Genomic DNA, 57,671 nt, shown 5'->3' on the forward strand with positions numbered 1-57,671 from the left:
AAATCTTGTAAGTGCTGATTTGGCATTGAAATATTTAAAATCAGAAGAATTTGATGTGGTTATTACCGATGTTGAAATGCCTGAAATTAGCGGATTTGATTTTATTAAAAACATAAAACTAATTGAAAAAGAATTACATAAAACACCAAAATATGTAATCTTAACTAGTTTTTCAAAAATTAAAGTCTTTAAGCAATTTTATAATCTAGGAATAGATGCTTATTTAAGTAAAAATGTGTCTCAATTAGAATTGATTAATGTTTTAAACAAGGTTTTAAACGGGGAAAAATATTTTGAGAAATCTATTTATGATGCCTATATAAATTCTGATTTTATTACAACTAAAGTAGAATTTACAGCAAGAGAGTTAGATGTATTACAACTTATACTTGAAGAGAAAACTACTGCTGAAATTGCTGATGAGTTGAATATTTCTCCTTTTACCGTTGAAGGACATCGAAAAAATTTAATGCAAAAAACGAATTCAAAAAACGTGGTCGGGTTAATAAAATATACTTTAATGAATAACTTGTTTTGAGTAACCCCCTGAAAACCATTGGTTGATTGTAGTATTAGATTCGGAAATTTGAATTATAAATACTATTAACCATGAGAAAAATTAAACTATTATTACTGTTCTTTACAGTTTCTTTTCAAGCCCAAGTAGGAATTGGAACTACTAACCCAGAAGGAGCACTAGATATTACTTCTTCTACCCAAGGAATTCTTATTCCACGAGTTTCATTATTGTCAACAAATGTTGCAGCACCTGTTGTTAACCCAAGCACATTAGGAGCTCCATTGACAAGTACATTAGTATATAACAATGCTACAGCAGGAACATCAACAACAGCTGTTACACCTGGATATTATTATTGGGACGGGAGTAAATGGATTCGTTTAAATACCGAATCAAGTTGGTCATTATATGGAAATTCAAACACAAATCCGAGCATTAATTTTTTAGGGACACTAGATGACAACGATTTGGTTTTTAGAAGAAATAATATTGTTTCGGGAAAACTAACATCAACAAATACTTCTTTTGGAGTAAACACCTTTTCAAATTCATCAACCACAGCAACCCGATCGGTAGCTATTGGAGTAAATGCACTTAAATTAAATGCTAGCGGAAACGACAACACAGCTATTGGTTATAGTGCATTAGAAAATAACACTACAGGAAGTCAGAATACAGCAATAGGAGTATCTAGTTTAATGACAAATAGTTCGGGAGGTTATAATGTGGCTATTGGCTATAGTTGCCTAGAAAGAAATACCACTGGAATATTGAACACAGCGATTGGACATTCTAGTTTATATAACAATCTAAACGGAAGAAGTAATACAGCAATTGGTAAAAGTGCTTTAGAACGAAATATTTCTGGGAATAATAATGTAGCTGGAGGTTCATATAGTTTATTCAACAATCAAACAGGACAAGATAATATAGCTTTAGGAAAATCGGCATTAGAAAGAAATATTAATGGGAGCAATAATATTGCAATAGGGACATCTAGTCTTTATAATAATCAAGCTACTTCTAATAATATAAGTATAGGACATGAATCACAATTAAATAATTTGTCGGGAGAACGAAACACTACACTAGGAGTAAGGGCACTCTATATAAACTCCTATGGAAGTGATAATATAGCGATTGGGCACAATGCTTTTTATAATGGTAATTATAGTAATTCGATAGCAATTGGGAATAATGCAAATGTGTCAGCAGATAATCAAGTGAGGATTGGGAATAATGCTACAACTAGTATTGGTGGTTTTGCTAGTTGGACAAATGTATCAGATAAAAGATTTAAAAAAAATATAGATTATAAAAAAGTGCCTGGTTTAGATTTTATTTTAAAGTTGAAACCAGTAGTTTATAATTTGGATTTAGAAAATATAAACACATTTTTAAAATTGCCAAAGAACAATTTAAATACGGATACTAAAAATGAAATAGTGCAAACTGGATTTATTGCTCAAGAAGTTGCAATTGTAGCTACGGAAATTGGTTATGATTTTTCAGGGGTAGATAAACCAAAGAATAACGACGATTTTTATGGATTAAGATATGCAGAATTTGTAGTTCCATTAACAAAAGCCATCCAAGAACAACAAGAACAAATTGAGCAACAACAGGAAGAATTGAACAATCAGAAAAAAGAAATAGCTGAACTAAAATTGTTAATCAGTAAAATTATTAAATAAAAATGTTTTACCCCCTGAAAACCATTGTACTATAAGTAAAGCAAAAAAATATCTTTGAGTATATAAAATGTCTAACGGAATAAAAACATGAACTATTATAAAAAAACCTTTTTGCCCAAAATCAGAATTAGTTAGTATGTTTCTGGTAAATGTATGATAGTAACCAGAAATGAAAATCAGATTTCATATATTATGTTCCATTTTAGATTAGAGCGCATCTTGGCATAGCAGAAAGATTCTTTGGGGGCTTTGTAATTATTTGTTTGTTAAGATGGAAAAAGGGCGAATCTGCAGAGATTCGTCCTTTTCATTTTAATAATTTTTGAAGTTTAAATTTGGTTATACATTATGACTTTGTAGCGAGATAAATCTAGACAAAATTGATGCCTAAGATAAAAATAGCATAGTCATTTTTCCTATTAGTATTCTAATGCATAATTTGAGTTTAATATTTTTTTATACTTTTAACTTTTTATTTTAAAATGCACAAATCTTATAAATGAAAGTTATTCATATACTATATTTTAACCTATTTTCCGTATTCATACTTTTCTCTCAAGGACTTTCTCCATTTCAGGAAGTAAAAGAAAGCGTAGATAAGGTGCTTTATAGTGCTCCAAAAGAAGCAAAAAAACAAGTCTATTTGCTTAAAAAAACAGCAAAGACAAGAGAGGATATTATTACAGCATATCAATATTTGGGGAATATGCATAATTTAACAGGAAATGCAGATTCAGCTAGATATTATTTCCAGAAAGAGTTAATTATTTCTAAAAAATATTTTTTAAATACAAAACGCTATTATCAAGCTGTAATAGACTATGTAAATTGGGGGAAAAACTATGTAGATGGTAATGTTTTAATGACGGAGTTGACTCAAGCATTACTAACCATAAACGAAAGTGCTAACCCTCAAGAAAAAGGAGTAATGTATATGTTAATGGGAGATTTGCAATTGAGAGAAAATCATCTTGATAAAGCAAATGATTATTTTGATAAATCTTTTAATTTAATAACAGGAAATAATGTAGTTCCAGATTATTTTTTGAGAAAAAGTGAAGTAGCACTAAAAAGGCGAGATTATTCATCTGCAAAAGAGAACCTGCTAAAAGGTTTGGATTCTTTTGAGGAAAAAGAAATTTATGAATATTCATTATACCTAAATAAATTAGGCTATGTTTTTCTTTTACTTGAAGATGTTGAAAATTCTAGTCAACATTTATATGAGTCATTGCATTATCAAAAAAAACATGGTTTTCACAATTTATCTTCAAGTACATATTTAAATCTGTATTATTTGTCAAAGATTCAAAAAAATGAACGTTTAGAAAAGTTTAATCTAGATAAAGCATTAGAATTAAATCAAGGAGATATTTATATTTTAAAAGATATTTATTTAGCTTATAAAGATTATTACTCAAAGCAAGGCGATTTCTTTAACGAAAATGAAAGTTTAGCAAAATTTAATCAAATTAACGATAGTATTTTTAATATCGAAAAGGCAAAATTAGGAACAGATTTAGAATCTCGATTTCGATTAAGAGAGAATAAAAAAGAACTCGCTTTAAAAGAGAAAATTATACAGAAAGAAACACGGATTAAAACACTTTATCTCGTTAGTTTTATTATTTTGTTTTTTTTGTTAATTGTATTAATGATTGTATATTATCACAAGACAAAAACACAAAAAAAGCTACGCGATAATCAAAATTTGCTCCATGAAGAGCAACTAAAAGCAACATTGGAACGTCAGAAATCCGAAATAATAAAAGAGAAGATAAAGGCTAAATTTGAAGAAAGAGAAAAAATATCGTTAGAACTGCATGATGGAATAGCAAACGAAATTGGAGCTTTAAAAGTAGCAATAACATCGGAAGAGCTATTTGATAAAAAGAATATTAATTCGATTGTTGATAAAATCGATAATTTGTATAATGAAGTGAGAGACTTATCTCATGAATTAAATCCAGAAAGAATTTTAGATATTGAGTTTGCACAACTAGTAAATAGTCTATGTTTAATGGTTGAAAAAAAAGGAATATCAGTTATAAAAAATGTGCTAATTAGTAAAAAAGTAAATACATTGGAAGATAGCGTTCTTTTAAGTATTTATAGGATATTACAAGAAACAATAAATAATATTGTGAAACATGCTTCTGCAACCCAAGTTCAATTAGATATTATAGAATTAGAGAGTGAATTGTTATTGCAAATAAAAGACAATGGAGTAGGTTTTTCTAAGAACAACTCTACAGGTATAGGTTTAAAAAATATTGAAAAAAGAGTTGAATTATTAAAAGGAGAATTTGAAATAAATTCATCTAGAGAAGGAGTATTGTTGGAAATAAAATTACCATTATAAAAAATGTCACTAAAAATATTAATTGTAGATGATCATAAGGTGTTTGCAGAAAGTATTGCATCAATCCTTAGAAGCAAGTATGAAGTAAGAGAAGTTGTTACTGTTGACAAGGCATTGCAAATTAAAGATACATACAAGCCAAATTTGATAGTAACAGATTTGCAATTGCCAGATAAAGACGGATTATATTTGATTAAAAAAATACGAGAAAATGATGATGCATTGAAAATTTTAGTGTTGAGTAGTATGACCAATCATGCTACAATTCATAAACTGATACAATTTGAAGTAAATGGTTTTTTAAATAAGAACATATCGAGCCTAGATTTGTTAAACGCTATTCAAAAAATTATGGAAGGAGAAAATTACTTTCAACCCGATATCTATAATGATTATTTAGAGAATTACAAATCAAAATCTGAAGAGACACAAACCATAACACCAAGAGAATTAGAGGTTTTGCAATTAATAATTGAAGAAAAGACAACAAGCGAAATTGCAGCCATCTTGAAACTATCAACTTACACTGTAGAAGGTTATCGCAAAAACCTATTATTAAAAACTGGAGCATCTAATGTAGTAGGTCTAATTAAATATGCAATCAAGATAAATTTGATATAAAATAATAGACCCCTTTTTTCGGGGGGTGTAATAAAAAAAATATGTGCTTAATTTGCATGAATAAATAAACAAGCATGAGAAAAATATCTATTATTATCATTTTATTTTTATGTAAATAGTATTTTTCACAAGCAAATCAATTTGATAGCCCGATTGTCTTAGCATGTTATTCTTCTTACTCAGAGAATTGGGCTTCAATTAGAAAGAAATAAAATTAAGAGAAATTCTAGTCTACATTAATTATGTTTTTCTAGGTTTTGGGAAGCTAGATTTAACAAAACACAAGAGAGGTGTTTATATTTTCGAAAAAAAAATATAAGTTCTTTATAAAAGGGCTCTATATAATAAGACTGGAAATCAATGGCATTTTGCTAAATAAGAAGTTACTGTTGCATTAAAACATTGCATCAATAATTGCTGCTTTCCACATTTAACTATCAAAACGCAATACCCTTATTTAAATTTAAATAAGGGTATTGTCATTTTTTTAAACGTTCTATTTTTTGAAGATTGCATAAATAACAATCCCAAAACCAGTTAAAACCGTTGTTGGAGCTAAACGAATTCTTCTAAAATTAAAAATGGCATCACTATAAACATTTGGGTCATCACTACCACCACCACTCATAAGTATAAAGCCAAGAGCAATAACTCCAAGACCAATTAGAAGAAAAGTATAATTCGATTTGTTGAATAAAAATTCTGGTTCGTTATTTTCTTTGAAGTTTTTCATGTAGTTTAAAATTTTATTATCAATGCCTTTAAATATTAAAGTTTATACTGGTAAACTTGTTCCTTAAACAACAATTGTATAATTATTATTATGTTTTTTTTAATATCCCTATGTTAATATAAATCATCTGTTCTTAAATTCAAGAAACGTTGAGTAGCAAAAAAGGTACTAATCCAAGTAATAATTATCCCTATAAGCAATACACTACCAAAAACAATCCCTAAAGACATATAATCTTTCGACAAATGCAATGAAGGTAAAAGACCATCAATATAATAAACAGCTCCCATTAGCGCAAAAATAGCTAATAAAGAACCAATTAGTCCAAGTTTAATGCTTCTCCAAATGAAAGGTCTTCTAATGAACGATTTTGTTGCACCAACCATTTGCATTGTTTTAATAGTAAAACGATGAGAATAAATAGAAAGACGCAAGGAGCTATTAATTAATAACATAGCTACAATGGCCAAGAAGGCACTAATAATAAGCATCCAGAAACTAATTTTCTTCACATTATCATTGACCAAATCAACCAATTGTTTATCATAGATGATTTCCGAAACCATCTCATTTTTTTTAATATCATGTTCAATTTTCTTAATGCTGTCCGCAACAACATAATCTCCTTTTAAATTAATATCAAAAGAATTTTGTAACGGATTAAACCCTAAAAACTCCATAAAATCTTTACCAACAATATCGACATTGTTTTTAGCAGCACTATCTTTATGCACAAAAGCAAATTCTTTAATATAACGCGCATTTTTCATTTCGGCATCAAAATGATTCAATACACTATCTTTAGCTTCATTCTTGAAAAAGACAGTCATTGGAATGTTCTCCTTAAAGTCATTCGTAATTTTTTTAGAATTAATTACAAACAAACCTAAAGCTCCTAATAAAAAGAGTACTAGAAAAATACTTACAATTACCGAAAAATAAGAAGAAATTAAACGTCGTTTTTGATAGGTCTCAAATGAAGATGCCATATTAAATTTATAAATTATGCTGTAAAAATAAAAAAGAATTTTGTTAAATATAGAATATAACGTTCAAAGTTTTGACTTTCGTACAATAAACGTATTTTTGCACTTGATTTTTTCAAGTTTATAATCTCATTTTTGCTTTTATTTTTAAAGCAAAAACAGAAAACGCTAAACTATAAGAGACGACTTGAGCTTATGAGAGCATGAGTCCTTAGGTAAAATAATAAAGACGAATGACTTGAGCTTGCGACAGCATGAGTCCTTAGGCAAAATAATAAAGACGAATGACTTGAGCTTGCGACAGCATGAGTCCTTAGGCAAAATAATAAAGACGAATGACTTGAGCTTGCGACAGCATGAGTCCTTAGGCAAAATAATAAAGACGAATGAAATACAATCCAAACGAAATCGAAGCCAATTGGCAAAACTATTGGGCAGAAAATCAAACTTTTGCAGCCTCAAATAATTCTGAAAAACCGAAATACTATGTTCTAGATATGTTTCCTTATCCTTCTGGAGCAGGATTACACGTGGGACATCCTCTAGGATATATTGCTTCCGATATTGTAGCTCGATACAAACGTCATAAAGGATTTAACGTATTACATCCGCAAGGCTATGATTCTTTTGGTTTGCCAGCAGAACAATACGCTATACAAACAGGACAACATCCAGATAAAACTACTAAAGAGAATATTACTCGTTACCGCGAACAACTAGATAAAATCGGATTTTCATTCGATTGGAGTAGAGAAGTACGCACATCTAATGCCGATTATTATAAACATACACAATGGATTTTCATTCAATTGTTCAATTCATGGTATAATAATGATTCGAATAAGGCAGAAGACATTGCGACTTTAGTTTCCATTTTTGAAAAAGAAGGAAACACTACTGTAAATGCGGTTTGTGATGATACTATTGTTTCTTTTACAGCAGAAGAATGGAATGCCTTTTCATCAGAAGAACAACAAAAAATATTATTGCAATATCGTTTAACCTATTTAGCAGAAACAGAAGTAAATTGGTGTCCAGCTTTGGGAACGGTTTTGGCTAATGACGAAATTGTAAATGGTGTTTCAGAACGAGGTGGTCATCCTGTGATTCGTAAAAAAATGACACAATGGTCCATGCGAATTTCTGCTTATGCTGAGCGATTGTTGGAAGGTTTGAACGATATTGATTGGTCAGAATCATTGAAAGAAAGTCAAAGAAACTGGATTGGAAAATCTGTTGGAGCAATGGTTTCTTTCAACGTGAAAAATCATGACGAAGTAATTGATGTGTTTACAACGCGTCCAGATACTATTTTTGGTGTTACTTTTATGACTTTAGCACCAGAACACGATTTGGTAGCTAAAATTACAACTCCAGAACAAAAAGAAGTTGTTGAAGCTTATATTGAAGCCACTGCAAAACGTTCTGAAAGAGAAAGAATGGCAGACGTGAAAACCATTTCTGGAGTTTTCACAGGAGCTTATGCTGAACATCCTTTCACCAAAGAACCCGTTCCAGTTTGGATTGGAGATTATGTTCTAGCTGGTTACGGAACTGGTGCAGTTATGGCAGTTCCTTGTGGTGATGAACGTGATTATGCTTTCGCGAATTTCTTTAAAGGAACAAACGGAATGCCTGAAATTAAAAATATTTTTGATCAAGATATTTCGGAAGCAGCTTTTGGAGCTAAAGAAGGATTTAAATTAGTGAATTCTGATTTTTTAAATGGTCTAGGGTATAAAGAAGGGACTAAAAAAGCGATTGAAGCTTTAGAAAATATAAAACAAGGTTATGGAAAAATAAATTATCGTTTGCGCGATGCTGTTTTTTCGAGACAAAGATATTGGGGAGAACCTTTTCCTGTGTATTATGTGAATGGTTTGCCACAAATGATTGACAAAAAACATTTGCCAATTGCTTTGCCAGAAGTAGAAAAGTATTTGCCAACAGAAGACGGGCAACCACCTTTGGGCAATGCAGCAGTTTGGGCTTGGGATACAGAAAAGTTGTCAGTTGTCAGCTGTGAGTTAATAGATAACGTTAAAGTTTTTCCATTAGAATTAAATACAATGCCAGGTTGGGCTGGTTCTTCTTGGTATTGGATGCGTTATATGGATGCACACAATGAAGACGATTTTGCAAGTAAGGAAGCTTTAGACTATTGGCAAAATGTAGATTTATATATTGGTGGTAGCGAACATGCAACCGGACATTTGTTGTATTCTCGTTTTTGGAACAAATTCTTAAAAGATAGAGGTTTCGCACCCACAGAAGAACCTTTTAAGAAATTGATCAATCAAGGGATGATTTTGGGTAATTCTGCATATTTTGATATTGAAAGTTATAATTTTAGTTTTCCTATTATTGATCCATATAATAATATAATAATAGACTCAATAAAAATTGAATTTCCAATATCTATAGGAGCTGATGATTTTTCTGAGACAATATTTCAGGATATAAAAGACAATATAATTAAGCAGAAAGATAATTATGAAGATAGTGAAGCTTTTCTTAGAGATATTTTTCAAAATATAAATAATATTAATGATAAATATTTCATTTGGGAGATTGAATTTGAATACAATGAGGAGGAGTTTTCTTCAATTAAAAAAGTTATTGTTATTGGTTCAGGTAAATTATTTTATGATATTAATCAATTGAATTTAGAGATAAATTATTCAGATGAAATTTTAAATAAAATACTAGACAGATTATATAAGTTTAATTTTATTAAAGAAAAAATCTCGATAGAGACATTAAGAGTCAATCATAAGAAATTTAATCTAAATTTAGATTTTGTTGTTTCAAAAAGGCCTTATCCAGTTCCTGTTAATTTAATTAATGACGTAACTGGTGAATTAAATATAGAAGAATTTATTTCTAATGTAAATGGTTTTAATGAAATAAAGTTTATAAAAAAATCAGATAATAAATTTTATTGTTATCGTGAAGTAGAAAAAATGTCTAAATCTAAATACAACGTAGTCAATCCAGATGAAATTTGTGTTGAATATGGAGCTGACACTTTACGTTTGTATGAAATGTTTTTGGGTCCATTAGAACAAGCAAAACCTTGGAACACCGCTGGAATTACAGGTGTTTTTGGTTTCCTAAAAAAACTATGGCGTTTGTATTTTGATGATAATGGTTTAATTGTAACCAATGAAGAACCTACAAAAGAAATGTATAAATCGCTACACAAAACCATCAAAAAAGTTACAGAAGATATAGAGAATTTCTCTTTCAACACTTCGGTTTCTCAATTCATGATTTGTGTGAATGAATTGGCAACTTTAAAATGTCACCATAGAGCCATTTTAGAACCATTGGCAATTGTAATGTCTCCTTATGCTCCTCATATTGCTGAAGAATTATGGAAACAATTAGGACATGAAGGTTCTATTGCAACGGTTGCTTTTCCAATTTTTGAAGCATTATATCTTGTAGAATCAGAAAAAGAATATCCAGTTTCATTTAATGGGAAAATGCGTTTCAAAATCAATTTACCTTTAGATTTAACAGAAGCGCAAATTGAGGAAATTGTAATGAAAGACGAAAGAACCATTGCTCAATTGGCAGGAAATACGCCTAAAAAAGTAATTATTGTTCCTGGTAGAGTAATTAATTTGGTAGGGTAATATTTTTAATATAAAATACAAAGTCCAAATAGTACTTCATGGTATTGTTTGGGCTTTTTTTTATTCAAAACAGTTAGCTTTTGCATGAAAAAGTCTTATAAAAAAGTTAAAAAAGCTATTTAACACAATAAAAACGTGTTTTTTTCATTTTCCTTCTTATACAAATAAAACAAAACAAGTAAATCTATTTACAAATTATTAAACCAGTTTGTAATTTTTATTAATTTCCCTAAACAAAAATTAAAAATGAAAATAACGAAAATTTCATTTGTAGCAGTGTGCATTTTTTGCACTAGCTTCATATCGTTACTTGCACAAGAAAAGAGTAAGAAAGTATTAAATGATTTAACAACATTAATTGAAGCATCAAACAGCTATGAAAACTATAAAGTAGTAGAAAAAAAAGGTATTAATGCTTTTGAAGCTACCCTAAAAGATTATATTCAAAACGAACAGAACGTTCAAGCTTTGCTTAGGGAAGAAGTAAAGAAAAATGAAAACACAATTTTAGGTTTACAAAATCAAATAGACGAATATAAAAACTCTAATGATGCGCTTTTGAATGAAAAAGCAAGTATTGGTTTCTTAGGTTTTTCTATAGATAAGAAAAAATTTACGGTTATAATGTGGACGTTGTTTCTAGGAGCGTTGATGGCGGCTTTAATTTTGTTTTTTAAATTTAAATCAGCAAATAAAATAACGACCCATTCTAAATCAGTATTAAAAGATTTAGAAGAAGAATATGAATCATACAGAAGAGTTTGTATTGAAAGAGAACAAGGTTTAAGAAGGCAATTATTTGAAGAAGCTAAAAAGTTTAAAGAATTAAAAAACGTTTCTTAACGCGTGATTTTAAATCAGGCTGTTTTGATTTGTTGTTTTAACAACAATAAAGAGCAAAAGTTTTATAATAGAATCTTTAAAAAAATAAGAGATTGTCGAAGAAGTCAAATTGCCTTTCCAAGAATCATTTATACAAAAATAATTTTGATAAGTGTTTAGCCATTTTAGCATAAAAAAAGCTGTCTACAATTAACAGCTTTTTACATTTATCTAGTTCTTACAATTTTGTTATTTTGAATAAGCTTTTTGTAATTCCTCTTTATAGGATTGATTTGCTTCCTCATTTAAAGATTTTGCAAGAGTGCCTACATATTCTAAAATTTTATTGATATCATCTTCAGGTTCTACTATGAAAATTTCTATTAGGAAAGAAAGTGAGTTTCCTAATTGGTCGGTATCTTCAATAGGAGGGAAAGCTAAAGGTCTTAGTTGAATTTCATGTCCCGACCTATTTAAATCTCTTATCCACCATGCTAAAAATTCTAAGGAAATCCATGATTTTTTTTCTTTTTTTAATTCAAATTCGAAAGTTGCCAATGCTTCGTTTGGCTTTCCTCCTCCTGTTCTTCGAATTGCTAAATGAGGAAGTAGTGCATAAGAGGAAGGAAGTTTTAAATCCTCAACGGTGATTTTGCTTATGTTTTGTAGTGAGGTATTTACTTTTTTAACACCTTTCAAGCTAGAAAGAGCGTTTATAAAGTCATTGACTTCCATTGGTAAGTTTTCGTTCATTTTTTCTTGTGCAAAAGAGATGTTTGTTAATAATACAAAAAGAAGTATAATCTTCTTCATTTTTTTAAATTTCAAATTGAAGTTCTATTTTTTACTTAAAAACGATTAATTAAAAAGGTTTGGCTCCACTATGGAAAGTGAACCAAACCTTTTCTTTTTTATTTCTCTTTACATGGAGGCCATCCTCGTGTACCACAATAACCTTCTTGAATACCACCTGCACCGTTTACTTTCGCTTTTTCCTTCGTTGTTAGTGTTTTTACACCTTCTAAATTTAAAATTGATTTTGTCATAATTTAAAAATATTTAATTGTTTGTTGTTTTACCCAAGCATTTAACGTCAATTGGGATTTTGACTTTTTATTGATTATTCAATTATTTGATAAGACCAAGAAAATATGTTTGAAACACAGGTTTCGTCTAAAAAAATGGTTAATAGCAGAAAATACACTACAAATTTTAGCTTATAATTTATAGTATGATGCTATAAATTATGCCTTAAATTTAGTCCTATTGATTACTGTTTTTTAGAAAGTTATATTTAGCAACCAGGGTTTTCTATGGAACAACAACCTTTACTAGCGTTGTAATTAATCATTAAAGGATAAGCATAGCATTGCGCTTGTGTTAGCCCACAAATTACGCTGTAACATGCTGCTCCTCCATTAATTCTTTTCAATTCTTCACGAGAAATAGAAAAAGAGTGTTTTAGTTTTGAAATTGAATGTTTCATAATTATTTCTTGTTTGTAAATACCATTTTATCCCAAATTGTAAATCTATAGGTCGAAATCTGGACCACAAATAACCCATGATTCACATCCTAATGGAGGTAGTGGTGGAGAATCTGATTTTAGGCAACATTTGTCCCAGTCTTTTGCAACACCACCTTTAATTTCTTTTTGTTGATTTGAAGTTAGCACTTTTGTGCCACTCAATTTTAAAATTGATTTTTTCATAATTAATTAGATTTGTTCATGTCTCAAACATTTTTTGCAATCAATTGAGACTTTTGATTGTTTTTTGTTATAAAGAATTTAAATTAAAAGAGTTATAGTTTATATGTAATTCCTGCTTTTCCACCACTAGTAGCATTTCCTCCACCCAGTTCAACATTTATCCCAAATTTTGGTGTAAAGAAGTATCGACCACCAACTTGAATCCCAATCCCAAAGTTTGAGCTGTCAAAATAACGATCTGCATAATCATTATCATAGTGCCACGAATAATAATTTGCACTTGCTCCAGCATAAACGTCCCATTGGTTAGGGATTTTGAGCAATTCATTAAAGTGATAATTGGCATTTGCCTGTAGTCCTACGATTGAACTTTTATAACCATAACTAGAATAGGAACGATAGGAGCCTTCTGCACCAATAGTAATTTGATTACCAATTCCATAATCTGCACCAAAATATATAGGAATGCCCCATCCTGAGTTTCCTAAGCCAGCATTAAGTTGAAATTTACCTTTTTCTAAAGGTGCTTGTGCCATTATTAAGAATGGTGTTGTTAGGAATAATAGAAATAATTTTTTCATGAGTATTTGTTTTTTTTTCATTTTCAAAATTAGCTTATTGGGTAAAGGATATCAATACCTGAAAAGGAGTGTTTTCTTTTACCTGAAATCAGGTACATTTTGTAGATTTAATATTTTTTTTAGAAAATATATATATACATTTGAGTGTTGTTTTTTAATGAATACTGGGGTAGTTGGTTCTTTTAAAGAGTACAATAAAAACAAATTAGGAAATGAAATTTACCCTACAAATTTTGAAATATATTGGAATAATTATTGATGAGCTATATCGAATTAACTAAAAAAACAAATGAATGAGAATTAGAATTTTATTATTGATTTTTACTCTATTAACTTATCTTCCTGTCTATAGCCAAAAACTTTATTCTGTAGATGATAACAACGATTACATAAATAAAGTTTTAACAAGAATAGATTCGACAAAGTCCGATAGTGTTAGAGCTATTTTGAATTATCGTGTTTCTTTATTGTATCTTAAAAAATCGGATATTGAAAAATATAATTATCATTTAGCAAAAGGAGATGTATATAAAAAGACAATCCCTTTCATAAATGATGTATCAATTTACTATCATTCATATGAACATATTAATACAGACATTGATAAATTTGAAAGTGAGTTAGACAAAGCGAATAAAGCTTTGAAAAAATACAAAAACAAAGAAGCTTATCGTTTAAGAGCTATTATTCTTCAAAATTATGGGTTAATCCAGCAATGGAAAGGTAAGGAAAATGATTTTATGGATATACTTATTAATCAAGCCATTCCTTTAGCAAAGAAAACTAACGATTATGAGATAATTGGAGGTTTGTATAGAGGTGTGGCAACTGCATTAGGGAATAATCATGAATTAGAGAAAGCAAATGAATATTATAAACAAGCAGAATATTATGTAGATAAGATTGATCGTGAGCAAACTCCTACTGCTATAGAATCTCAAATAGAGACATATCTTTTTTATGCAGATAATTTGTTAGAAGCAGGTAGAATAGAAGAGGGTAAAAGCAAATTAAAAAAAGCAGAAGAAATTAAAAAAAACTTTCCTGTCTCAAATTATGAGATGTTGTTTTTTCATATTAATGGTTTAGTTAAATATAAAGAAAAGAGATATAATGAGGCATTAGATTTTTTTAATAAAGCACTATTGTCGTCAAAAAAAAATAACAATGCTTTTTGGACTTCAAGAGTTGAATTTTATTTAAGTGATGTTTATTTAAAAAAAGGAAACTTCAAAAAAGCAAAAGTAATGATGGAAAAAATTCTTCCATTAACGCCCTATCCTGTTGAAAAAAAACAATTATTAACAAATTTAGCTGAGATTTATAAAAAAGAAGGAGAGTTTAAGAAAGCATATGAATATATGAATAGTTATGCAATTCTTAATGATAGCTTGAATAAATCAATGTACCAAGAAGAAATCATTCAATTGGAAGCAAAATTTAACAAAGTAGAAAACGAAGGTAAAATAAAACTCTTAGAGGCTCAAAAAGAAAGAAGTAATGCGGAATTAAAAAATAGTAGGGTGAGAATGATATTTTTTGGAGTAATTTCCTTTTTACTTTTAATAGTATTATTGTTGGTTTTAATATTTTATAGGTATCAAAAAAAATTGAGCTTACAGAAAGAAATTAATTATAAACAGGAATTAGAACATTTAGAAAACAAGCAACAGTTAGTGGTTTCTAATGCGCTTTTAGAGGGCCAAGAGTTGGAGAGAGAGCGAGTTGCAAGAGAGTTACATGATGGGCTGGGGAGTTTGTTGTCTGCATTGAAAATGAATTTACAACGAGAAGTTCAAAATCATGAATTCCAAAACAATCAGATATTTTCTGTCCTAGACGAATCTATCGCAGAGTTGAAAAGTATTTCTCATGATTTAATGCCTAGCGCATTGTTAAATTTAGGATTAGAATCTGCTTTAAGAGATTTATGTGGTTCTTTTAATAATTCTGATTTGATCATTGATTTTGAATTTCTTGCTAATGAATTTAGCTTAACAAAAAATAAGAAAATTGTGGTTTATAGAATCATTCAAGAGCTGTTGAATAATGCATTGAAATATTCGAAAGCAACAAAAATTTTAGTTTCTTGCACTTCTAATGATTCGTTCTTTTATATAACAGTAGAAGATAATGGTATAGGTTTTAATATGGATAATGTTAAAAAAGGGATGGGATTGACCAATGTGAAGAATAGAGTTAAGTTTTTAGGAGGGAAATATGAAATTGATTCAAAAGAAGAAATAGGGACATCTGTCTATATTGAATTTGATAATAAATTAAAATAAAATATGCCATATAGAGTAGTGGTTTTGGACGATCATCCTATGGTAATTTCAGGGATTAGTAATTTGATTTTGAGTTTTTCAGATTTTAAAATGGAAGCAAGTTTCACAAAAAGTGATGATTTGTTGGTCTGGTTAGAAAAAAACAAAACAGATTTGATAATTACAGATATTTTTTTGCAAGAAAATAATGGGATAGATCTATGTAAACATTTAAAAGTTAATTTTCCTGATATTGTAGTTTTGGGAATGAGTAGTCAATCGGAAAGAAGCATAATAATGCAATTTATTCAAAATGGAGGTAATGGATTTTTTCTAAAAAGTATATCAATGGAAGAATTAGGGAAATGTTTGTATAGAGCAATGGATGGGGAAATTGTTTTTAGTGAGGAAGTAAAGAAAAGTATTCATTCGCCTAAAGAAAGTGATTTTAAGAATATTCCTTTACTAAGTAGGAGAGAAAAAGACATAGTGAGATTGTTAACTGAAGGGAAATCTACAAAAGAGATTGCAGATGAATTATATATTAGTTTTTTAACAGTTCAAACACATAGAAGAAATATCTTGAATAAATATGAAGTAAAAAATGTTGCTGAACTAATTAATTATGTGATTAAGAATAAATTAATCTGAATATATTCAAAAGAATTTTGATAGTGATTTAGTTGGTGAAATATTATAAAGATAGTTTTATCTCCTAATAAAAAAGAAGATTTATGTAACATTTTAAAAATTTTGCGTATAATAATAAATCAAAATTTTTTAAAAATGGAAAGAAATAATTTAGGAAAAGTAATTTTATTAGTGGGGTTTTTAATTGTTGTAGCGATAACTGCTCTAATGTTTGGTTTACCTCGTTATAATGTTTGGCAACAAGAAATGGCTGGAAAAGCAGAAATGGCTAAGGCAGAACAAAACAGAAGAATTTTAGTAGAAGAAGCAAAAGCAAAACTAGAAGCGGAAAAGTTAAATGCTCAGGCAGAAATTGAACGCGCAAAGGGAATGGCTGAAGCAATGAAGGTAGAAAACGGAACTTTAAGCGAAACCTATAATCAGTATTTATTTATTCGTACACTAGAGAAATTAGCAGACAAAGGAGATTTGCCTCAAATCATTTATGTTCCATCAAACGGATTATTGCCTGTAATGGATGTTAATAAAACTTCAAACGCAATTTCAAATAAGTAATATTGCAGTTAAAATAAATTCCTAAAGAACATGAATTGTATTTTTTGAATAATGTTATTGATTGCTTTATGAAAATAAAAAATGACAAATTGACATTTTAGTGAAATGGAATATTTTTTGCTATTTATTTTGTAACTTTAGTAATTAAAATAAAAATTATGGATTTCACATATTTAATATTAATAGGAGGAATAGCTCTATTTAGTTGGTTGGTTAGTGCTAGATTAAAAAGTAAGTTTGCACATTATTCGAAAGTGCATTTAAGAAATAGAATGAGTGGTGCAGAAATTGCTGAAAAAATGTTAGCGGATAATGGAATTCGAGATGTTAGGGTTATTTCCACACCAGGAAGATTAACCGATCATTACAACCCAATGGATAAAACAGTAAATCTGTCAGAAGCAGTTTATAATCAAAGAAACGCTGCAGCTGCAGCAGTTGCTGCTCATGAAGTTGGACATGCTGTGCAACATGCGCAGGCATATAGTTGGTTGACTATGCGTTCTAAAATGGTGCCAATGGTCAATGTTTCATCAAGTATGTCTCAATGGCTAATTATGGGTGGTTTAATCTTAGGATTCGCTTCAAAATCAAGTATAGGATTCTATATTGCAGTCGCAGGATTGATTTTAATGGCAATTGCTACTGCTTTTAGTTTTATTACATTACCTGTAGAATATGATGCAAGTAATAGAGCTTTAGCATGGTTAAAAAATAAAAACATGTTAAGTCAAGAAGAATTTGCAGGTGCAGAAGATTCCTTGAAATGGGCGGCAAGAACCTATGTTGTAGCGGCTCTAGGAGCATTGGCTTCTTTGTTGTATTGGGCATTTAGGATTTTAGGCTCTAGAGATTAATTGGCTTTAAAGTACAGATAATAAAGAGGCTGTCCAAAAAGTAAGGACAGCCTTTTTTATTTGTATTTTTTCTCTAAAATTAGTATCTTAGAGTTGAGACAAAAATACACAATGGCTAAGATAGTTTTTAAAAATCAAACAGGCAATTCTCCAGAGTTATTTCCTATCAATATTTTCGATAGAATACCGCAAAACCATCCAGTTCACTTAGTGGAACAAGTTGTTAATCAGTTAGATATAAGTGAAATATTGAAAAAATATAAAGGAGGTGGTACTTCAGCTTACCATCCAAGAATGATGATTAAGGTTTTGTTTTACAGTTATTTATCTAATGTATATTCTTGCAGAAAAATTGCAAAAGCACTTCAGGAGAACATTCATTTTATGTATATTTCGGGCAACTCGACTCCTGATTTTAGAACGATAAACGATTTTAGGGGTAAAGTTTTAAAAAATCATATCCAAACTCTTTTTGCAGAAGTAGTAAAAATGCTTGTAAAAATGGGATATGTTAGCTTAGACATTCAGTATATTGATGGTACAAAAATAGAATCCAAAGCTAATAAATATACTTTTGTATGGAGAGGTTCCGTTGAGAAATATAAAGAAAAACTAGAAATTAAAATTAATCATATTCTATCAACTATTGAAAACAGTATTCAATCTGATAATCAAGAACTAAATATAGAAGAATTACCAAAATCGATTGATTCAGAAAGTTTAAAAGAAAAGCTTTCGATTCTTAATAAAAAACTCAAAGAACCTACCAAAAAACAGGCAAGAGAATTGCAAAAACTTCAAGAGGAACATCTTCCAAAGCTTGAAAAATATGAAAAAGACTTGGTTACAATGGGAAACAGGAACTCCTATAGTAAAACAGATCCCGAAGCTACCTTTATGAGAATGAAAGAAGATCATATGAAAAACGGTCAATTAAAACCTGCTTACAATCCACAAATATCTACTGAAAACCAATTTATTACACATGTTTCTATTCATCAAACAACAAATGACACTACAACCTTAAGTTCTCATCTTGAAGGTTTTGAAAAAGCCTATCAAAAACAGAGCAAGGAAATCGTTGCAGATGCAGGTTATGGCAGTGAAGAAAATTATCAAATGCTTGAAGAAAAAAAGGCTGATGCTTATGTTAAATACAACTATTTTCATCAAGAACAAAAAAGAAAGATAAAAAACAATCCTTTTCTTGTTCAAAACTTATTCTACAACGAAGAACACGATTTTTATGTTTGTCCAATGGGGCAAATTATGCAAAAAACAGGAGTAGGAAAACGTGAAACCAGTACTGGATATGAATCACAAATTACATATTATCAAGCCAAAAGATGCCAAGGATGTCCTTTACGAAGTCAATGTCATCAAGCAAAAGGTAATAGAATTTTATCAGTCAATCATCGATTAAATGAATTAAAAGAAAAAGCAAGAAAGCTACTAATGAGTGAAAAAGGACTAAAACATCGAAGTAAACGTCCAATAGAGGTAGAAGCAGTTTTTGGTCAACTTAAAAGCAATAATAAATTCAATCGATTCACAATGAAGGGTTTAAAAAAAGTAACATTAGAGTTTTTACTAATGGCCCTTGGACACAACTTTAGAAAAATGAATGCATTCAAGACAGACTTGCCAAAATTTGTTTTCAAAACCAAAATTCACACTTATCTAGCCTATTTTAAAACTAAAATTTGCCTTGTTAAAGTAACTCAAAGTTATTTTGCTATTATTTTTTCTTCAAAACAAAATAGCTTAAAAATAGCTACATAAAAAAAGCTGTCCTTTTCGGACAGCCCCTTTTATTTGAATGGTACAATTTTCTAACGTCTAATTTATATTTGGATTTGTCTGTCAATTTGTTGGTCTAGAGAAATAAAAGTTTCAGTTCTGGAAACACCTTTAATAGCTTGGATTTTTTTATTTAATAATTGCATTAGGTTTTCATTGTCCTTGCAAATTATCTTAATAAGGACACTCCAGTTTCCAGTGGTATAATGACATTCTAGTACTTCGGGTATTTTTTTTAATTCTCTAACTGCTTCAGCATTGCTAGATGCTTTGTCAAGATATACTCCAACGAAAGCCATGGTAGAATAGCCAAGGACTTTAACATCTACAGTGAATTTAGAACCAGAAATAACACCAGCTTGTTCTAGCTTTCTTAATCTTTGGTGAACAGCGGCTCCAGAAATTCCAATCTTATTTGCGATTTGTAGAATAGGCATTCTAGCGTCATTCATTAAATCTCTCAAAATTTCTTTGTCAATTCCGTCAATTTCAATTTGTAATTGATTTATTTTCATTTTGTTTTAAATATAAAGTAAAACTAATAAAAATATGCTTTTTGTAAAACAAAAGTCCGAGATTAATTGTTTATCGGACTTTTGTTTTTTATAGAACTATTTTTTCTAGCTACTCACATTCAAAGGATTGTAGCCAAGGTATTCAACATGGTCTTCTTTAAATATCACACCATATTCTTCTAACTCTTTTAAGATAGGAGTATAGACTTCTTTTGCAATAGGGAGTTGAACACCAGGGGTCTTAATTTCTCCATTTAAAATCTTAATAGCTGCAATAGCAACAGGAAGTCCTACTGTTTTTGCCATTGCAGTATATGTTTGATCGTCACCAATGCAAACCATTGTTGCATCAATTTGTTTTTTTTCTCCTTTTAATTCATAACCAAATTTATGATACATTACAATCATATCTTTGTCTTCAGGCTCAAGAGTCCATTTTTCAGATAATATTTTTTCTAAAATTTGTGCTGGAGTTGCATTTTTTAATGCTACTTTTTTCTCACCATTAAAAATATCTAATTCTAACAACTTGTCCCAAATAACATCATCTTGGTCAATTTTTTGAGCATGTCTCAGTTTGATTTCTACAGTATCGGTTGGGTGATAAGGAAGGAAAGAATTGGTAAATTCACGGTAGGTCATGTCTTCAGAGTTTTCGATAGTATATGAATCGTCTGTCATCCCTAATTGTACTAAAATATCCCACGCTCTTGAATAACCTACTCTTCTAATTGTTCCTCTGTAGCAAGTTAAGGCATCGTCCAAGCCATAAACGCTTCTGTATTTTAAGGAATCTCTATTTGCGTAACCTTCAAAACGGCCATAACCTTCAACTTCTAGAAATTCAGTTCTTCTAAATAATTTATTATAGGGAATATATTTGTAAGTACCTTCTTGAATGAATTTTGCAGCTCCACCTTGCCCAGCAAGTACTACATTCCTTGGGTTCCAAGTGAATTTGTAGTTCCAAAGATTTGTGTCGCTTTCTGGTGCTACAAGGCCACCACAGAAAGATTCAAAAAGGATTGTTTTTCCGCCTTGTTCTCTAATTTCATCTAGAACTTTCATAGCACTCATATGATCTATTCCAGGGTCAAGACCAATTTCGTTCATGAAAATTAAACCATTTTCTTTGGCAGCTTTATCAAGTTCTTGCATTGCAGGACTTATGTATGAAGCGGTTACCATATGCTTTTTGAAGGTAATACAGTCTTTAGCAACTTCTATATGCATATGTGCTGGTAGCATTGATATAACAATATCTGCATTTTGAATTTCTTCATGACGTTGTTGTTCATTAAATATATCAAAAGCAATTGCTCTAGCATTCGGATGATTATTTGTTTTTTTCTGTGCAAGTTCTAACGACAAATCGGCAATTGTAATTTGTAATTGCTCATTTTTAGATTTGTCTAATAAGTATTTTATTAAGGAGGAAGCAGACCTTCCTGCTCCAATTACCAATATGTTTCTCATAAAAGGATTTTATAAAAATATCACACAAATGTAATAAAATGTTATATTTATAAAAAATTTTTAACTTTATTTCTGTTTCTTTGTTAAGGAAATCCCTTTTATGTTTCTTTTGGATATGAAATAGAAATAGAAGATAGCATAGCGATGTTTTTGCTTTGTATAGAAATTACGGTGAAAAAGGACGTTTTATTCTGATAAATTCAAGTGATAAATAATATGAATTATTTGATATATGTAGAGAGCGATTATTTTCAAACAAATAACCGCTCTCTTTTAAGAAAATCAACTTGTTATAGTTATTTAATTTCTTTTAAACTATTGTCGATTAAAGTAACTAGATACTCTTTATGTGCTTTTGTAGCTATATCTGCATTTGTAGAAGTAGCCATCATTTTTCTAATGTTCTTTAAATTGTATAAAGCCATAGATTTTACAACATTAGAATTTCTGTTTTTAGGATCATTCTTAATGATAGAAATTAATCTGTTAGTGTATTCCGCTTGTAGATTTTGTCTAAAGGTGTTAATGTTGCTAAATGCATCTGCTTTAAAAATAGCATTATTCAAATCGGTCATAAAAGCAGAAAGTTTGTATTCATTTCCATATAATTCACTGTCAACAATTCTTTGTAAAGTGTTGTAATGAAGAATGTGGTCTAAAATATTTTTTTGGTAACTTAATATTTGATTGTGAATTTTTGGATCTTCGGTTCCATAGAAAAAATTATAACCTCTTCTTTGCATCGCTAAAAAGTTATAAAGGTCATTTGGAGCATTGAAAGCATTTGGAGCAAAAACATAGGTTTCTAAAGCATTCATTGCTCTTTTTTGATCTTTAAGGCTAACTGGAGTAAAAGGCTGAGTGGTGTTTTCTTGTCCTACCATTGCTCTGTCAACATAAACACCTCCAATAAATCTAGAAATAACACCAGAAGCAATATTTTTTTGGTTACTTAAAACGTAATAAATTCTTCTTAGTTCCTGATAAGACTCTCCTGTTTTAGTGAATTTCGATTTTGCATCTAGCATCATTTTATCTACTAATTTGAAACGATCAATAGAATAGCTAATAGGGTCATTAGATAAGTCACCAATCATGACTCTTGGATCGATTGCTTTTCCAGGTGTGCGCATATCATCTGCATCATTACCAAAAATGAGTTCTGGTTGGGTAGATTTGTTTAGTAGATTAGTTTTCTCAGTTTCTGATTTAAATGGTGTATAACCAAATTCTATAGCCCAAATATCATAAGGGCCAACAGAAGTATCATAATATTGTCCTTGTTTTGTTCTGTCAAGTGTAATGTTAATATCTGCATAATCCATTACAGATCCAGTAAGTGCTTTTCCTTTAATAAAACTAGCATCTTTTAATTGTTCTGGCGAGTAAACATGACTAGCTTTCATGTTGTGGTTTAGTCCTAATGTGTGTCCAACTTCGTGCATGATTAATGCTAGCATAGATTCCTTCTTCATTCTAACCATTTCTAAATCTGAAGCGGCATTAGAAGTTAAGAAAGATTGTCCAAACATAGTGCTTTCCTGTATAATATGTCCAAGAGAGCATAATTTATGATTATCATTTAGGGAGTTTGGGGTGTTTTCAATTGTAGCAGCAGATAGATTGAAAACTTTGTCAAAGAATACTCTATTTGTGAAATGAACAAATTCTAACATAATGTCAGCACCCATAATTTCGCCAGTTTTTGGGTTAACAAAACTAGGGCCATAACCACCAAAAGCTGGATTAGGTGAAGATGTCCAGCGTAAAACATTATATCGAATATCTCCTGCATCCCATGTGGCATCATCGGGTTGAACTTTAACAACTATTGCATTTTTAAAACCAGCTTTTTCAAAAGCTTTGTTCCATTCTAAAACACCTTGGGTGATTGTTTCTCTCCATTCTAAAGGAGTGGTGTTTTCAATCCACCAAGTTATAGGTGTTACAGGTTCTGAAATGATAGCATCTGGATCCTTTTTAACAAGATTCCATCGATGAATCAGATCTCTGTATGGAGTTGAAGAAGTAGAAGTTTGATCATTAACTTGTGTTGTAAAGTAGCCCACTCTAGGATCGTCAAAACGTATTTCAAAATCATTTTCTGGCATAGCAATTAAGCTATGATACACTTTTATGCTTACATTTCTTCCGTCAGATAAAGCACTAGAGCCGCTATTTAAAACCGAAGGACTAGAATATACATACTCGACAGCAATATCTGTGTTTTCAGGATAGTTTCGAATAGCATTTATTTTTGTTTTGTCTTTATCTAAGTTTCCTAACGAAAATGAAAAAGGAGAAGAAGTAGGAGATTTTGATGGTTTAATTTGAGAAAGTGTTTCTTTTAAAAAAATATCGTTTGCAGAAATTAAATAAGTTTTTTTAGTTTCATCATGTGCTAAAACTTTTTCGCTAGACATGACACCTTTACTTAAATTTGCATCCTGAGATTTAGAAATGGGATTGTTTGGGTCAAAGTAAAAAGAAGTGTTTTGGGTTACAAATTCGATTTTATCAAAATATTTTTCAATTTTAAAAACGAATGATTGCCCGTAAGAACCTCTAAGTTGACCAACATCGGAAGCTCCGTCTGCAATTTGATTGAAGTAGATGAATTCTTTTCCAATTTGGTTTTCTTCAATTAACATTTGAATAGAGCCGCTAACAGTATCTTGGTAAATAGTAAATAGACCTTCTGTTTTTTTACTTTGTTTTACTAATTCTTCAATGCTTTTTTTTTCTGTTTTCTTTGTTTTGGCAGCTAAAGCTTCTGCAGCTTCTTTTTCTTTTCTTTTTTTTCTGCTTTGAGCTTCAATAGTTTGTGTTTGAAACAAAAATAAGCAAATTAAAAAACTAGCTAAAATGCTTTTGTTTATTGTGTGCGTTTTCATTATTAGGTTATTAATACATTTTTAGCTTGGCAATTTATAAAAAAACGTAACAGGAAATTATATCTGATACAGTTAAAGTTTGTTAAATAAAGTGTTTGCTTTTAATAAGAATATAAATTTTTAGATTCTGTTATATGTTTTATCTTTACAATTATTTTTGGAAAATATAAAAAATGGAAAGAAAAATCATATTAGGAGCGGCAATATTGGGCTTGGTTTCAATTGTTTTAGGTGCTTTTGGGGCACATGGATTAAAAAAATTTTTAACAACCGATCAATTGTCTACATTTGAAGTAGGAGTACGTTATCAAATGTATCATGCTTTGTTTTTGTTATTTATAGCAACGACTAATTTTTTGAGTTTAAAAGAAAAAACAGTAGTATTTTATTTAGTAATTATTGGTGTTTTGTTGTTTTCGGGGTCTATATATTTGTTGTCAACAAGTAGTGTAACTTCAATTAAAACAAAATTCTTAGGACCAATAACACCAATAGGTGGTTTGTTTTTAATTGCTTCTTGGGGCTATATGTTTTATAGTGTTTTAGTAAAAAATAGTATTTAATACTTGATTCTAAAATTAAATTTATAATTTTACACCTTTAAAACAAACACAACATAACTCATTTTTTATGAACAGTTACAGTCAAACTACGAAATCGATTTCGTTAGAGAAATATGGAATTAAAAATGTATCACAAGTTATTTATAATCCTTCGTATGAATTTTTATATCAGGAAGAGCTTGCAGAAGATTTAAATGGCTTTGAGAAGGGGCAATTATCAGAATTAGGAGCTGTGAATGTAATGACGGGAGAATTTACAGGACGCTCTCCTAAGGATAAATATATTGTTGAAGATGATACAACTAAAGATACTATTTGGTGGACATCAGATAAAGCGGTAAATGATAATAAGCCAATTTCTACTGATACTTGGAACGCGTTAAAAGAAACGACAGTTTCTCAATTGTCTGGAAAAAAATTATATGTAATAGATGCTTTTTGTGGAGCAAATGAAAATACACGTTTAAAAGTTCGTTTTGTAATGGAAGTAGCATGGCAAGCACATTTTGTTAAAAATATGTTTATTAGGCCTACAGAAGAAGAACTAGAGAATTTTGGTGAGCCAGATTTTGTGGTAATGAATGCTTCTAAAACTTCGTTTAAAGACTATGAAAAACATGGTTTAAATTCAGAAGTATATGTTGCTTTTAATTTAACTGAAAAAATTCAGTTAATTGGGGGTACTTGGTATGGTGGAGAGATGAAGAAAGGTATGTTTTCTATGATGAATTATTATTTACCTTTACAGGGAATTGCATCGATGCATTGTTCTGCAAACAAAGGTAAAGATGGAGATGTAGCTGTTTTCTTTGGGCTTTCAGGAACAGGAAAAACGACACTTTCTACAGATCCTAAAAGAGAATTAATAGGTGATGATGAGCATGGTTGGGATAATGATGGTGTATTTAATTTTGAAGGCGGTTGCTATGCGAAAACTATTGATTTAAGTGCAGAAAATGAGCCAGATATTTATAGAGCAATTCGTAAAGACGCTTTGTTGGAAAACGTAACCGTTGATGCTAATGGAAAAATAGATTTTACAGATGGTTCAGTAACTCAAAACACTCGTGTTTCATATCCAATAAACCATATAGATAATATTGTTAAGCCAGTTTCGAAAGCGGGACATGCAACAAAAGTGATTTTCTTAACAGCAGATGCTTTTGGAGTAATGCCGCCAGTTTCTAAATTGACACCAGAGCAAACTAAATATTATTTCTTGTCTGGCTTTACGGCTAAATTAGCAGGGACTGAAAGGGGTGTTACAGAACCACAACCAACTTTTTCAGCTTGTTTTGGTAAAGCATTCTTGTCTTTACATCCAACAAAGTATGGGGAAGAATTAGTGAAAAAAATGGAAGAGCATAAGGCTACTGCCTATATGGTAAACACGGGTTGGAATGGAACTGGAAAACGTATTTCTATAAAAGATACTAGGGCAATTATTGATGCTATTTTAGACGGGTCTATTGAGAAAGTAGAGTCTAAAATGGTTCCAATTTTTAATTTTGAAGTGCCTGTTTCTTTAAACGATGTTAATTCTAATATTTTAGATCCAAGAGACACTTATGAGGAAGCTTCTCAGTGGGAAGTGAAAGCAAAAGATCTTGCTGCACGTTTTGTGAAAAACTTTGAACAATATACTGATAACTCAGAAGGACTAAATTTAGTAAAAGCTGGTCCGCAATTATAATGTAGTAATTTTTTATTACTTCAACACAAAAAGGGGCTGTCCGAAAAGGACAGCTTTTTTTATGTAGCTATTTTTAAGCTATTTTGTTTTGAAGAAAAAATAATAGCAAAATAACTTTGAGTTACTTTAACAAGGCAAATTTTAGTTTTAAAATAGGCTAGATAAGTGTGAATTTTGGTTTTGAAAACAAATTTTGGCAAGTCTGTCTTGAATGCATTCATTTTTCTAAAGTTGTGTCCAAGGGCCATTAGTAAAAACTCTAATGTTACTTTTTTTAAACCCTTCATTGTGAATCGATTGAATTTATTATTGCTTTTAAGTTGACCAAAAACTGCTTCTACCTCTATTGGACGTTTACTTCGATGTTTTAGTCCTTTTTCACTCATTAGTAGCTTTCTTGCTTTTTCTTTTAATTCATTTAATCGATGATTGACTGATAAAATTCTATTACCTTTTGCTTGATGACATTGACTTCGTAAAGGACATCCTTGGCATCTTTTGGCTTGATAATATGTAATTTGTGATTCATATCCAGTACTGGTTTCACGTTTTCCTACTCCTGTTTTTTGCATAATTTGCCCCATTGGACAAACATAAAAATCGTGTTCTTCGTTGTAGAATAAGTTTTGAACAAGAAAAGGATTGTTTTTTATCTTTCTTTTTTGTTCTTGATGAAAATAGTTGTATTTAACATAAGCATCAGCCTTTTTTTCTTCAAGCATTTGATAATTTTCTTCACTGCCATAACCTGCATCTGCAACGATTTCCTTGCTCTGTTTTTGATAGGCTTTTTCAAAACCTTCAAGATGAGAACTTAAGGTTGTAGTGTCATTTGTTGTTTGATGAATAGAAACATGTGTAATAAATTGGTTTTCAGTAGATATTTGTGGATTGTAAGCAGGTTTTAATTGACCGTTTTTCATATGATCTTCTTTCATTCTCATAAAGGTAGCTTCGGGATCTGTTTTACTATAGGAGTTCCTGTTTCCCATTGTAACCAAGTCTTTTTCATATTTTTCAAGCTTTGGAAGATGTTCCTCTTGAAGTTTTTGCAATTCTCTTGCCTGTTTTTTGGTAGGTTCTTTGAGTTTTTTATTAAGAATCGAAAGCTTTTCTTTTAAACTTTCTGAATCAATCGATTTTGGTAATTCTTCTATATTTAGTTCTTGATTATCAGATTGAATACTGTTTTCAATAGTTGATAGAATATGATTAATTTTAATTTCTAGTTTTTCTTTATATTTCTCAACGGAACCTCTCCATACAAAAGTATATTTATTAGCTTTGGATTCTATTTTTGTACCATCAATATACTGAATGTCTAAGCTAACATATCCCATTTTTACAAGCATTTTTACTACTTCTGCAAAAAGAGTTTGGATATGATTTTTTAAAACTTTACCCCTAAAATCGTTTATCGTTCTAAAATCAGGAGTCGAGTTGCCCGAAATATACATAAAATGAATGTTCTCCTGAAGTGCTTTTGCAATTTTTCTGCAAGAATATACATTAGATAAATAACTGTAAAACAAAACCTTAATCATCATTCTTGGATGGTAAGCTGAAGTACCACCTCCTTTATATTTTTTCAATATTTCACTTATATCTAACTGATTAACAACTTGTTCCACTAAGTGAACTGGATGGTTTTGCGGTATTCTATCGAAAATATTGATAGGAAATAACTCTGGAGAATTGCCTGTTTGATTTTTAAAAACTATCTTAGCCATTGTGTATTTTTGTCTCAACTCTAAGATACTAATTTTAGAGAAAAAATACAAATAAAAAAGGCTGTCCTTACTTTTTGGACAGCCTCTTTTTGTGTTGAAGTAATAAAATAAAGAAAAATTTATTTTCCTTTATTTACTTCTAATATATATTTTTCTAGAGCTCCAGTCATAGATGGTGTTCCAGGTGCTGGAGCCATAATATCTACTCTAAGTCCTCTGTCAAGAGCTTCTTTTTGTGTGGTTGTTCCGAAAACGGCAATTCTTGTATTATTCTGTTTGAAATCTGGAAAGTTTTTAAACAGTGATTTTATTCCAGTAGGACTAAAGAAAGCCAAAATATCATAATAAACATCTTTCAAATCAGATAAATCACTCATGATAGTTCTATAAAAAATACCAGGAGTCCATGCTACTTTTAGATTGTCTAAAGTTTGAGGAATATCATAGTTTAATTGATCAGATGCAGGTAATAAGAATTTTTCATCTTTATATTTTTTAATAAGAGGGGCTAGATCAACAAAATCTTTTTGCCCAACATAAATTTTGCGTTTTCTGTAAACTACATAGCGTTGAAGGTAGAAAGCGACTGCTTCAGATTGACAGAAATATTTCATATCTTCTGGTACTTTGTAGCGCATTTCTTCTGCAACTCTAAAAAAATGATCAACAGAATTTCTACTTGTTAATATAATTGCGGTAAAGTTATTTAAGTCTATTTTTTGAGCTCTCACTTCTTTCGCAGGTACACCTTCCACGTGAATAAAAGTTCTAAAGTCAACTTTAACTTTGAGTTTGTTTTGTAGTTCAAAATAAGGAGAATTTTCTACCTTAGGCTCTGGTTGTGAAACCAATATCGTTTTCACTTTTAAATTTGACATACGTTTGTTCTAATTTTTTGTAATAAAATAATACATAAGATAGTAAGGTGCTATTTCAAGGGTGCAAAGATATAAAATAAAATAAAATATCTTACGAATTACTAAATTTTGATGTATTTTTAAGGCTATCAAATAGGTTATAAAATTTGCAAGTACTATTGTGATAGATATTAATAGAAAAATCCAATTTGTGTTGAAGCTAGAATTGTAATATAATATAATGTTCACAGGAAGCAATAGAAAACTAAAGTAGGATCTGTAGCTTACTTTTAAGAGGTTGAATTGTTCTGTAAATTCTTCTATTTTAAATGTGTTTGCTATGATTTTTTCGATTAAATATTTTGAAAGAATAAATACTCCAAGGAATGTAAATATCTGTAAGAAAACAATTTTGTCATTGCTTTTGTAGTTTGGTAGGTGTTTTAGGAATAATAAAATAAAAAAAGAAAAAGAAAAAACTTGTATAAAAAACATAGATAAAGTAAAACCGCTTCTAATATTACTATTGTCTTTATATATTTTAGTGTACTTGTCTGAGAAGGCAAGTTTGATAAACTCATTAAAACGAGCTTCAAAAATATTCTTGTTAATGATGATAATGATAAAACAGAGCAAGAACAATAGTGTTGCCCAATCTTTATATTCGATTATTCTTTCCTGAAACTGTATTGCTAACATGTTCTGCAAAATTACAAAAATTAATATCAATATTATTATAAAATTATTAAGAGATAAACTTAAGAAATAGTTTATTTTTGCATTCGAAAAAGTGATGTGTAATGACTAAATCGATAGTAGTAATACCTACCTATAATGAGATTGAAAATATTGAAAGCATAATAAGTGCCGTATTTTCTTTGGAAACCCCTTTTCATATTTTAATTGTTGACGATAATTCTCCTGACGGTACTTCTGCTAAAGTGCAAGAGTTGCAAAAAAAATATAGTGACAGTTTATTTATCGAGGTAAGAAACAAAAAGTCAGGATTAGGCACAGCTTATGTTCATGGATTTAAGTGGTCTTTATCAAAGGGATATGAATATATTTTTGAAATGGATGCCGATTTTTCACATAATCCTAAAGATTTGGAACGATTGTTGCGCGCATGCCAACATGACAAAGCAGATGTAGCTATCGGGTCTCGATATTCAACTGGGGTTAATGTTGTAAATTGGCCTTTAAATAGAGTATTAATGTCATATTTTGCTTCTGTTTATGTTAAGATAATAACAGGAATGAAAATTCATGATGCTACAGCAGGTTTTATTTGTTATAGAAGCCAAGTTTTAGAAAATATTAAATTAGATAGAATAAAGTTCATAGGTTATGCGTTTCAAATAGAAATGAAATATAGAGCCTATGTGAAAAAATATAATATTGTAGAAGTGCCAATCATTTTTACAGATAGAACAAAAGGTGTTTCTAAGATGAGTAGTTCAATTATTAGAGAGGCCGTTTTTGGAGTGATAATGTTACGTATTAGAAAATTATTTAATAAATTATAATGAGTACCTTTTTAATTAGGAATGCAAAAATTGTAAATGAAGGAGTTGTTTTTGAAGGTGATGTATTAATTGAAGACGAGTTCATTAAAGAAATTGCCGACAAAATAAGTCCGAAATCTTCTGAATGTGTCATTATTGATGCAGAAGGAAGTTATTTAATTCCTGGAGCAATAGATGATCAAGTTCATTTTAGAGAGCCAGGATTAACACATAAAGGGAATATCGCTTCCGAAAGTAGAGCAGCTATTGCTGGAGGGATAACTTCTTTTATAGAGCAACCAAATACTGTTCCTAACGCTGTTACGCAAGAATTGCTAGAGCAAAAATACCAAATTGCAGCTGAAACATCCTATGCGAATTATTCGTTTATGATGGGTGGAACTAATGATAATTTGGAAGAAGTTTTAAAAACTAATCCCCGTAATGTTGCAGGAATTAAATTGTTCTTAGGTTCTTCAACGGGTAATATGTTAGTTGATAATCAGGAAGTGTTAGAAAAGATTTTTTCCTCAACTAAAATGCTGATTGCTGTACATTGTGAAGATGAAGGAACAATCAAAGCTAATTTAGCAAAATATAAAGAAGAATTTGGTGATGATATTCCAATGAAATACCATCATTTAATTCGTAGTACTGAAGCTTGCTATTTATCTTCTTCAAAAGCTATTGAATTAGCCAAGAAAACGGGAGCTAGATTACATGTTTTTCATTTGTCTACAGCCAAAGAAATGAGTCTGTTTACAAATAAAATTCCTTTAGAAGATAAACAAATTACAGCAGAAGTTTGTGTGCATCATCTTTGGTTTTCAGATAAAGATTATGACACAAAAGGGGCGTTAATAAAATGGAACCCTGCTGTTAAAACAGAAGCAGATAGAAGCGCTTTATGGGAAGCTTTGCTAGACGATAGAATAGATGTGATTGCAACCGATCATGCTCCACATACTTTAGAAGAAAAAACTAATTCATATACTAATTGTCCTTCTGGTGGGCCTTTAGTTCAGCATGCTGTTGTTGCAATGTTTGAAGCGGTTCATAAAGAAAAGATATCAGTTGAAAAGGTAGTGGAAAAAATGTGTCATAATCCTGCTAAAATTTTTAAGATAGAGAAAAGAGGCTTTATAAAAGTAGGATATTATGCCGATTTGGTTATTGTAAACCCACATTTGCCTTGGAATGTAAAAAAGGAAAATATATTATACCAGTGTGGCTGGTCTCCATTTGAAGGAACTAATTTCAAATCAAGAGTAACACATACTTTTATAAATGGTAAATTAGTGTTTACGAATGGTAAAGTTAAAGAAGTAAAAGCAGGAAAACGATTATTGTTTGAAAGAGAATAGTTTTCTTTTTACTTTTAGGTAATATTATCTATTTTGTAGTTGAGATAAATAAAAGAAATGAGATGAAAAAAGTAGTTTTTTTAATAGTAAGTATGGTGCTGTTTTCTTGTTCAGAGAAACCTGTTCCAGAACCAGACACGCTTTTAGAAGAAGAAGTAATGGTAGATATTTTATATGACACCGCAATTCTTCAAGCTGTAGAAGCCTATTTGCCAGATAAATTAACTACCAATAATATTAAAATAAAAAATTATATTTATTCCAAATACAAAATAGATAGCATTACTTATTACCAAAATCAACGCTATTACGCTTCAGATTCAAGAAAATATAGAGACATGCATACAGAGGTAATGAAGCGTTTAGAATTACAAAAAACGGAAACGGACACGTTGTTAAAACAAGAAAAAATAGGTGGTAAAGAGTCTCTTAAGTAAATTACAGATACTCTTTGGTGAGCTTAGAGATGTATTCGCTCATATTTGTGAATTTATAATTTAATTTTTTCACAATTTTAGAATTGTCATATTCTGTAATAGAATGAGAAGAAATTGCTGTCGCTTTAGTTAGTTTTCTTCTTCTTCCAGTTAATTTGGATAATAACCAATCAATTTTCCAAGCAATTTTTGTAGCAGTTTTGTTTGCATAAATGAAAGGTCTTTTTGTTTTCATTGCATCGGCAATACAAAATAAAATTTCATCTAGTGGCAAGTTTTCTGCAACAATAGTATAACGCTCTCCATTAGCATTAGCATTAGTTAACAAGATTGCGCAATTTGCGACATCTTCAACTGTAACAATACCCACTTTTCCTTTGGTGTAAAAAGAAAGTCCTTTTTTAATAGAGTTAAACAATACACTACTTCCTTGTTTTGGAAATCCATTACCAAAAATAACACCAGGGTTTATGATGACAACTTGTAAGCCTTCTTGAAAACCTCTCCATACTTCAAGTTCTGCACCATATTTTGAAATTGCATAGTCACCATGGAGTTTTTCCGGATTCCATTCAGTTTCTTCGGTGATGATAATTTCGTTCTCTTTTGCATCACCAAGTGCAGCAATAGAGCTCACATAACATAATTTTTCGACATTAAAGTCGATGCAGCAATTAACAATATTAGCAGTGCCTTCTATGTTAGTTTTTCTTAGTTTTTCTTCATCTTTTGGGTCAAAAGAAATTAACGCTGCACAATGATATACCGTTTTAATATTCTTGAATGCGTTGTTTAGGGAAGGAATGTTATTAATGTCTCCTTCAACCCAAATAATATTTTCAAATAATTCTAAAAGATTTTTGTGTCGAAAAACATTTCTCACTTCTTCAATTTTATGCTTATTTCTGTATAATGCAGAAACAGTTTCGTTTTCTTGTAATAATTGTATTAGTAAGTGAGAGCCTACTAATCCGGTTGCACCTGTAATTAAAATCATGAGAATGTGAGATGTATTTATTTAGTGTTAATGTCCTAAGTTTTGTTCTAAAAATGCTTCTAATTCATTTAATTCTACACCTTTATTAATTAAAATACCATTTTTATCAATTAAAAAAATAGTTGGAAATATAGAAATACTGTTTTGCTTTGCTATTTCTCCGTTTAAATCGAGATAGTTTTCCCAATTCATGTCTGATTTATGTATTTGCTTTTTCCATAAATCAATGTGTTTTTCTTTGTCTGTTGAGATGGAGATTACGTTAAAACCTTTGTCTTTATATTTTTCATATAAAGATTTTATTTCTGGCATAATAGCGATACAAGGCTTACAACTACTAAACCAAAAATCAATTAATGTGAATTCATTTTTTTTGATTTCTAATTTAATGTCTATTAATTTTTCATTCTTTAATGTTAAGCTAGGAAAGGTTTTGTTTAGAAAAATGGTAATGGCGTTAAGATCTTTGCTAAGGTTTTTCCATAATTTAGATTTTTTTACTTCACTTGAAAACAGATTCATCGAATTCTTGTGAATCACATTGTTTCCGTTTGTTTTGTTTCGTTGAGCAACAAACCATAGTGCAACATAAGAATCTGGGTGTTTTTCTATATATTTTAGTAATCGTTCGTCAAAGTTAATTGATTTTGACTTTGTATATTTAAAAAAGTGTTTTTTTAAGTCCTCGTCATTATTAGTAATAAATGGGACGAATATGTTTTGAAATTCTTTTTGGGTTGTTCCATTATGTTCGGATGGTGCTAAGTTCTTGTCTATAGTTAGTTTTGTAGTGCTATTATCCAGAAATAAATTGACAATTTTAAAATAGATCGAATCTTTAATGCTTTTTAATTGAGTTACATATAGTTGAGGGTAACTAAATACTTCTTTAATTTTAAATTCATTGTTTTCTATTGGAACAATAATAGATGGGTTTTCATAATAATCGTTACTAAGTGTGCCATTAAAGAGGTTTAGGGTGTCTTTTTTTGTGTCTTTTAAGAGAATTTTGCCTGAAATGTTTATTTGAGAAAAAGTAATTGTTGATATAAAAGATAAAAAAAGAATAACTATTTTATTCATGACTGTTTTTTTTTGAAAAGCATTTCTTTTTATTTGGTTTAAAAATGCAGTTTCACAAATATATGAAATTTTATCAATCAGCTATTTTGCCATTTTTAAAACCTTGAATTTATTTTAGGCTTAGCTTTTAAACTTTTAAACTAAAAACTATATTTGTGCAAAGTTTAATAAAAATGAAAAATCTAGTAGAAGAATTACGTTGGAGAGGGCTTATTCATGATATGATGCCAGGAACAGAAGAGCAATTATTAAAAGAACCAACATCGGTTTATATTGGTTTTGACCCTACTTCAGATTCGCTACATATTGGAAGTTTAGTGCCAATAATTTTATTAATGCATTTAAGAAAATTTGGTCATAGACCTATTGCATTGGTTGGTGGTGCTACAGGAATGATTGGAGATCCTTCTGGGAAATCAAATGAAAGAAATTTGTTAGATGAGGCTACATTGAATCATAATGTAAATGGAATAAAAAAGGTTTTGTCTCGCTTTTTAGATTTTGACGCAACAGATGCCACTGCTCCAGTGTTAGTAAACAATTACGATTGGATGAAAGATTTTTCTTTTATCAATTTCGCGCGTGAGGTAGGGAAACGTATTACTGTTAATTATATGATGGCAAAAGATTCTGTCAAAAAACGTTTAAGTGGAGAAGAAGGTGGTGAAGGAATGAGTTTTACAGAGTTTACATATCAATTAATACAGGGTTATGATTTCTATCATTTGAACAAAGAGTATAATTGTTTGTTGCAGATGGGTGGAAGCGATCAATGGGGAAATATTACAACAGGAACCGAGTTGGTGCGTAGAATGAATGTAGATAATGAAGAAAGAGCAAAGGCATTCGCTATGACTTGCCCGTTGATAACAAAAGCGGATGGTTCAAAATTCGGGAAATCGGAGGGAGGTAATGTGTGGTTAGATGCAGAGAAAACATCACCTTACAAATTCTATCAATTTTGGTTGAACACGACCGATGTGGATGCTGAAAAATATATTAAAATATTCACGTTCTTAGATCAGGAAACAGTGGAAAAATTAATTGCAGAACATAAAGAGGCACCACATTTAAGAGTGTTGCAAAAAAGGTTAGCAGAAGAATTGACCTTGTTAGTGCATACACAAGAAGATTTAGAGAGTGCTATTTTTGCATCGGGAGCTTTTTTTAGTAAAGACATGACAGATTTGAGAACCTTAAATGAAAAGCAATTAGCAGAAATTTTTGAAGGGATTCCACAAGCTGAGCTTTCGAAGGAAGATGTAGGTAATGGAATTGATATTGTGTCACTGTTAAACGAAAAAACAGGATTTTTAGCATCAAATGGAGAAGTAAGAAGAGCTTTGAAAGAAAATTCAATCTCTGTAAATAAAGAAAAGGTTACAGAAGATTTTGTGCTCGCTTCTAATGATTTAATCAGTAATAAATTCGTTTTATTGCAAAGAGGAAAGAAAAATTATTTTGTAGCAAAAGTGGTTTAGTTTATAAAACCATCAAATTACAGCCTCGAATATCAGAATTATCAAAACGTCCCAACACTTCGAAAGAATGGTTGGGATATTTTTTACCCAAATCTTGTGTCGCTATAAACGAACAGGAGTTAATATTGGCTAAATCGATAACGTTTATGCCTCCTGTTTTTCCATAATCTACATAAGCTAAAGCGTCCTCGGTATCTCTAACTAGAATTTGCATCCAAGGAGGGCATTCAAAAAGACCATTTCCTAACGAATAAGCTTGCGACAATAATTCGGTCATGCCATATTCTGAATGAATGGCTGGTACGCCAAATCCTTTACACAGGATAGTGTGTAATTCTTCACGAATAATTTCTTTTCGTTTACCTTTCATTCCACCTGTTTCCATAATGATGGTGTTTTTTAGCTGAAATTGATACTTTTCAATAATGTCTAATAAGGCATAAGTGACACCAATTAATAGCACGTTTTGCCCCGAATTGTCTAGTTCATTTAGTTTTGTTGCTAATTCGTCCAAATTGTTTAAATAAAAGCCGGAATCTTTGTGATTGCTGCTTTTAATTAAATCATCAACCATATAAATTAGTGAAGAACCATCACGCTCTAAATAGGATGGAAGTAAAGCTAAAACACAGTAATTTTCAATGTTGCCATAGAATTCAGAGAAGGCATTGCGATAACTTTGCTCATAGATTGAAATATTAGTAACAAAATGCCTGCTCGTTTGTATTCCTGTTGTGCCACTACTTGTAAATGTTTCTTGTATTGTTTCGGTTGAACTAAGTATTTCGTGACTTTTAAAGAACTGAATGGGTAAAAAAGGAATATCGAGAATAGATTTTACATTGGATTTGTCTTTTTTTAGAAAACCACAAAAATCACGATAAACACTATTGTTGTCATATTGATATCTGAAAACTTTTAAGGTCATTTTCTCAAAATCTCTTTTGTTTGAAATAGTGAATAGGTTTTCCGTTGTCATTATGATATTATTTATTACTTGTTCTTGTGTTCTGCAAAAGTATAAAATAAAAAAAGCACCAACGCTAGGTTGGTGCTTTAAAGAATGTATTTTTTAAGAAAAATTATTTAACGACTAATTTTCTAGTGGCTGTTTTTCCTTCTTCAGTAATTTTAACAATATACATACCTGCGTTAAGGTTTGTAGTGTTTATAGTATTGTTGATTACTTTAGTATTGATTACTTGTTTTCCTACGATGTCAAAAATTTGAACTGTCATGTCTGCATTCGCTGCAGAAGAAAAATGCAACACATTTCCAGCAACTGGATTAGGATACATTGTTAATCCTTCAATAGCATTGAAAGAATTTGTAGATAGAGTTACATCTGCTAAAGAACGAGCAACAACTTGAGGTGTTCCGTTAAATTCTGCAACCAAAACTGTTATATTGTTTGTACCAGAAGGAACTAAATCTGTATTTACAACATAGTTTGCTTCAGCAAACATTGATCTAAAAACCATCGTTGTTCCATCAGAAATATTATAATTTGTGTTTGCAGCAAAAGTTGTAGTTCCGTTTCCGTCACTAAAAGTTACTCCATTAATTTGAACCAACTCACTTTCATAAGCATTAACGTCACCAGTAATGTTGGCAATGGTTACTACTTCAGGGGTAATAGTAAAAGTTGCTGTTGCTGGAGTAATATCTTCCAAAGGAACAATTTGTAACACTCCATTAAATGAAGATAATCTTCCTTTTAAGCCAGTCATTGCTTGTCCAATAGAAAAAGTATTAGTGATTGTTTCGCTTGCATCGTCAATTAGAATAGCAGCAGTAGCGTCTTGAATATACTTTTGATTTCTTGTAGCAGCCCCAGGTCTAGTATATGTTACCACAGCTTCACCTGTTAATTCGTAATAATCACCTTGTGTTCCAGCTCTCAAAGCAGCGATGTTAGAAACAGATGTAAAATTGGCTACAGAAAAACTTACTGTTGCTGTAACAGGAGTTGAAAGAGGAGCTCCCATGTTGTCAACTAATTCTAAATCTACAGTATAAGATTGGCCTGCTGTAGTTGGTACAGTGATATCTGCTGTGTCAAACTTATCAAAAGGAGTGCCGTTATTAATTTTATAAACAATATGTCCGTCTCCAGTACCATTTGCAACATTGAAGTTTGATATGTTTAAACTAACATTTGTACTAGTTGTATTAGGTGCTAATACAGCTGCAGGTGCAGGAGAAGTTACAGCTAATGTAGGGTCTGATCCGCAATCTGTACAAACAACAGACATGTCGTCCCAGTATACAATTCCTCCAGAATATGTTCTTAATTCAAAATAAAGTCTATCTGTTGTTGCTGGAGCTACTACGTTTGTGGTGTACTGCGTCCATGCACCACTATTATTGTCAAAATAAGAGTTGTTAGGTCCTCTTAATGCTCCATCCGTTGCTGCGTCCGTTATGTTATTAGTTGTAGCATCTCCGCCACTTCTCCAATATGACCAAATTCTTGCGTCTGTACCATCTCCCGATGCTAGATACCATAATGAAATAGTGTAAGTTTTTCCTGGCATTATTCCTAGAATGGTTTGTGCTAGTTTTTTCGTACCACCTGTATGCTTTGCAGAATATGTACCTCCATGAATAGATGTTGTTTCCTGTGCTATATTTTCAACTAATGTCCAAGACGTAGGTGTTGTAGGTGTATCCCAATTCTCAAAATCACCATTGGTTAATAGGTTTTGTCCAAAAATAAATGAACCTAATAATAAAGATAAAAAGTAAATTTTTTTCATTTTTTTAAATTTGTGTTTAGATACAAATATAATAACTATTTTTTGGTTAGCAGAAAATAGTGATGTGAAAAAAAAGTTAAGCTTTTAAAAATAGGGAGGTTATGACTAATTGATTATTAGTTTTCGAGTAGCAGAAGCGTCTCCTTCTTTAATTTTTACAATATAAACGCCAGTATTTAGTGCGCTAATGTTAATTTCTTTATTTGTAGAAATTGTTTCAAATACTTTTTTGCCCAAAACGTCAAAAATTTCAACTTTCTTTTCTAAAGCAGATTTTGAAGTAATATATATCTTCCCAGTATTTACAGGATTAGGATAAATAGTTAATCCCTCAATGGTTTCTTGAGTTTTATTCGAGTTACTTCCTTTAGGCTCCTGAGAATAAAGATTCACAGAAGACATCAAAGCACCGATAAGAATAATATAAAAGTATTTTTTTATCACTAACATAACTATTTGAGGTGTAAATATAATTAAAATATAAATAGCAATAACAATGCCAAATAAAAAAATCCCTCTTTTGAGGGATTTTTAACTTTTTATATAGAATTATATTACATACCTACAGTCCATCCTTGTGCCCAAGAAGGAGTTGCTTCGCTGTTTCCAGCACCAGTATTAGTTCCTTCTGTAATATATGTTGTGTTTGCACCTGCATACTCCGATTTAGTTGCAATAGTATTTCCAAAATAGATTGGGTTGAAAGTAATGTTCCCATTGTCTACATTTGCATTAGCTGCTGGATCAGATGTAGCATTTTTAATTTTAAGACCTTTTGCAAAACCATTAATATAGATGTTTTGACACGTCCAGTGACCCGCACCTTCTTTTAAATACATTCCATACTCGTCTCCGTTTAAAGCTCCTTTTAGAATTGTGAAGTTTTTTAAAGTTGCGTTTGTAGTTGGAAGTGCATTTCCATTATCTCCATTGTTAGAACCTTCAACTCCAGCTTTAGCAACATCTTTAATATAAACATTTTCTAAAGTTCCAGAGAAACCATCTGCGAAATCAATCGCATCATCTTCACTATGCAATGCAATTAGATATTTTCCATTAACTGCACCACCAAAGAATTCAATTCCATCATCGCCACTTTTGTAAGCTTGAATATATTCAAACACTGTACCAGAGCCTACACCAAATAGTGAAATACCATTAAATTCTTTGTCAGCGTTAAAAGCTGCTCCAGTATATTCTACTCTTAAATAACGGATAACCCCAGAGCTGTCGTCATTTTCGTTCCCACCATATATTAGATCTGAAACTTCTGCAGTTGCAGTTTCGCCATTAGATCCTCCTTTGTTTGTTTTTGCTCTTCCACAAATAACTAAACCTCCCCAGTTACCAGTTGCTGGATTTGCGTTTCCACTTGTCATAACAACTGGGTTTGTTGCAGTACCATTTACATATATTAAGCCGTCCTGTGCAACAGCTATGTATGAAGCTGTTCCTCCTGTAGCTTCAATTCTTGTGCCAGCTGGAATTGTTAAAGTTGCTCCACCTTTAACTATAAAGGCTCCAGTTAATTTATAAACTTGAGATGCGTTTAAAGTTACTGATTGGCCAGGTAATAATTCTCCTTTAAAATCATTTGGATTGATAGATACAGTTCCGTCAGTAGTTGTAGAATCATCACTTCTTGAACATGAAGTTAAAGCTAATACTCCAATAGCTAAAGTAGATAATAGTAGTTTTTTCATTGTTTTGTTGTTTAATTTTAACACTACAAATGTAGTTTGTGTAGTTAATTAAGGTTTTATCTAAATGTTATCTATATATTAAAAAAGCGAGTGATTTTTTAATAAAATCACTCGCTATATTTAAAAATTGTTAATTTATCGTTTAGAATGTGTATTTCATAGAGATACTAAAGTTTCTACCTTTTTTATAAGAATCTACTACTACGTTTTGAATGTCTTGTTTTCTTTCAATTGTTGGGTCGGTAATGTTTTTTGCGCTAAACCCAACACCAAGATTTTTATTGAATTTATACTTAAGTACAAAATCTAAAGCAATTACATCGCTATCAACTAAATCACCTTTTCCTGTTACTCCTAATGCATATATTCTGTCTGAAAAATAGGTTCCTGCTAAGGTAGCCGTCAAAGATTTTTCAGAAGAAAAGTCTTTGTTGAAACTTAAATCAGCATTAACTAATAAATCAGAAGCACCTGTTAATCTAGATTCTTTGTTTGTAAAAGCTACTGTGATTGCTCTTTCTGTTTCTCTTAAAACTTTTTCAGTATCTAAGTCCTGATTTGTGTGTAAATAGGAGATGTTTAAACCACCTGAAAGGTTTGTTTTTTGTTCATTTGTAGAGTTTTCTATGTTGATTATGTTTTTTCTTAATTCAAATTCTGCACCTATACCAATTGCTTTTTCTCCTGAATTTACCCAAGAAATATCATTTGTAGCAGAAGCAACTGTAGCTTCGTTTATTGGATTTAAAATGTATTTTCCAAAACCTGTTACAGAGATAACTTCTCCATTTTTTGGGAAATATTCCCATTTAAGGTCAAAATTATAATCAGATGAACTATATAGAAACGGATTTCCAAAGTAACTTTGTCCTACTTCTTCATAAAGGAAAGGAGCTCTTTCTTTAAATTGAGGTAAAGTATAAGTTTTACTTGCAGCAAATTTTAAATTTTGTTTTTCATTTAACTCATATTTTGCTGTTATAGAAGGTAAGTATTCCATGGTATCAAAATTCTTTTTCCCTTGTTTTAAAGAAGTATCAAATACAATATCTTGGATAATGTATTCTGAGCGGAAAGCCCCAATAACGAATAGTTTTTCTGAAAATTGATATTCTACAGCACCAAAACCAGCAGAAATTACTTGTTCACCATTAAAGTTTTGTGGAATTAATGCATTTGGATTTGAAAAATCACCTCTAAATGTTCTAATAGAGAAAAGTCCTGCATTAAGATTATTCTGGTTGAAATAATTGTCAATATAATTTAAATCAACAGTTGGTTGTGGTGTATTTCTGTTTACTGCTAAGTTGAATTGTGTAGCGTCAAAATTGATTTTTTTGTAACGAACACTATATCCGCCTATAAATTTTCCTTTATAGGTGTCATCTTCTTTTTTGCCAAATTTATAAGATAGAGTAAAATTTCCAGCTACTTCATCATCTGTCATTTCTTGAAAATACCTATTGTTATCAGCTTGGTTATTATCAGAAGCGATTAACGGGCTAGTTGGATCATCGTTTATGCTTGGTCTGAAAGTATTTTGCATTCGATCTGGGATTACATTTGTTAAGGTATTGTATGAAATCCCCCAGTCAAACACTGTTCTTTCATTAAACTTATGTTCACCTAATAATTGATTTACTATTAGTGATGTTTTGTCGAAAGTTGAACGACGAATAAAGCCACCGCCATTTTCTGCAACTCCATAAGCATCAAGAATACCACTAAATTCTTCATGATTTTGTGAAGAAGAATTAATAAACATTGAATTGAATCTAATATTATGATTGTTATTAATTTTGTAATTAATATTTCCTAAAAGATTAGAATTAGTTTGGTAGTCATATGATTTTCTATAAAGGTCTTTTACTGCAATTGCTTGCGTGTTAACGCCTCCTCTTCTTATTCCTTGTTTAAAAGTATATCCGTTGTCGAAAGAAGCATTTAAAAAGATACTTAGTTTGCTGTTTTCGCCAGTTTTGAATGACTTTCCGCCTCTAACATATAGAGAACTGTTTACTGGTGTTGCTGATTGTTTGTCCCAACTTGTATTGAAATTATAACCAGTAAGAGCATTGTTTGGAATAGGTTCGTTGCTAAAACCAAGGAATGTTGGTCCGTCTTGCAAGAAGAATTTATCTTCTGATATTGCGTTAGAGTTTATGCCAAAACCTGTTCCTATTTCTAAATCACCACTTCCTTTATAATTTTTTGACACAATATCAATATTTGCTCCTGCGAAATCTCCATAGTTTTTGTAATTGAATGTTTTATCAATACCAATATATTCTACAATATCAGTAGAGAATATGTCTAAACTGATATTCTTTTTAGATGGATTATTTGAAGGCAAAGGTAATCCATTCATGGTAGTAGAATTATATCTGTCACCAAGACCTCTTACATAAATACTTCCAGAACCTTCTTGTTTTGAAATACCTGTAGTTTTAGCTACAGCAGCAGCAACATCACTAATACCTTTTTTAGAAATTTCTTCTGCCCCAATAGCTTGCTTAATTTCTACAGCTTTTTGTTGTTCTTGTAATAAAGCAGTTTCACTTTCTTTTGTAACTGTATGCGTTACAACTACATCGGCAAGTTGCACGCCACTAGCTTCTAAGGTGTGGTTGATTACTTTTTTCTCTCCTGCCTTGATAGTAAAGGGAATTTCTTTCGTTTCATAACCAAGGTATCCGATTTCTAAAACATAGCTTCCCGGTTTTACAGATAATGAATATTTTCCAAGATCATCTGTAGATGTACCAATTGTAGTTCCTTTTATTAATACGTTAGCAAAAGGTAATGGTTCATTGTTGAATTCTTTATCTAAAATAACTCCTGATACAGTTCCTGTTTGACAGAAAGAGTATAGGCTAATAAATAAAAAGCTAAATAAAAATTGTAGTCTCATTTTGTGTTGTTGAATTTTGGTGCAAAGGAACTCCTGCAAGGTTATTATAGTGTTACTCCGATGTTATAAAAAAGTTTTATATATGTTAACTAATTGTAAAGTGATTAAATAATTGTTAACTACTTGAAAAATTTCATATTATATTTACCTTTACAATCGATAAAGAGAACTTTATTATTATGAAAAAAAGAGATATTAAGATTTTATTAGTTGACGATGAGCCAGATATATTAGAAATAATTGGCTATAATCTATCGCAAGAAGGGTATCAGATAGTTACTGCTTCTAATGGGAAAGAAGCTATTTCTAAAGCAAAAAAGGAGCATCCTAACCTAATAATTATGGATGTTATGATGCCTGAAATGGATGGGATTGAAGCTTGTGAAAATATTAGGAAATTGCCAGATTTTGAGAATACAATAATCACTTTTTTAACCGCACGCTCTGAAGATTATTCGCAAGTTGCAGGTTTTGATGCTGGTGCAGATGATTATATTGCGAAACCTATAAAACCTAAAGTGTTAGTTAGTAAAGTGAAAGCACTTTTAAGAAGATTAAAAGAAGAAGAAGTTGCTACAGATACTTTAATGGTGGGTGATATTGAAATTAACAGAGAAGAATATAAAATTATTCGTAAAGAAGAAGAAATAATCTTACCTAGAAAAGAATTTGAATTGTTTTATCTTTTAGCAACCAAACCAGGAAAAGTGTTTACTAGAGAAGAAATTCTAGATAAAGTTTGGGGTAATGAAGTTGTTGTTGGAGGAAGGACTATTGATGTTCATATAAGAAAACTTAGAGAAAAAATTGGTGATGATTATTTTAAAACCATTAAAGGGGTTGGGTATAAATTAGAAATTTAATGGGGGTAAACTTTAAAAAATCATATAAGTTCGCTGTTAAATCTGCTAGCTATATTACCATTTTTGCTTCAGGATTATTGTATCTATTAAATTATTTTTATCTGAAAGAAAGTTCTTGGATCGTTTTTTTTTTCGGAGTTTCATTATTTGCATTTTGTTTTTTTGTTCTACAATATAGAGTTGAACGATTTATTTATAGAAGAGTAAAGAAAATTTATGATGATGTTTCTTTGTTAGAAAATGCTTCTTTTAGAAATCAACCAGTTACTACAGATATGGCTACTTTAACTCGCGAAGTACAAAAATTTGCAAGAGATAAAAAAGTAGAAATTGAAACCTTAAAAATTAGAGAAGAATATAGGAGAGAATTTCTTGGAAATATCTCTCATGAGTTAAAAACACCCTTGTTTACAGTGCAAGGGTATTTGCTCACACTACTTGATGGGGCAATGGATGACAAAACAATTCGTAAAAAATATTTACAAAGAGCTGAAAAAGGAGTAGAAAGATTGATCTATATTGTCAAAGATTTAGATTTAATTACCAAACTGGAGGCAGGAGATATTAATTTGGCTCTTTCAGAATTTAATATTGTTGAAGTTATTCAAAGTGTTTTTGATTTGTTAGAAATGAGAGCTTCTAAGAAAAATATATCCTTAACTTTTGATGTTAAATACAAACCAATAAGGGTTATTGCCGATCAAGAAAAAATTCAACAGGTCATAACAAATCTTGTAATGAATTCTATTAAATATGGGAAACAAGGTGGAACAACTGAAATTAGTATTGAAGACTTAGTAAATAATAAAATCATTGTGCGTGTTACAGATAATGGAGAAGGTATTGAAAAGCAACACATCTCAAGGCTTTTTGAGAGATTTTATCGAGTAGATAAAAGTGGGGCAAGAAGTGAAGGAGGTTCAGGTTTGGGTCTTGCTATAGTGAAACACATTATCGAAGGACATGATGAAAAAATATATGTAGAAAGCCAGTATGGAGTAGGTTCTGAGTTTTCATTTACTTTGGAAAAGACCTAATAGTTTTTTCCAGCTTATTTTAGCTGAATGATTAACAAAACCACTGTATAGCGCAATTTCATCTAATTTTTCAATTTTAAAATCTTCCTGATTGCAATAGGGAGCAATGCCTTCTTTTTTAAATTTTTTCGCAAGATAGACTTGTTCGTATTGTCCAGGAGTTGGGATGAAAAAAGCTTTTTTGCCTAGATGTGCCAAATCCATTATAGTAGTATAGCCAGACCTGCATAAAACTTTGTTACTTTCGTTGAAAGCTATTTCAAGTTGCTCACTTTTCATGAAATTGTAATAGGTAATATTTTTTTCTACACGAATATTTTGCTCTCCTTCTATTATTCCTTTAACAAAAAGTGTTTTGTGAGGGTAATTCTTTAATTCAGAAATTATCTGTTCTTCAAGTAAAGTTCGTTGCGGTTCCGGACCAGACAGGACAATCAATAGTTCATATTTGTTTTCTGTAACTTTTTTGTGTAATCTGCTTAATGGACCAATATATTTTAAAGTATCAAAAGATTCTTCTAAATGACCTAATTTTCCTGATAAATTAGGCTTTTTCTCCATGTCTGGAATCCAGCATTCGGTATATTTTTTAATGTAAAATTGATGTAGTTTTGTGGTGAACCAAGTTGTGTTTCCTGTTAAAACGTTTAATTGATGTGTAATAAATACGGAAGGGATTTTGTTGGAAAACACTCCTAATCTGTTGTCTGAAATTAAACCATTAATTTGATATTGTTTTATGATTCTTTGTGTAGCTTTTCTTTCAGAATTTATGGCTTTAATTATAGTTGGAATTTGCGAGAATAATTTTAGTTTAAAATTTTTTCCTTTTTCGGCATATTTGATTTTGTATGAAGGAAGTTCTATTGCAATTAAATGAGGGAACTCTTTTTCTAGTAACTCCAAGGCAACTCCGTCTGAAGCTATTATGGGTTCGAAATTGTTTTTTTCAAGAGCTTTTATAATTGGAATGCATCTCGTTGCGTGACCTAAACCCCAATTCAATGGTGCAATTAATATTCTTTCTTTCATTTATTAAGTCTTACTAAGGGGTTTTTATGGCTGCGATAAACTGTTCTGCTAGTTTATCTTCATATTCAAAAAAGGATTCTTCGTTTATTATTTCTTCAGTTGTTTTGTGTTTATAAAGTTTCCATTTCTTGTTGTTATATTCAAGTGCTGTTAGGTTTTCAATCCAGTCTCCAGAATTTAAATAGATAGTCTCACCTTTAGAAGTTTTAATATGTTCTATTTTTGGTTCGTGAATGTGTCCACAGATAACATAGTTGTATTCATTTTCAATAGCTAACTCTGTACAAACGTTTTCAAAGTTAGTGATAAATTTAACAGCAGATTTTACGTTGTTTTTTATTTTTTTTGAAAGTGAATAAGGTTCCTTTTTCATTTTTGCTAAAACCCAATTTAAGAATCTATTTATTAAAATTAGCATGTCATAGCCCCAACCACCTAATTTTGCTAACCATTTTGCGTGTGTAATAGAAGAGTCGAAAACATCTCCATGAAAAAACCATGCTTTTTTACCGTCTAGTTCGAGTACTAGTTTGTCCAACAAGCTTAGGTTTCCTAAATGTAAATCGCTAAACTTTCTTAGAAATTCATCATGATTTCCTGTTAAATAATATACTTTTGTTCCTTTGGAACTTAAGGAAATAATTTTTTTTATTATTTTTAGATGACTAGCAGGGAAATAAGATTTTCTAAATTGCCAAATATCTATAATGTCTCCATTAAGAATTAAAGTCTTAGGTTTAATAGATGATAAATAAGCAAGCAACTCTTTTGCATGACAACCATAGGTTCCTAAATGAACGTCTGAAATGACAACGACCTCTACTTTTCTTCTTTTCAAAATATTTGTTTTTACAAAAAAAGAAAATTTATATTTAATTAAAGTTAATCCAAGATTATTAAAACTTTATTTCATTAATTTTACAAAAAATTATTATACATCGTGGGAAGTAAGAATAAACTTAAAAGATTTAAAGAAAACGAAACGTTTGCAAATGTTTTTCAACCAACAAGAGAAGAAGTTGTTTCAGAAAGTTTTCAATTGAAAGGGAAATGGAATAGCGATTTTTTTAAAAACAATAATCCAATTGTATTAGAATTAGGCTGTGGTAAAGGAGAATATTCTGTTGGATTAGCAGAACGTTACCCAAATAAAAATTTTATTGGTATCGATATTAAAGGAGCTCGTTTTTGGAGAGGAGCGAAAACAGCTCAAGAAAATGGAATGAGTAATGTGGCTTTCGTTAGAACACAAATTGAGTTAATAACGCATTGTTTTGAAGAAAATGAAGTAGATGAGATTTGGATTACTTTTCCAGATCCTCAGATTAAATATAAACGCACAAAGCACAGAATGACAAATTCGGAGTTTTTGCAACGTTATAAAAAGATTTTGAAACCTGAAGGATTGATGCATTTAAAAACGGATAGCGAATTTATGCATGGGTATACTCTTGGCTTATTACATGGTGAGGGACATGAAGTTTTGTATGCTAATCATAATGTATATCATAATGAAGGAGCACCGGACGAGGTTGTAAAAATTCAAACTTTTTATGAAAGTCAATATTTAGAAATTAATAAAGCAATTACTTATATTCAATTCAAAATTAAATAATTCATGGCCTATTTACTTCCGTTACTATTAGGGTTTTTCATTGCGTTTATAGGTATTATTCCTCCTGGAATGTTAAATATGATGGTAGCAAAACTTAGTGTAAATGAGAGTAAAAAAGCGGGTTTATTATTTGGTTATGGTGCTGGATTGATTGTTTTAGTGCAATGTTTTGTAGGGTTATATTTTGCAAAATTTTTAGAAAGTCACCCTGGAGTTAGTGAGAGTTTAAAGAAATTTGCCGTTTTTATTTTTATAATATTAACAGTGTTTTTTATTTATAGCGGTATAAAAGCAAAAAGACCAAAAAAGGAGGTAGAAATTAAAAGCAAGAAGAATCGTTTTTTTTATGGAATAATGTTGTCTTCCTTAAACATGTTTGCTATTCCTTATTATGTTTTTTCAAGTTTAACGTTGTCTTCCAAGAATATCTATGATTTTTCTACTATTTCCAATTTGCTTTTCATATTGGGTGCAGGTCTAGGAACGCTTTTGGTTTTCTATATTTATGCACTATTATTCAAGCGAATAGAGCATAAGGTTGGTTTTTTAATTCGAAATATAAATTTTATTATTGCTGCAATTACTGGGATTGTAGCAGTTTCTTCACTTTATAAAATGGTTGTTATTTAATTTTGGAAAAGAAAGAGGACAATAGAGAAAATTTTTTCGAACGTGTTTTTGACGTTGTGAAGCAAATTCCAGAAGGAAAAGTAACTTCCTATGGAGCAATTGCAAAAGCAATTGGGGCAGCCCGCTCAGCAAGAATGGTTGGTTATGCAATGAATGCTAGTCATGACAGAGAAGATATCCCAGCACACAGAGTTGTGAATAGAAAAGGTTTACTTACTGGGAAATTTCACTTTGAAGGGACTAACCTAATGCAACAACTTCTAGAAAATGAAGGGATTAAAGTTGTTGAAAATAAAATAGTAGATTTTGAAAAGCACTTTTGGGAACCTCTATTAAGTATTGAGTAATCGGTTTATTGTGTTCATTTAATATCTTTGTCAAAAAACTATTATTTTCTTAATTTTCAATTTCTTCAAAATTAATCCATCAAACAAATCATAAATGTAGTTTTATCATCTTTGTTTTGATAGGACAAGTAACCGCCATGAGCTTCTATAATATTTTTAGATAAAGTTAAGCCAATTCCAGCACCTTCTTTTCTTGTAGTGAAGAAAGGTAAAAATATTTTATCTTCAATTTCAGGATTTACTCCATCTCCAGTATCGGTAATAGAGAGGAATAGCCTTTTGTTTTTAGTTTCAGCTGCCAAAATAATTTTTTTAGCGGTTTTGCCTGCTAAAGCATAAATACTATTTGTTAATATATTAATTAAAACTTGTTCCAATTGTAATTTGTCAGCATTAAGCCAATGTTTAAAATCAATAGTGTTTTGGACTTCAATTTTCTCTTTCTTAAATAATGGATGCATTATTTCTAAGCCATTATTTACGATTTCTGTGAGTTCAACTTTTTCCTTTTTAGGTGTTGGTAACATAGCTAGTTTTCGGTAGCTTTCAACAAATTGCTGTAAATGATTACTACGGTTTAGCATGGTTTGCACACTTTGTTTCATGTCGTCCAAATCTTCAATAGAAAAAGTTTCTTGTTCAACGAGTTCCTTTAGGTTTTGTGAAAGCGAACGAATAGGTGTTAAGGAGTTTAGAAGTTCATGGGAAATGACTTTCATTAAATTTATCCAAGCTTCTTTTTCTTTTTTTTCAACTACCTTTTGAATTGAGTCGAGCAGCACAACATAGTATTCTTGATCGTACGTTTTTGTTCTAGAAGATTGCATTACAAATGTTTGCGTATCTTGTTGGTTTACTCTAATTTGTAAAGAAGTTTTAATTTCACTAAAATTTTGTTCTTCAATTAATGTGCAAAGTGAAGGAAATTGATTTTTAAGATAATGCCATTTGCTTACTTTTGGAACTTCAAAATGAGATGAAAAATAATCATTCATTAAAAAAATATTCCAGTCGTTTTTCTCTTTTTGTAGAATTAAAATGCCAGTTTCAATATTGTTTAATATGGAGCGATAAATAATGTCTTTAGAAATATGTTCATTCTGTTTGTTTTTTAAAGTGTCATACAATTTAAAAAGGCTTTTGTAATTTGCATGTGATTTATGTTTAGAAAAATCTGCAGAAAAATCATTTTGTAGAATAGCTTGAATCGTTTTGTCATAAAATTGAAAAGCATTTTTCAAGAAAACATATAATTCAATGACTAAAAAAAACATTAGAAACCCTATAAAAATTGCTGTATAAATTAATTCAATGTGTATTAGAAATAGCAGTATACCTAATGCAATCAATACAAGGAGTAATCGAAGAAATAATTGATTGTAAATTTTGAGAGAAGCAATCATGTTATGAAGTTATAATGTTATATTTTTCAATTCTTCTGTATAAAGCAGCTCTAGACAAACCTAATTCTTCTGCCGATTTGCTAATGTTGTATTCGTTTTTAACTAAAGCCTTTTCAATGGTTACTTTTTCAATATCAGAAAGCTGTAAGTCTTCCGAATTGCCTTCATAACGAGTTATAATTTCTAAATCTAAATCAGCAACTTTAATCGTTCCATTTTCACAAAGAATAATAGCGCGTTCTATTCGGTTTTCCATTTCGCGAATGTTTCCATTCCAAGCATGTTCTTCAATTTGATGAATTGCTTTTTCATCGAAAGTTATTTCTCCTTTTTCATATTTTAGGATCATCTTGTTTAGTAAAAAATCTGCTAATGGAATCTTATCTTCTAAGCGTTCTCTTAAAGGAGGTAGCGTTATTTCCATGGTGTTGATTCTATAGAACAAGTCTTCTCGGAAATTTTTAATAGCAACTTCTTGTTTTAAATCTAAATTGGTAGCTGTAATAATTCGAACGTTAAGTGGTCTTTTTTTTGATTCTCCAAGACGAGTCACCGTTTTAGTTTGAATAATTTGTAATAATTTTGCTTGAAGATGAAGGGGAATATTACCAATTTCATCTAGGAAAATGGTGCCATTTTGTGCTGATTCAAAACGGCCTGGAGTATCTGTTTTTGCATCGGTAAAAGCACCTTTCGCATAGCCGAATAATTCACTTTCAAAAATATTTTCATTTAGAGCGCCTAAATCCACATGAACAAAAGCGTTTTCTTTTCGATTAGAAACGGAATGAATGTAATGAGCCAACACATATTTTCCTGTTCCATTTTCGCCTAGAATTAAAACATTAGCATCTGTTTTTGCAACTTTTTCAGCAAGGGTATAGGCTTTTTTAATAGCAGGAGATGTACCAACAAAATAGGTGTTAATACTATCTTTTGCAGTGGTTTTCTTTTGGTGTTTTCGAGATTCGTCGACTCCTTTTTTAACAGATTCTAGTAGCTTGTCGTTGTCCCAAGGTTTCAAGACATAATCAAAAGCACCCGATTTTAGACCTTCGACAGCGGTTTCTACTTTTCCAAAAGCAGTCATTAGAATGACAGCAGTTTTTGGAGATAATTTCTTTATTTCTTTTAAAAAATAGAGTCCCTCTTTACCATCTTCAAAACCTATACGATAATTCATGTCTAATAAAACAACATCAACTGTGTTTTCAGCCAATAATTGCACAACATTTTTCGGATTGTTTAAAGTATGAATTGTTTCAAAATGTTTTTTAAGAAGCATTTTTGCCGAGAAAAGGATGTCTTCTTGATCGTCGATAATTAATATGTTGGCTTGTGTTTTTTTCATTTACTGTTCAGTTGTGTACAAATGGTGTTCGAAAATGAACATTGGTTTTTGTTTTTTAAATGTAAGTAATTGTTATATAGTGTTTTGTGAATTTTAAATTCTTGGCATGAAATTGCTACTATATCTAGAAAATTTAAAACATGGACACTGTCATAAAACGTAAAAATAGTAAAAAGAAGTTACTTTTAATAGTACCAATATTCATAGTTTTAGGCTATTTGATATTTGTTTCTGTAACCAAGAAGAGGAGTTTCAATGTGAAGAAGGCAGAAATTACTGTAAAAGCGGTTTCTACTGATTTTTTTGAAGATTTTATATTGTTTCAAGCCAAAGTTACTCCTTTGCATTCAATGTTAGTTAATGTGATTGAAGGTGGTGCTGTTCAAGAAATATATGTAGAGAATGGAGATTTGGTAACCAAAGGACAGCCGTTAGTTCGTTTGTATAACCCAAATACAGAGTTAACATATATGCAGCAAGAAACATCAATTATTGAGCAAATAAATAATTTAAATAAAGCCAAATTAGACCTGCGAAATCAAGAATTAAATTTAGCAAAAGACATAATTGCTATTGAGCATGATTTTTTAGATGCTAAGAATTTATACGACTTAAATAAAAAACTTTTTGAGCAAGAAATAATTGCTAGAAACGAATGGACTGTTACGCAAGAGAATTATCGTTTTCAAAAAGAACGAATGGATATTATAAAACAAAGTGTAACCAAGGAAAAACAGGCAAATCAAATTCAGATTGGTCAACTGAATCAATCAATAGGAATTATGAATCAGAGTTTGTCTATCTTAAGAAAGAATAAAAATAATTTTTTAATTATTGCACCACTTTCAGGAAGACTGTCTTCATTTGAGCCTATTTTGGGTAAAACATTTACTCAAGGAAATAGCATAGGAACAATAGACGTAATGAAGGGATACAAATTAGTAGCCGATGTAGATGAGTTCTATTTGAATAAAGTTTCAGAAGGGCAAACTGGTTCAATAGATTTTAATGGGAAAACAATAAAAGTTCAAATTTCAAAAGTAATTTCTGAAGTAAAAAACGGAAGGTTCATTGTAGAACTTATTTTTATGGAGAACGATGATTTAGAATTGAATCAAGGTATTTCTTTTGGAGTTCGAATCAATTTATCTGAGAAAACAAAAACCTTAGTGCTTTCAAAAGGAAGCTTTTATCAGGAAACAGCAGGCAAATGGATCTTTGTAATAAAAGGAAACAAAGCCGAAAGAAGAAACATAAAACTAGGTAGAGAGAATCCTTTATATTATGAAGTTTTAGAAGGACTAGAATCTGGAGATAAAGTGATAACATCGTCCTATAAAGATTATGAAAATATAGAAGAATTAAATATAGAAGAGTAGAAAATACTAATTACTAATAACAAAATTATGATAAACATCAACAAACTGTCTAAAGTGTTTCAAACAGAAGAAGTAGAAACAAAAGCATTAAATGAGGTTTCAATCACAATCAAACAAGGCGAATTTGTAACCATTATGGGGCCATCGGGAAGCGGAAAATCGACACTTTTAAACATTGTTGGTCTTTTAGATAGTGCTTCAACAGGAAGCTATCAACTATTAGGTCAGGAAATGTTAGGACTAAAAGAACAGGAAAGAGCTAAAGTTAGGAAACAAAACATTGGGTTTGTTTTTCAAAACTTTAATCTCATCGATGAACTTTCAGTGTATGATAATATTGAATTGCCTTTAATTTATAATAATGTTGCAGTTTCAGAAAGAAAGAAAAAAGTAGAAATAATTGCAGAACGTTTGGGAATTTCTCATCGTTTAAAACATTATCCACAGCAATTGTCTGGAGGACAACAACAACGTGTAGCTGTTGCAAGAGCATTGATAAACGACCCAAAAATCATTTTAGCCGATGAACCAACTGGTAATTTAGATTCTAAAAACGGAAATGAAGTAATGGAATTATTAACCGATTTGCATGCTCAAGGAGCCACTATTTTAATGGTGACCCATTCTGATTATGATGCTTCTTTTTCGCAAAAAACAATTGTAATGAAAGACGGAATGGTGCTTTCAGAAAGAAATAATTCTAAAAAAGTAGATGTATTAATTTCATAAAAAAATAAGGAATCATGACTAAGATAATTTTAACTCTAACAACATTTTTAGTATCACTAATCACATTTGCACAGGTTTCAGAAAATAGAGCTATTGCCAATTTTTCAAAATTAGATGTTTCAAATGCAATTGAGGTTTTTTACACTGTTTCAGATACAAGAAGTATTAAAATTGAAACAGACGAAAAAGAAAAATTAGAATGCATAAAAACTGAAATCGAAGATGGAACTTTGAAATTATATGTTGATGCAAAAAAATATAAAAAGGAAGGTAATAATAGAAAACGTTCAAAGGGAAAAGGCGTACGATGGGTAAATGGAGTAGAATTTACATTATTAAGAATTACTGTTTTTGGCCCTAATTTAAATGCGATTAAAGTAAGTACTTCATCAAACCTAAAATTTCAAAACACAAATAAATCATCAAATCTTGAAATAAAAACAAATGCATCCGGAAGTATTACAGGAATGTTTGAATGTGATAATGCACAGATTGCAATTTCATCAAGTGGTTTAATAAATGCATCAATACATACAAGTACTATCTCTATAGATGCAAGTAGTTCAGGGTTAGTTGTTTTAAAAGGAAAAGCAAAAAAAGGCACTATAAAATCTAGTAGTTCGGCAAGTTGTAAATTAAACGACTTTGAGGTTCAAGAAGCAACGATTGAAGCAACAAGCTCATCAAGTGTAAAAGTTAATGTTTCAAGTGTATTAATGGCAAAAGCAACGTCAAGTGGTTCCATTCATTATTATGGTAACCCATCAGTAACAAAAAAAGAAAGTTCATCGGGTTCTGTTATTCAAAAAACGCATTAAAGTATCTGTATATGTTAAAACAGAATTCCAGGAGTAGTATAAAAAATCAAAAATCGAACAGCTATGTTAAAAAATTGGACACGTATATTTTTATTTCATATTAAAAACAATAAACTCTTTACATTTCTTAATATTTTAGGATTAAGTATTGGAATTGCAGGACTAATATTTGCTACACTATATTGGAACGACGAACAAAGCTATAATAATTGGAATCCTGAAAAAGAAAAAGTACATCAAGTTGTTAGCGATTTAGGAAACGATTTAGTTTGGGGATATACAGCAAGCCCGTTAGGTAAATATTTAGGAGAAATTCCCGAAATAGAGTCGCATTGCTATTTTAATACGTGGTATTATAATGAAATAATAACCTACAAAGGGAAAAAGGAATTAATTGAAAAAATATTTGATGCACAAAATAATTTCTTTGATTTTTTTCCTTTCGAATTCATTAAAGGAAACGGTAAAGTTGCCATTCAAGACAATACAAGTATTGCGCTTTCAGAAGAAGTTGCACAACGACTCTTTGGAAAAGAAGAAGCAATGGGGAAACAAGTGCAATATTCGGGTAGGACATTAGTCGTTAGAGGTATTTATAAAATCAATAAAAAATCATCAATTGCTCCAGAAGCGGTAACGAATATTATTGATAAACAATTAGAAGAAAATAGGGAGCAATGGGGTAATTTTAATTTTGGATTATTACTAAAATTAAAAGATACCTCACAAAAAACAAAAGTTGAGGAAGCTTTAAATAGATTGTTTTTCAAATATAAAATGTCAAGAGAAGCAGAAAATGAAGGTATCTCCACAGAAGAATATGTAAAGTTGTATGGGACAATAAATAACATTCTAGAACCTTTAGCTTCTGCCCGATTACATTCTAAGACACATGGTTATCCAGAAGGAAATGGGAACTATCAGACGTTAATGATACTGGTGGGATTGTCTTTTTTAATCCTATTACTTTCTGTAGTTAATTATGTCAATTTAGCAACAGCAAATGCAATAAAAAGAGCTAAAGAAGTGGGTGTTCGAAAGATAATGGGTGCCACAAAGAACAATATTATTCACCAATTCGTATTTGAAACTATAATAATAGTTTTGTTTGCAGTAGTAATATCTTTAGTAATAGTTGAACTATCATTGCCCTATTATAATGTTTTTTTAGAAAAAGAGTTAATCATTCACGGAAGTCAATTTTATATACAGATTTTTTCAATTTTTATTATAACGGTAATCGTAGCAGGGATATTTCCTGCAATTTATGTGTCTAATTTTGAAACATTGAAAGTTTTAAAAGGAAATTTTGGAAGAAGCAAAAGCGGAGTATGGTTAAGAAACGGAATGCTAATTATTCAATTTGCAATTGCTACATTTTTTATAGTTGGATCTTATATTGTTTATGAACAAGTACAGTTTATGTTAAATAAAGACTTAGGATTTCAAGGAGAGCAAGTTTTAGAAATCTCCTACAGAAACCCTTATGATTATAAAGAAGAAAACTATAGGCAAAAATTAATTTCTCGCTATAATGCTATAAAGCAAGAAGTTGCTAAGATTAAAGGAGTGAAACAAGTTTCGACAGGTGCATTTAAATTTGGAAACGGAGCAACATCATCTTCGAGTTATGTTTATAAAGGAACAAATATACAAGGTCAAAATATGGCAGTAGATTTTGGAATGCTTGAAATGATGAAGACTAATGTTATAGAAGGAAGGTTTTTTAGTGAAAAATTCGCTTCAGACACTATAAACTCGATGATGATTAATGAGACAACATTAAAAATGATGAATGAAAAAAAACCAATTGGTAAAACGGTTGAATGGAATGGGAATAAATTGAAAATTATTGGAGTAGTGAAAGATTTTCATTTATATGGACCACAAGCTGAAATTCCACCAATGTCATTCTTTCATTTTAAAACAATCGATTGGATGCTTCAAAATGTGAATACCATTTACGTAAAAGTAGAACCAGAAAACCTAGAGGAAACCATTAGTAATATTGAGGAATTTTGGACTAAAAAAGTAGATGCAGAGTATCCTTTTAGTTATGATTTTGTAGATAAAAGTTATGCTAGAACTTTCGAAAAGTTTATAAAAATGAAAAATCTATTTTCATTACTAAATATTGTTGTGGTACTGATAGCTTTGTTCGGGCTTTTTGCATTAGCAAGTTATTCTATTCAAAGGAGAATGAAAGAAATTGCCATTAGAAAGACTCTTGGAGCAGAAACCAATATACTTCTTAAAGAACTCTCAAAACAATATATTGTATTTTGTGTTGTTGGTTTTATGGTAGCTTTATTGCCTGCCTATTATTTGTTGCAACTATGGCTAGAAGATTTTGCTTACCGAATAAACATCTCATTTGTGCCTTTCTTGGTTAGTTTCTTAATTTTATTAAGCTTAACGCTAATTGTTGTGCTTTCTAGAGCTTACAAAGCAACAAGAGTAGATGTTTTAAAATATTTAAAATATGAGTAGAGTAATTATAGCTTCAATGTTTTTATTATTTAGTTTTTTTGTAAAAGGCCAAGAAAATTCTTGGTCTTTACAAAAATGTGTAGGTATTGGATTAGAGAACAATATTCAAATAAAAATCAATTTACTAGAAATAAAAAAGACACAGAAAGCAAAGAATAGTTTTGCTAATGAAATTTTACCGACGATAAACCTGTTTGGGAATCAGACT

General features: G+C 30.5%; 51 protein-coding genes (2 of these 51 only partly in view). 27 read left to right on the forward strand and 24 right to left on the reverse strand.

The annotated features are described in order from the left end of the window. The 4 genes from ACZ49Z_RS08380 to ACZ49Z_RS08395 form a co-directional block, all read left to right on the forward strand. Positions 1 to 538: the 3' portion of a response regulator gene (locus tag ACZ49Z_RS08380; RefSeq protein WP_464307720.1), read on the forward strand. 92 nt of this gene lie to the left of the window's left edge; the window shows 538 of its 630 coding nt (coding positions 93-630); its start codon lies off the left edge, out of view; it ends in the stop codon at positions 536 to 538. A gap of 71 nt (positions 539 to 609) precedes the next feature. After that, a complete protein-coding gene (locus ACZ49Z_RS08385) occupies positions 610 to 2,214 on the forward strand; it encodes a tail fiber domain-containing protein (RefSeq protein WP_464307721.1) in 1,605 nt (534 codons plus the stop codon). A gap of 499 nt (positions 2,215 to 2,713) precedes the next feature. Then, positions 2,714 to 4,576, forward strand: coding sequence for a sensor histidine kinase (locus ACZ49Z_RS08390; RefSeq protein ID WP_464307722.1), 1,863 nt, complete (start codon positions 2,714 to 2,716; stop codon positions 4,574 to 4,576). Positions 4,577 to 4,579: 3 nt separating this feature from the next. Beyond that, entirely contained in the window at positions 4,580 to 5,197 is a 618-nt protein-coding gene (locus ACZ49Z_RS08395) for a response regulator (RefSeq protein ID WP_464307723.1), read from the forward strand. Between the two features lie 496 nt (positions 5,198 to 5,693). Here ACZ49Z_RS08395 and ACZ49Z_RS08400 read toward each other — a convergent pair whose 3' ends face one another. Continuing rightward, positions 5,694 to 5,930: a DUF3098 domain-containing protein gene (locus ACZ49Z_RS08400; protein ID WP_464307724.1), complete on the reverse strand. Its 237-nt coding sequence runs from the start codon at positions 5,928 to 5,930 to the stop codon at positions 5,694 to 5,696. A gap of 113 nt (positions 5,931 to 6,043) precedes the next feature. Then, on the reverse strand, positions 6,044 to 6,919 hold the full coding sequence (locus ACZ49Z_RS08405) for a cell division protein FtsX (RefSeq protein WP_464307725.1): 876 nt from the start codon (positions 6,917 to 6,919) through the stop codon (positions 6,044 to 6,046). Positions 6,920 to 7,302: 383 nt separating this feature from the next. Between ACZ49Z_RS08405 and ACZ49Z_RS08410 the strand changes: the two genes are divergently transcribed. Next, positions 7,303 to 10,557, forward strand: coding sequence for a class I tRNA ligase family protein (locus ACZ49Z_RS08410; protein WP_464307726.1), 3,255 nt, complete (start codon positions 7,303 to 7,305; stop codon positions 10,555 to 10,557). A gap of 246 nt (positions 10,558 to 10,803) precedes the next feature. After that, positions 10,804 to 11,400, forward strand: coding sequence for a hypothetical protein (locus tag ACZ49Z_RS08415; protein WP_464307727.1), 597 nt, complete (start codon positions 10,804 to 10,806; stop codon positions 11,398 to 11,400). 228 nt (positions 11,401 to 11,628) lie between these two features. On the opposite strand, the gene ACZ49Z_RS08420 is transcribed toward ACZ49Z_RS08415, so the two are convergent. The 5 genes from ACZ49Z_RS08420 to ACZ49Z_RS08440 form a co-directional block, all read right to left on the reverse strand. Continuing rightward, the gene (locus tag ACZ49Z_RS08420; protein WP_464307728.1) at positions 11,629 to 12,192 is read right to left on the reverse strand and encodes a hypothetical protein; all 564 of its coding nucleotides are present in this window, start codon (positions 12,190 to 12,192) and stop codon (positions 11,629 to 11,631) included. 98 nt (positions 12,193 to 12,290) lie between these two features. Beyond that, positions 12,291 to 12,425, reverse strand: coding sequence for a hypothetical protein (locus ACZ49Z_RS08425; protein ID WP_464307729.1), 135 nt, complete (start codon positions 12,423 to 12,425; stop codon positions 12,291 to 12,293). Between the two features lie 248 nt (positions 12,426 to 12,673). Then, positions 12,674 to 12,865 carry a hypothetical protein gene (locus tag ACZ49Z_RS08430; protein ID WP_464307730.1) on the reverse strand — a complete coding sequence of 64 codons (192 nt, stop codon included), beginning with the start codon at positions 12,863 to 12,865 and terminating at the stop codon, positions 12,674 to 12,676. Positions 12,866 to 12,910: 45 nt separating this feature from the next. After that, positions 12,911 to 13,090, reverse strand: a complete 180-nt coding sequence (locus tag ACZ49Z_RS08435) for a hypothetical protein (protein WP_464307731.1) — start codon at positions 13,088 to 13,090, stop codon at positions 12,911 to 12,913. Positions 13,091 to 13,182: 92 nt separating this feature from the next. Next, positions 13,183 to 13,671, reverse strand: a complete 489-nt coding sequence (locus tag ACZ49Z_RS08440; protein WP_464307732.1) for an outer membrane beta-barrel protein — start codon at positions 13,669 to 13,671, stop codon at positions 13,183 to 13,185. 293 nt (positions 13,672 to 13,964) lie between these two features. Between ACZ49Z_RS08440 and ACZ49Z_RS08445 the strand changes: the two genes are divergently transcribed. The 5 genes from ACZ49Z_RS08445 (at position 13,965) to ACZ49Z_RS08465 (ending at position 19,783) form a co-directional block, all read left to right on the forward strand. Then, complete coding sequence (locus ACZ49Z_RS08445) at positions 13,965 to 15,959, forward strand: ATP-binding protein (RefSeq protein ID WP_464307733.1); 1,995 nt, start codon at positions 13,965 to 13,967, stop codon at positions 15,957 to 15,959. 3 nt (positions 15,960 to 15,962) lie between these two features. Then, complete coding sequence (locus ACZ49Z_RS08450; protein WP_464307734.1) at positions 15,963 to 16,589, forward strand: response regulator; 627 nt, start codon at positions 15,963 to 15,965, stop codon at positions 16,587 to 16,589. A gap of 135 nt (positions 16,590 to 16,724) precedes the next feature. Next, the gene (locus ACZ49Z_RS08455) at positions 16,725 to 17,144 is read left to right on the forward strand and encodes a hypothetical protein (protein WP_464307735.1); all 420 of its coding nucleotides are present in this window, start codon (positions 16,725 to 16,727) and stop codon (positions 17,142 to 17,144) included. 158 nt (positions 17,145 to 17,302) lie between these two features. Continuing rightward, positions 17,303 to 18,001: a zinc metallopeptidase gene (locus ACZ49Z_RS08460; protein ID WP_464307736.1), complete on the forward strand. Its 699-nt coding sequence runs from the start codon at positions 17,303 to 17,305 to the stop codon at positions 17,999 to 18,001. A 111-nt stretch (positions 18,002 to 18,112) separates the two neighbouring features. Then, entirely contained in the window at positions 18,113 to 19,783 is a 1,671-nt protein-coding gene (locus ACZ49Z_RS08465) for an IS1182 family transposase (RefSeq protein WP_464304835.1), read from the forward strand. A 62-nt stretch (positions 19,784 to 19,845) separates the two neighbouring features. Here the strand turns inward: ACZ49Z_RS08465 and ACZ49Z_RS08470 are convergent, their stop codons facing one another. The 3 genes from ACZ49Z_RS08470 to ACZ49Z_RS08480 form a co-directional block, all read right to left on the reverse strand. Continuing rightward, entirely contained in the window at positions 19,846 to 20,316 is a 471-nt protein-coding gene (locus ACZ49Z_RS08470) for an Lrp/AsnC family transcriptional regulator (RefSeq protein WP_464307737.1), read from the reverse strand. A gap of 105 nt (positions 20,317 to 20,421) precedes the next feature. Next, on the reverse strand, positions 20,422 to 21,792 hold the full coding sequence (locus tag ACZ49Z_RS08475; protein WP_464307738.1) for a saccharopine dehydrogenase family protein: 1,371 nt from the start codon (positions 21,790 to 21,792) through the stop codon (positions 20,422 to 20,424). 296 nt (positions 21,793 to 22,088) lie between these two features. Continuing rightward, a complete protein-coding gene (locus ACZ49Z_RS08480; RefSeq protein ID WP_464307739.1) occupies positions 22,089 to 24,686 on the reverse strand; it encodes a zinc-dependent metalloprotease in 2,598 nt (865 codons plus the stop codon). A 173-nt stretch (positions 24,687 to 24,859) separates the two neighbouring features. Here ACZ49Z_RS08480 and ACZ49Z_RS08485 point away from each other — a divergent pair, with 173 nt between their 5' ends. Both ACZ49Z_RS08485 and pckA read left to right on the forward strand, forming a co-directional pair. Next, complete coding sequence (locus tag ACZ49Z_RS08485) at positions 24,860 to 25,249, forward strand: DUF423 domain-containing protein (protein ID WP_464307740.1); 390 nt, start codon at positions 24,860 to 24,862, stop codon at positions 25,247 to 25,249. 67 nt (positions 25,250 to 25,316) lie between these two features. After that, positions 25,317 to 26,942 carry a phosphoenolpyruvate carboxykinase (ATP) gene (gene pckA, locus ACZ49Z_RS08490; protein WP_464307741.1) on the forward strand — a complete coding sequence of 542 codons (1,626 nt, stop codon included), beginning with the start codon at positions 25,317 to 25,319 and terminating at the stop codon, positions 26,940 to 26,942. 59 nt (positions 26,943 to 27,001) lie between these two features. Here pckA and ACZ49Z_RS08495 read toward each other — a convergent pair whose 3' ends face one another. The 3 genes from ACZ49Z_RS08495 to ACZ49Z_RS08505 form a co-directional block, all read right to left on the reverse strand. After that, positions 27,002 to 28,672, reverse strand: coding sequence for an IS1182 family transposase (locus ACZ49Z_RS08495; RefSeq protein WP_464304835.1), 1,671 nt, complete (start codon positions 28,670 to 28,672; stop codon positions 27,002 to 27,004). A 119-nt stretch (positions 28,673 to 28,791) separates the two neighbouring features. After that, entirely contained in the window at positions 28,792 to 29,550 is a 759-nt protein-coding gene (locus ACZ49Z_RS08500) for a uroporphyrinogen-III synthase (protein WP_464307742.1), read from the reverse strand. Positions 29,551 to 29,559: 9 nt separating this feature from the next. After that, a complete protein-coding gene (locus ACZ49Z_RS08505; protein ID WP_464307743.1) occupies positions 29,560 to 30,228 on the reverse strand; it encodes a DUF4271 domain-containing protein in 669 nt (222 codons plus the stop codon). A 101-nt stretch (positions 30,229 to 30,329) separates the two neighbouring features. On the opposite strand from ACZ49Z_RS08505, the gene ACZ49Z_RS08510 reads away from it, so the two are divergent. From ACZ49Z_RS08510 to ACZ49Z_RS08520, 3 genes are all read left to right on the forward strand, one after another. Next, complete coding sequence (locus ACZ49Z_RS08510; RefSeq protein ID WP_464307744.1) at positions 30,330 to 31,055, forward strand: polyprenol monophosphomannose synthase; 726 nt, start codon at positions 30,330 to 30,332, stop codon at positions 31,053 to 31,055. Continuing rightward, positions 31,055 to 32,398 (forward strand): dihydroorotase, encoded by a 1,344-nt coding sequence (locus ACZ49Z_RS08515; RefSeq protein WP_464307745.1) that lies wholly within the window; start codon positions 31,055 to 31,057, stop codon positions 32,396 to 32,398. Before ACZ49Z_RS08510 ends, ACZ49Z_RS08515 begins: the two co-directional genes overlap by 1 nt. A gap of 62 nt (positions 32,399 to 32,460) precedes the next feature. Continuing rightward, complete coding sequence (locus ACZ49Z_RS08520) at positions 32,461 to 32,835, forward strand: DUF4296 domain-containing protein (RefSeq protein ID WP_464307746.1); 375 nt, start codon at positions 32,461 to 32,463, stop codon at positions 32,833 to 32,835. Between the two features lies 1 nt (position 32,836). Here the strand turns inward: ACZ49Z_RS08520 and ACZ49Z_RS08525 are convergent, their stop codons facing one another. Together ACZ49Z_RS08525 and ACZ49Z_RS08530 are read right to left on the reverse strand one after the other, a co-directional pair. Further along, positions 32,837 to 33,832 carry an NAD-dependent epimerase/dehydratase family protein gene (locus ACZ49Z_RS08525; protein ID WP_464307747.1) on the reverse strand — a complete coding sequence of 332 codons (996 nt, stop codon included), beginning with the start codon at positions 33,830 to 33,832 and terminating at the stop codon, positions 32,837 to 32,839. Between the two features lie 27 nt (positions 33,833 to 33,859). After that, positions 33,860 to 34,915, reverse strand: coding sequence for a TlpA family protein disulfide reductase (locus ACZ49Z_RS08530; RefSeq protein WP_464307748.1), 1,056 nt, complete (start codon positions 34,913 to 34,915; stop codon positions 33,860 to 33,862). 173 nt (positions 34,916 to 35,088) lie between these two features. On the opposite strand from ACZ49Z_RS08530, the gene tyrS reads away from it, so the two are divergent. Further along, positions 35,089 to 36,396 carry a tyrosine--tRNA ligase gene (tyrS, locus tag ACZ49Z_RS08535; protein ID WP_464307749.1) on the forward strand — a complete coding sequence of 436 codons (1,308 nt, stop codon included), beginning with the start codon at positions 35,089 to 35,091 and terminating at the stop codon, positions 36,394 to 36,396. 1 nt (position 36,397) lies between these two features. Here tyrS and ACZ49Z_RS08540 read toward each other — a convergent pair whose 3' ends face one another. The 5 genes from ACZ49Z_RS08540 to ACZ49Z_RS08560 form a co-directional block, all read right to left on the reverse strand. Continuing rightward, positions 36,398 to 37,378, reverse strand: coding sequence for a LuxE/PaaK family acyltransferase (locus tag ACZ49Z_RS08540; protein WP_464308057.1), 981 nt, complete (start codon positions 37,376 to 37,378; stop codon positions 36,398 to 36,400). Between the two features lie 100 nt (positions 37,379 to 37,478). After that, complete coding sequence (locus ACZ49Z_RS08545) at positions 37,479 to 39,155, reverse strand: T9SS type A sorting domain-containing protein (RefSeq protein WP_464307750.1); 1,677 nt, start codon at positions 39,153 to 39,155, stop codon at positions 37,479 to 37,481. A 105-nt stretch (positions 39,156 to 39,260) separates the two neighbouring features. Continuing rightward, positions 39,261 to 39,605 carry a T9SS type A sorting domain-containing protein gene (locus ACZ49Z_RS08550; RefSeq protein ID WP_464307751.1) on the reverse strand — a complete coding sequence of 115 codons (345 nt, stop codon included), beginning with the start codon at positions 39,603 to 39,605 and terminating at the stop codon, positions 39,261 to 39,263. A gap of 104 nt (positions 39,606 to 39,709) precedes the next feature. Next, entirely contained in the window at positions 39,710 to 40,858 is a 1,149-nt protein-coding gene (locus ACZ49Z_RS08555) for a hypothetical protein (RefSeq protein WP_464307752.1), read from the reverse strand. 142 nt (positions 40,859 to 41,000) lie between these two features. Then, positions 41,001 to 43,769: a TonB-dependent receptor gene (locus tag ACZ49Z_RS08560; protein ID WP_464307753.1), complete on the reverse strand. Its 2,769-nt coding sequence runs from the start codon at positions 43,767 to 43,769 to the stop codon at positions 41,001 to 41,003. Positions 43,770 to 43,948: 179 nt separating this feature from the next. Here ACZ49Z_RS08560 and ACZ49Z_RS08565 point away from each other — a divergent pair, with 179 nt between their 5' ends. Both ACZ49Z_RS08565 and ACZ49Z_RS08570 read left to right on the forward strand, forming a co-directional pair. Next, positions 43,949 to 44,632: a response regulator transcription factor gene (locus ACZ49Z_RS08565; RefSeq protein WP_464307754.1), complete on the forward strand. Its 684-nt coding sequence runs from the start codon at positions 43,949 to 43,951 to the stop codon at positions 44,630 to 44,632. Next, on the forward strand, positions 44,632 to 45,669 hold the full coding sequence (locus ACZ49Z_RS08570) for a sensor histidine kinase (RefSeq protein ID WP_464307755.1): 1,038 nt from the start codon (positions 44,632 to 44,634) through the stop codon (positions 45,667 to 45,669). Before ACZ49Z_RS08565 ends, ACZ49Z_RS08570 begins: the two co-directional genes overlap by 1 nt. Here the strand turns inward: ACZ49Z_RS08570 and ACZ49Z_RS08575 are convergent. Next, on the reverse strand, positions 45,646 to 46,701 hold the full coding sequence (locus ACZ49Z_RS08575) for a glycosyltransferase (protein WP_464307756.1): 1,056 nt from the start codon (positions 46,699 to 46,701) through the stop codon (positions 45,646 to 45,648). The genes ACZ49Z_RS08570 and ACZ49Z_RS08575 overlap by 24 nt on opposite strands. A gap of 13 nt (positions 46,702 to 46,714) precedes the next feature. Then, the gene (locus ACZ49Z_RS08580) at positions 46,715 to 47,539 is read right to left on the reverse strand and encodes a UDP-2,3-diacylglucosamine diphosphatase (RefSeq protein ID WP_464307757.1); all 825 of its coding nucleotides are present in this window, start codon (positions 47,537 to 47,539) and stop codon (positions 46,715 to 46,717) included. Positions 47,540 to 47,641: 102 nt separating this feature from the next. Between ACZ49Z_RS08580 and trmB the strand changes: the two genes are divergently transcribed. Genes trmB through ACZ49Z_RS08595 form a run of 3 tightly spaced genes read left to right on the forward strand, consistent with a single transcriptional unit; the run spans position 47,642 to position 49,293 of the window. Further along, on the forward strand, positions 47,642 to 48,316 hold the full coding sequence (trmB, locus tag ACZ49Z_RS08585) for a tRNA (guanosine(46)-N7)-methyltransferase TrmB (protein WP_464307758.1): 675 nt from the start codon (positions 47,642 to 47,644) through the stop codon (positions 48,314 to 48,316). A gap of 3 nt (positions 48,317 to 48,319) precedes the next feature. Further along, positions 48,320 to 48,946, forward strand: a complete 627-nt coding sequence (locus ACZ49Z_RS08590) for a LysE family transporter (protein WP_464307759.1) — start codon at positions 48,320 to 48,322, stop codon at positions 48,944 to 48,946. A gap of 2 nt (positions 48,947 to 48,948) precedes the next feature. Continuing rightward, positions 48,949 to 49,293, forward strand: coding sequence for an MGMT family protein (locus ACZ49Z_RS08595; RefSeq protein WP_464307760.1), 345 nt, complete (start codon positions 48,949 to 48,951; stop codon positions 49,291 to 49,293). A 71-nt stretch (positions 49,294 to 49,364) separates the two neighbouring features. Here the strand turns inward: ACZ49Z_RS08595 and ACZ49Z_RS08600 are convergent, their stop codons facing one another. Together ACZ49Z_RS08600 and ACZ49Z_RS08605 are read right to left on the reverse strand one after the other, a co-directional pair. Then, positions 49,365 to 50,567, reverse strand: coding sequence for a sensor histidine kinase (locus tag ACZ49Z_RS08600; protein ID WP_464307761.1), 1,203 nt, complete (start codon positions 50,565 to 50,567; stop codon positions 49,365 to 49,367). A gap of 130 nt (positions 50,568 to 50,697) precedes the next feature. Beyond that, entirely contained in the window at positions 50,698 to 52,047 is a 1,350-nt protein-coding gene (locus ACZ49Z_RS08605; protein ID WP_464307762.1) for a sigma-54-dependent transcriptional regulator, read from the reverse strand. A 140-nt stretch (positions 52,048 to 52,187) separates the two neighbouring features. Between ACZ49Z_RS08605 and ACZ49Z_RS08610 the strand changes: the two genes are divergently transcribed. The 5 genes from ACZ49Z_RS08610 to ACZ49Z_RS08630 all read left to right on the forward strand — a co-directional run. After that, positions 52,188 to 53,426 carry an efflux RND transporter periplasmic adaptor subunit gene (locus tag ACZ49Z_RS08610; protein ID WP_464307763.1) on the forward strand — a complete coding sequence of 413 codons (1,239 nt, stop codon included), beginning with the start codon at positions 52,188 to 52,190 and terminating at the stop codon, positions 53,424 to 53,426. Between the two features lie 27 nt (positions 53,427 to 53,453). Next, a complete protein-coding gene (locus ACZ49Z_RS08615; protein ID WP_464307764.1) occupies positions 53,454 to 54,155 on the forward strand; it encodes an ABC transporter ATP-binding protein in 702 nt (233 codons plus the stop codon). Positions 54,156 to 54,169: 14 nt separating this feature from the next. Next, positions 54,170 to 54,973 carry a GIN domain-containing protein gene (locus ACZ49Z_RS08620; RefSeq protein WP_464307765.1) on the forward strand — a complete coding sequence of 268 codons (804 nt, stop codon included), beginning with the start codon at positions 54,170 to 54,172 and terminating at the stop codon, positions 54,971 to 54,973. 63 nt (positions 54,974 to 55,036) lie between these two features. Then, complete coding sequence (locus ACZ49Z_RS08625) at positions 55,037 to 57,463, forward strand: ABC transporter permease (RefSeq protein ID WP_464307766.1); 2,427 nt, start codon at positions 55,037 to 55,039, stop codon at positions 57,461 to 57,463. Continuing rightward, on the forward strand, positions 57,456 to 57,671 hold the start of the coding sequence (locus tag ACZ49Z_RS08630; protein ID WP_464307767.1) for a TolC family protein. Its footprint extends 1,086 nt past the window's final position; 216 of the gene's 1,302 nt are visible here — the first part of the coding sequence; its start codon is at positions 57,456 to 57,458; its stop codon lies off the right edge, out of view. Before ACZ49Z_RS08625 ends, ACZ49Z_RS08630 begins: the two co-directional genes overlap by 8 nt.

Source organism: Flavobacterium sp. KY-23415, from assembly GCF_055384985.1.

What these genes read in the sequence shown, in the direction of transcription:
- ACZ49Z_RS08385 (WP_464307721.1), top strand. Translation starts at nt 610, where the DNA reads ATGAGAAAAATTAAACTATTATTACTGTTCTTTACAGTTTCTTTTCAA.
- ACZ49Z_RS08390 (WP_464307722.1), top strand. Translation starts at nt 2,714, where the DNA reads ATGAAAGTTATTCATATACTATATTTTAACCTATTTTCCGTATTCATA.
- ACZ49Z_RS08395 (WP_464307723.1), top strand. Translation starts at nt 4,580, where the DNA reads ATGTCACTAAAAATATTAATTGTAGATGATCATAAGGTGTTTGCAGAA.
- ACZ49Z_RS08400 (WP_464307724.1), bottom strand. Translation starts at nt 5,930, where the DNA reads ATGAAAAACTTCAAAGAAAATAACGAACCAGAATTTTTATTCAACAAA.
- ACZ49Z_RS08405 (WP_464307725.1), bottom strand. Translation starts at nt 6,919, where the DNA reads ATGGCATCTTCATTTGAGACCTATCAAAAACGACGTTTAATTTCTTCT.
- ACZ49Z_RS08410 (WP_464307726.1), top strand. Translation starts at nt 7,303, where the DNA reads ATGAAATACAATCCAAACGAAATCGAAGCCAATTGGCAAAACTATTGG.
- ACZ49Z_RS08415 (WP_464307727.1), top strand. Translation starts at nt 10,804, where the DNA reads ATGAAAATAACGAAAATTTCATTTGTAGCAGTGTGCATTTTTTGCACT.
- ACZ49Z_RS08420 (WP_464307728.1), bottom strand. Translation starts at nt 12,192, where the DNA reads ATGAAGAAGATTATACTTCTTTTTGTATTATTAACAAACATCTCTTTT.
- ACZ49Z_RS08425 (WP_464307729.1), bottom strand. Translation starts at nt 12,425, where the DNA reads ATGACAAAATCAATTTTAAATTTAGAAGGTGTAAAAACACTAACAACG.
- ACZ49Z_RS08430 (WP_464307730.1), bottom strand. Translation starts at nt 12,865, where the DNA reads ATGAAACATTCAATTTCAAAACTAAAACACTCTTTTTCTATTTCTCGT.
- ACZ49Z_RS08435 (WP_464307731.1), bottom strand. Translation starts at nt 13,090, where the DNA reads ATGAAAAAATCAATTTTAAAATTGAGTGGCACAAAAGTGCTAACTTCA.
- ACZ49Z_RS08440 (WP_464307732.1), bottom strand. Translation starts at nt 13,671, where the DNA reads ATGAAAAAATTATTTCTATTATTCCTAACAACACCATTCTTAATAATG.
- ACZ49Z_RS08445 (WP_464307733.1), top strand. Translation starts at nt 13,965, where the DNA reads ATGAGAATTAGAATTTTATTATTGATTTTTACTCTATTAACTTATCTT.
- ACZ49Z_RS08450 (WP_464307734.1), top strand. Translation starts at nt 15,963, where the DNA reads ATGCCATATAGAGTAGTGGTTTTGGACGATCATCCTATGGTAATTTCA.
- ACZ49Z_RS08455 (WP_464307735.1), top strand. Translation starts at nt 16,725, where the DNA reads ATGGAAAGAAATAATTTAGGAAAAGTAATTTTATTAGTGGGGTTTTTA.
- ACZ49Z_RS08460 (WP_464307736.1), top strand. Translation starts at nt 17,303, where the DNA reads ATGGATTTCACATATTTAATATTAATAGGAGGAATAGCTCTATTTAGT.
- ACZ49Z_RS08465 (WP_464304835.1), top strand. Translation starts at nt 18,113, where the DNA reads ATGGCTAAGATAGTTTTTAAAAATCAAACAGGCAATTCTCCAGAGTTA.
- ACZ49Z_RS08470 (WP_464307737.1), bottom strand. Translation starts at nt 20,316, where the DNA reads ATGAAAATAAATCAATTACAAATTGAAATTGACGGAATTGACAAAGAA.
- ACZ49Z_RS08475 (WP_464307738.1), bottom strand. Translation starts at nt 21,792, where the DNA reads ATGAGAAACATATTGGTAATTGGAGCAGGAAGGTCTGCTTCCTCCTTA.
- ACZ49Z_RS08480 (WP_464307739.1), bottom strand. Translation starts at nt 24,686, where the DNA reads ATGAAAACGCACACAATAAACAAAAGCATTTTAGCTAGTTTTTTAATT.
- ACZ49Z_RS08485 (WP_464307740.1), top strand. Translation starts at nt 24,860, where the DNA reads ATGGAAAGAAAAATCATATTAGGAGCGGCAATATTGGGCTTGGTTTCA.
- pckA (WP_464307741.1), top strand. Translation starts at nt 25,317, where the DNA reads ATGAACAGTTACAGTCAAACTACGAAATCGATTTCGTTAGAGAAATAT.
- ACZ49Z_RS08495 (WP_464304835.1), bottom strand. Translation starts at nt 28,672, where the DNA reads ATGGCTAAGATAGTTTTTAAAAATCAAACAGGCAATTCTCCAGAGTTA.
- ACZ49Z_RS08500 (WP_464307742.1), bottom strand. Translation starts at nt 29,550, where the DNA reads ATGTCAAATTTAAAAGTGAAAACGATATTGGTTTCACAACCAGAGCCT.
- ACZ49Z_RS08505 (WP_464307743.1), bottom strand. Translation starts at nt 30,228, where the DNA reads ATGTTAGCAATACAGTTTCAGGAAAGAATAATCGAATATAAAGATTGG.
- ACZ49Z_RS08510 (WP_464307744.1), top strand. Translation starts at nt 30,330, where the DNA reads ATGACTAAATCGATAGTAGTAATACCTACCTATAATGAGATTGAAAAT.
- ACZ49Z_RS08515 (WP_464307745.1), top strand. Translation starts at nt 31,055, where the DNA reads ATGAGTACCTTTTTAATTAGGAATGCAAAAATTGTAAATGAAGGAGTT.
- ACZ49Z_RS08520 (WP_464307746.1), top strand. Translation starts at nt 32,461, where the DNA reads ATGAAAAAAGTAGTTTTTTTAATAGTAAGTATGGTGCTGTTTTCTTGT.
- ACZ49Z_RS08525 (WP_464307747.1), bottom strand. Translation starts at nt 33,832, where the DNA reads ATGATTTTAATTACAGGTGCAACCGGATTAGTAGGCTCTCACTTACTA.
- ACZ49Z_RS08530 (WP_464307748.1), bottom strand. Translation starts at nt 34,915, where the DNA reads ATGAATAAAATAGTTATTCTTTTTTTATCTTTTATATCAACAATTACT.
- tyrS (WP_464307749.1), top strand. Translation starts at nt 35,089, where the DNA reads ATGAAAAATCTAGTAGAAGAATTACGTTGGAGAGGGCTTATTCATGAT.
- ACZ49Z_RS08545 (WP_464307750.1), bottom strand. Translation starts at nt 39,155, where the DNA reads ATGAAAAAAATTTACTTTTTATCTTTATTATTAGGTTCATTTATTTTT.
- ACZ49Z_RS08550 (WP_464307751.1), bottom strand. Translation starts at nt 39,605, where the DNA reads ATGTTAGTGATAAAAAAATACTTTTATATTATTCTTATCGGTGCTTTG.
- ACZ49Z_RS08555 (WP_464307752.1), bottom strand. Translation starts at nt 40,858, where the DNA reads ATGAAAAAACTACTATTATCTACTTTAGCTATTGGAGTATTAGCTTTA.
- ACZ49Z_RS08560 (WP_464307753.1), bottom strand. Translation starts at nt 43,769, where the DNA reads ATGAGACTACAATTTTTATTTAGCTTTTTATTTATTAGCCTATACTCT.
- ACZ49Z_RS08565 (WP_464307754.1), top strand. Translation starts at nt 43,949, where the DNA reads ATGAAAAAAAGAGATATTAAGATTTTATTAGTTGACGATGAGCCAGAT.
- ACZ49Z_RS08570 (WP_464307755.1), top strand. Translation starts at nt 44,632, where the DNA reads ATGGGGGTAAACTTTAAAAAATCATATAAGTTCGCTGTTAAATCTGCT.
- ACZ49Z_RS08575 (WP_464307756.1), bottom strand. Translation starts at nt 46,701, where the DNA reads ATGAAAGAAAGAATATTAATTGCACCATTGAATTGGGGTTTAGGTCAC.
- ACZ49Z_RS08590 (WP_464307759.1), top strand. Translation starts at nt 48,320, where the DNA reads ATGGCCTATTTACTTCCGTTACTATTAGGGTTTTTCATTGCGTTTATA.
- ACZ49Z_RS08600 (WP_464307761.1), bottom strand. Translation starts at nt 50,567, where the DNA reads ATGTTTTTTTTAGTCATTGAATTATATGTTTTCTTGAAAAATGCTTTT.
- ACZ49Z_RS08605 (WP_464307762.1), bottom strand. Translation starts at nt 52,047, where the DNA reads ATGAAAAAAACACAAGCCAACATATTAATTATCGACGATCAAGAAGAC.
- ACZ49Z_RS08610 (WP_464307763.1), top strand. Translation starts at nt 52,188, where the DNA reads ATGGACACTGTCATAAAACGTAAAAATAGTAAAAAGAAGTTACTTTTA.
- ACZ49Z_RS08615 (WP_464307764.1), top strand. Translation starts at nt 53,454, where the DNA reads ATGATAAACATCAACAAACTGTCTAAAGTGTTTCAAACAGAAGAAGTA.
- ACZ49Z_RS08620 (WP_464307765.1), top strand. Translation starts at nt 54,170, where the DNA reads ATGACTAAGATAATTTTAACTCTAACAACATTTTTAGTATCACTAATC.
- ACZ49Z_RS08625 (WP_464307766.1), top strand. Translation starts at nt 55,037, where the DNA reads ATGTTAAAAAATTGGACACGTATATTTTTATTTCATATTAAAAACAAT.